The sequence below is a fragment of the Emticicia sp. C21 genome (genome assembly GCF_003418935.1).
GTDB lineage: Bacteria > Bacteroidota > Bacteroidia > Cytophagales > Spirosomataceae > Emticicia.
Genome location: NZ_QVMT01000003.1, coordinates 576,713 through 634,383 on the forward strand (window position 1 = coordinate 576,713; position 57,671 = coordinate 634,383).

The following is a 57,671-nucleotide window of genomic DNA, read 5'->3' on the forward strand; positions in this document are numbered from 1 at the left end:
TGGCGTTTGTCACTCAGATTTACACCAGATAAAAAACGACTGGTTTCCGGGTATTTTTCCGATGGTACCGGGGCACGAGATTGTTGGCCGTGTGATAGCGGTAGGGAATCATGTTAAGAAGTTTAAAGTAGGCGACCTGGCCGGAACCGGCTGTATGGTCGATTCGTGCCGCACCTGTGAGTCGTGCCAGCAGGGTTTAGAACAATACTGCTTAAATGGCAATAGCCAGACTTATAACGGTCGGGAACAGGACAAAAAAACGCCTACCTATGGTGGCTATTCAAACACCATTGTCGTGAACGAAGATTTCGTCTTGCATATTCCGGAGAATCTGGATTTAGCAGGTACTGCTCCGCTGCTTTGTGCGGGCATCACTACTTATTCGCCTTTGCGCCACTGGAAAGTAGGCACAGGCCATAAACTGGCAGTGTTAGGCTTAGGCGGCTTAGGACACATGGGCGTAAAATTCGGCGTAGCTTTAGGGGCAGAAGTAACCGTACTAAGTACCTCACCTGAAAAAGAAGCCGATGCCCGAAAACTGGGCGCACATCATTTCGTGGTCACTAAAGACCGCGAGCAACTCAATAGTGTAAGAGGAAAATTCGACTTTATTCTGGATACCGTATCGGCCGACCATGATTATCAGGTATATCTGTCTTTATTGAAAGTGAGTGGTGTACACATCTGTGTGGGCGCTCCGCCATCACCCGCTCAAATGAGTGCATTCAGCCTGATCATTGGCCGTAAAAGTATTGCCGGGTCAAATATCGGTGGCATTGCCGAAACACAGGAAATGCTCGACTTCTGCGCCGAAAACAACATTGTCTCAGATATCGAGCTCATCAACATCAAAGACATTCACCAGGCTTACGAAAGAATGCTCAAAGGCGATGTCCGCTATCGTTTTGTAATTGATATGGCAACGCTTTAAGAGAATTGAGTGACTGAGCTCAAATGCATTTTATAAGTAAACTCAGCAAAAACGGAATGGTTTTTGTTTAATTTATGATGTTAGAATTTTATTAAAAGTTAAACAAAAATCACGAAAAATTTGTTAGGTTTATGTGTCAGCCTATGGGCATGTAGTCTGGTACGCAAAAGTTATATTAACAGAAAATCGTAGGATACTTTCTTACGATTTTTTTTTATTATTCCTGAATCCGACTTTCGGTTTTTTTCGTAACTATTGGTAATGTATTATCATATTTTTATAACTTTTGCTAAATAATTTTATAAGAAAGCCCGTTTCTGGCGGGCTTTTTGCATAGAAAATAGCAGACAAAAGCTATTTCTTCTCTATTAACAATAGGTTAACAAAGTCGGCAACTAAAATTAATAAACTTTTCAGCTACATCTGCATCTAATTACTGCACGTTGTTTTATTAAACCCATTATTTATGAAACGTAACCCATTAAAAATAAGCCTGATCGAGGATGATGACGACGATATATTTCTGTTTTCAATGGCGTTAGAAAATAGCTCAATTCCTAATCAGCTGACAGTGGTTAAAGACGGAATTGAGATAGAAAAAAATATAAAATTACTGGAAACTACAGCACCCGATATTATTTTTCTTGATTTGCTCTGGAGATATATTGACGGAGTTGAATACCTGAATAAGATAAGAAATAGCCAATTATTGAAAGACACACCTTGCGTTATTTTTTCTGGGGCTAAAGAAGATCTATATATTGAGAAAGCCTTTAGTGCCGGCGCCAATCTATACCTGGTTAAACCCCGTGATTTTGCTGTGTTGACTCAGACCTTAGACAAAGCTTTATCGCTGGACTGGAAAGAATATTTTCCACCAAAATATGAATCATTTATTTTATCAGAAATATAATTCAGACACAATAAATAAAAAAAAAGCTCGTTAAAATACGAGCTTTTTTTGTTTGTAATCAGTCCTGCAATTGCCTGTTTTTCATTGATTGTTCAGCTTTGAAAAAAAAGCTGAAAAAGGATTAATTTAGGTTGACACGTAAGAAAATAGCTTTTAATTTTAGGGTAATAAAGCCATAAACTAATTGATTATTGAATAGATGAACTACACTTTACTTACGAAGGGCGCACCGATAAAATTTTTGCTGGCAGAAGACGACCATGACGATCAGATGATTTTCATGGAATCTATTCATGATATTTTAGTACCGATTGAAGTGAGTATTGTAGCCGATGGAGAAAAAGTACTGGAATTTTTCAAAGTGGCTGATAATCCTACCCCAGACGTCATTTTTCTAGACGTGAATATGCCTTTGATGACAGGCATAGAATGCCTGAAACGTATCAGGAAAAATGAGAAGTTTGCACAGATTCCTTGTGTGATACTAAGTACATCAAACAGTAAAAAAGATATTGAAGAGTGTTATAAACACGGAGCTAATCTGTATTTATTGAAACCCCAGGATTATAAGACACTCACAAAAATGATTAACATGGTTTTGGGCTTAAACTGGAAAGAATATTCCGCGCCCGAACAGAAATCGTTTTTTATTACTGAAAAGGAGATTTAAGTTTCATTGAATATAAACTTGCCTCGCTCGTGCGGCGTACGTTCTGCTTAGATTAGAAAGGTCGGACGTCGCACGGGTGGCATGGCTATGCACTCATAGGGCTAAAAGATTTCAGCCGGTTGAATTCTTCAGTTTATTTCCATTTTTAATCGCTATTCCAATCCCCACCTAAAATTTATCCCGGTTCTGATTAAATTGTATTAATTAAGTTTATTTTTGTACATAAACCCTAATACAATTGAGTTCTATGAAAAAAATGCTCCGTAAAATCTTATTCTTTGTGCTCTTTCTGGTGATTGGTATCGTGGTTATCGGATTGGTGCTGGCGTTTATACCTGTAGAATCAAAAACACATCATGCAGGCATTACGGAAGAGGAGGCCACTAAACTAAGAGAAGATTTCAAAGCCCCGAGTGAAACATTCACCACCTCAGACGGAGAAACGCTCTTCCTGAGAAGATGGAACCCTGATACATTGGTGCCTGCCAAAAAGGATATAGCTGTGTTACTTTTTCATGGCATTACTGCCCACAGTGGTGCTTATGAAATGGCCGGAAAACCTATCTCAGCCGGAGGATACACCGTCTTTGGGCTAGATTACCGCGGACATGGCTTATCGGGTGGCAATCGGGGAGATAATCCGGGCAAAGACCGATGGTATGCCGATCTGGCCGAGTCCGTTAAGTATGTCAGAAGTCTTGGCTTCTCGAAAGTGGTAGTGATGGGGCATAGTCTTGGCGTAGCATCAGCCATTTGTGCAGCCAATGCCGTACCTAATGAAATAGCAGGATTAATATTACTATCAGGTGCCTACGAGGGCCGCAAAGGTGTCGGGCAGCAAGAGCCATCATTTTTTCAGAAAGCCAGAATTTTATCCAGTTCGGTTTTTCGTCCATCCCATCAGGCCATTGAATATTATCGTGAGGGCATGACCGTAACCAAAGACCCTCTGTTCAATTTCAGATATACGCTCCGCTTTGTGTCAATGCTGGATGTAAAGGCACTCAAATTACCCAAAGACCTGAATATTCCGGTACTGGTAGGCATGGGCGACAAAGACGAATTATTCACCCTCGAAAAAGCCCGCGAGCTCTATGACCTTGTGCCGGGCAATAAAAAGGAATTTCTGGTAATGAAAAACACTACTCACGCCAAAATCCCGGTTGAAAGCTGGCAGGAATGTGTTCATTGGCTGAATAGAACTTACATAAAATAACAAAGGCCAACGTACCACAGCCGGGCCGCGTAGGATATACTCGTCCACAAAAGGGCCGGACACCGCTTGGGTAGCACGATCAATGTGGATTAGCAAATATATCTCAATACATAATACTACTGCGACCTATTGCAACAAAGTAGGGGTTCAAAATTTTGAACCCAGGCAGATGTTTCCTACAAAACATCCCCTACAACCAACCCCTAATCAACCCTAACAAATGAAAAAAATCATGTACATACTCCTCTTCCTAATTCTTGCTGTCCTGACCATCGGATTGATACTTGCCTTCCTTCCTGACGAATCAAGAACACATCACATCGGTGTCACCCCCGAAGAAGCCGCTAAATTAAGACAGACCTATACAGAACCACACGAACTCTTAACAACCTTCGATGGCGAAACGCTGTTTATCCGGAGATGGAATCCTGATACTATCCCACCTGCCAAAAAAGACATGGCCGTACTGATTTTTCACGGCATTACAGCTTATAGTGAGGCATACGATATGGCCGGCAAAACCTTAGCCGAGGGTGGCTATACTACTTTTGGACTTGACTACCGCGGGCACGGACTATCCAGCGGCAACCGGGCCGATAGTCCCGGCAAAGATAGATTTACGGCTGATCTGGTAGAGACCATAAAATATATCAAAGGACTTGGTTTCCCAAAAGTGGTGGTGATAGGGCATAGTCTTGGCGTAGTATCATCCATAACCTTAGCCAATGCTGCCCCGAAAGAACTGGCAGGCTTGATACTGCTCTCTGCCGCCTATGAAAGACGCAAAGAGGCCGAAGTAGTACCCCCATCAGCTTTTCAGAAAGCCAAGATTATAGCCAGTTCTTTGCTACGCCCATCGTATCAGGCGGTGGAGTATTACCGCGAGGGTATGGTGGTTGCTAAAGACCCACTGTATAATTATCGATATACGCTTCGGTTCACAACGATGATACCCGTAAAAGACCTCAGAATCAAGCAGGATATGCAAATCCCGATCATGGTAGGTATTGGTGATAAAGACGAATTGTTTACAGTAGAAAAAGCCAGATACCTTTATGATTTGATACCGGGTAATCAGAAAGAGTTTATCATACTGAAAGATATGTATCATGCCAAAATCCCGGTAGAAAGCTGGCAGGAATGCGTAGCATGGTTAAACAAGACATACCTAAAATAAAATATAAAAAGATATATAGGGGTTCAAAATTTTGAGCCCCTTTTTCAGTATCGAGACAATAAGGGCAATCATAAGAACTCACCATAACAATTCCTATCTCTAAATAGTTAATATGCTAAACCCGTACTGGTTTCAGGAATAATACCGTTACCTTTGACCGACAATAAATAGAAATAGATGATAACGAGACCCATTTTGCTGATAGAAGACGATATTGACGATAAAGTTTTTCTTGAAGAAGTATTTGAAGAATTAGAAATTAAAAACCCGCTGGTTTGGTTCGATAACTGCAACGATGCCAAAAACTTTATTTTATCGACCGAACACCAGCTTTTTATTATCCTGTGCGATATTAATCTGCCTCGCCAAAGTGGCATTGAGTTAAAAAGAGAAATAGACGCCAGCGATCGCCTGCGTGAAAAGAGCATCCCTTTTATATTTTATACCACTACTGCCAATATGGATCATGTACGTGAGGCCTATACCAGACTGACAGTACAGGGGTTCTTCCAGAAAAATCATGATTTTGAAGCCACCAAACGAGATATTAAACTCATTATGGATTATTGGTCGGCCTGTGTGCACCCCAATTCAAAGGCTGAGTATGCATAAATAGAAGTATAAAATGCATTAGTAAAAATTGCGAGATTTTGCGAGAATCTCGCAATTTTTATGATTCTACTACCTTTCTTATAATTTTTGTATCTTGCCAGGCATAATTTTGAAAACCTCTATTACAGGACTGACTATGACCAAACTTGTTGTTTTTGCACTTTCAGCAACCCTTTCGGCATTCACATTTTTACATCAGAACAACTCACGTGAAGTAAAGCAAGTAGAAGAAAAACCAAAAATAGCCTTCACCTTTGACGACGGACAAATCAACGACGCCGGAGGGTATAAACTGAGAGTCTGGAATGAAATGTTGCTCGGTCACCTGAAAAAACATCAGTTGAAAGCCATACTGTTTTCGTCGGGGGCTAATAAAATTAACCCGGTAGGCAAGTACGTGTTGTCGTCATGGAATAATGCGGGGCATCTGATTGCCAATCATACCTTTACTCATCCCAACTTTAACAGCAAAAACACAAGTCTGGAAGCGTTTGAAGCCGAGTTGATGAAGAATGATTCTATTATCAGAAACTACTCCAATTATTATAAGTATTTCAGATTTCCTTATCTGAAAGAGGGTAATACGAAAGAGAAAGTAGAAGAATTCAGGGCATTTATGAAGCAAAAAGGCTATAAAAACGGACACGTGACCATTGATGCCTCTGACTGGTACATTGCTGGCCGGTTGATAACCCGATTAAAACAAAACCCCAAAGCCGATATCAGCGGTTTCAGAGAATATTATAAAAATCACTTATTCAACCGGGCTACTTTCTACGACTCTCTGGCTCATCAGCTATCCGGCAGACGAATCAATCATGTGATATTGCTACACCATAATCTGGCAGCCGCTTTATTCCTGGACGACCTCATTCAACATTTCAAAGCCAATGGTTGGGAAGTACTCAACGCCGATAAAGCCTATCAGGATAAGATTTACGAAGAAGTACTCACCAACATTCCGGCAGGTGAGAGCCTGATATGGGCATTAGCTAAACAATCAGGCAAATTTGAAAAGGTACTGCGATACCCGGCCGAAGACGGCGAATATGAGAAGCCCATGATGGATAAGTTGGGGCTTTAACCACCAACCCCGTGCCACGGCTATACTCGTCTGAAAACGGCCGTGACACGGGTAAACTCAGAGCCATTATCTATTGAGAATTTATACCAATTATTCGTCTACCGGCGGTAGTTACTGAACCTTTATTTCTCTTTCTTCAAAGCCTCTTTGGTCTCTTCATATACCTCGTCATATTCTTTCTTCTCATCGCTTTCGATATTTGAGCCTATTGCTCCCCCAATAATAAGTCCTAATGGCCCTGCTACAATTGTACCCACTACAGCCCCGATTACCGCATTTTGTGTGGTATTGGCATCTGGTGGATTAGGTGTACCATTCACGGCATCTTCTACTGCCTTTCTGGTATTCTTCTGCTCAGTCTCATTATGTTTCTCGACTTGTTCTTTGATGAACTTCTCTTTGTCTGTCTTTTTCATAGTTAGAATAGTTTTGTGTGATAGAGATTAAAATTCCGTGCCATGTAAGATGGACGTATCCTATTACACTCTTTGCCTTAAAATCAGTATTTTACCGTAGAATAATATCCCACTGGTTTTTTCTGTTATTTACTTCTACTTTTGATTGCTTCTTCTGTTGGGAGCGAAAAACTAATCCTCATAGAGCTATGACTAGATACATTCTTTTGTTTTGCCTGCTTGGCTATTTTTTTGCAAACGCACAATCTACTACCATTACACCCGGTAGCGCCGGTTCGGTGAGTGTACCGAAACTTTCTTACGACCAGATAATGGCTATCCCCAACCCCCAGGCCGGGATGATGGCCTTCGATAGTACTTTTAAATGTTTAAAGTATTATAATGGCAACAAATGGCTGTGTACTTCGCAGAATGGTAGTGATAATACCGCCGTCGGCTTTGCCTGGAAGAAAGCTGTTTATAATAATGGTTACGAAAGGGCCAATGCCATAGCGGTTGATAAAAACAATAATGTTTATATATCAGGTAGTGCCGGAAATGAGGCTATGTATGGATATATAGCCAAATTCTCACCCAATGGTACTTTAATCTGGGAGTATACCGATTATTATTACCATGCAAATCGGGTAAGTGCCATTGCCGTTGATGATAACTTTCAGGTTTATGTCTTGCTCAATGCAAGTTTCAGATCTAATAATTTAGGTATTTTAAAACTGGATGCCAAAGGGGCTCTGCTCTGGAGAAAAAATGGGTTTGGTGATATAGGCTCCTACCGTTATGCCGAGAATATCTTCTTTGATACTAATCAGCAGATATATGTAACAGGCAGGTTTACCACGAATTTAACGATAGACTCTTTTACAATCAATAGCAATATAGGTTATGAGGGCTTTGTCGTAAAATTATCAAATGATGGGACTGTTCAATGGCTTAAGTCTACTAATAGTGGTCTTGTTTCCAAGGTAGCTTCTAATGGAGAGAGTTATTTTGCCGGACATTTTACCGGCAGTATTACCATTGCAGGCAATACGCTTAATTCAACAGGCAATGAAGATATTGTTATTGGCAAGCTGAATAAAGATGGCTCTTTGGCATGGGTTAAAAGAGCAGGCGGCATAGGAACCGACAAAGCCAATACCATTGCTGTCGACAATGCCGGAGACGTATATATAGCAGGGAGTTTCTCGGGCAATGCCTATTTTGATACCACGCCCGTAAATGCTGTTGATGCAGAAGATTTCTACTTGGTAAAGTATCGCTCTGATGGTCTGTTTCTCTGGCTCAGAAATGGGGGAGGAGCAGGTACGGATAGTGGCATAAAAATAGAACTTTCATCTGCCGGACAACCTATAGTATTGGGTTCTGCCAGTAGCAATAGTCTTACGTTTTATCCAGGTTTTGTGTTGAGTCCTCCGGTGAGTCCGGGTAATTTCCTGATCAGGTATGATGCCTTTAACGGAAACATCACCTGGGCCCGGGTGGTTGAGAACGCTTCAGATTTTAAAGTCAATCCGCAGGACGAAATCTATACCTGGCAGAATATAGCTGTAGGTATGGCAGACCCCGGCAACTCTAAAGGCTATCAGAACATCCTTACCAAATATCTCTACGATGGCACCTTTGCTTATAGACTGATTAACGGCGGAGCTTTGCAAAATATGGCTTTTGGCACAAACAAACACTTTTTCTTTATAGGCAATTACTCAGATACCATTCAGGTTGGTGCAAGTACGCTGACATCAACCGATAATCAGGGAGATATGTATATCAGCCATTGGATGGAATGAGCAGTAATTTGATGATATTTGGATAAACCCGGAAAACCCGTTTATGCCAATAAAATAGGCGATGGAGTAGCTGATTGAAATGTGTGAGGAATTATCCCTCATCCTTCAATAAAATTTTCATCAGATTTCCGCCTCACCCGCTATCCCACTTATTGGACTCTACCGATTTTTCGCGTACTTGACTGCCAGTAAACTTTAAGCTTATGAATATACTTCTGAGATTGAAAACCTGGCACTTATTTGTATTATTGATGAGTCCACGGCTCCTGTCACTTTTCTTCCTCAATAATATCAATTATACTAATTTACTGGCAGGCCTGAATGGGGTTCTCTACTTTGGCTTTTTTATACTCTCGTATGAGTTTCTGCGACAATTCGACAAAGAGCGAAAACCCATTCAGCGCATTTTCTTCTTTCTCATAAATAGCATTTTTGCCTGCATATTTGTAGCTATGGCCTTAAACGGCTATTCCCTCGATTTCCTTGAAACTGTGCTCCTATTACCCATATTTATCACGTTTATGGGGCATGTTTTGTATGTGTTAGCCAAAAAGCAGAATAAGGCTGAGAAGTTATATAACCTCAGTTCTCAGGCAGTATTTCTTTATATGCTATTATACCTTTTACTACCCCTTGGCATCTGGATTATTGTGCCGCAGTTCAAAAAATTAAAGACAACACAGCTGTCAAACTCCTATTTCCCTAAAACATAAACAGGCTTGTAAACTCCATCTGCCAACCCCACCACCTCAGCAAAAAGCGATTGCAGCAAGGCCAGATGATTAGGCAGATTGGCTCTATCTATACACAATACCTGCTCGGTCTTCTCTCTCAGATTGGCCGGGATTTTCGAAGTTTCTTCCAGAATATCAATGACACGTTTATCGCTCATCGGATAAATCTCATTAATAGCAAAGAGTGTCATCGTCAGGTTCTTCATGGCTCTTGCCAGACTTCCTGCCAGATTATACACATCGTTCTTTTCAACATAACCCACTATATGCATAATCGTAAACTCAGTCGACCACAGTGATTGCTGAATGATAGCCTGTTTTAATTTAGGCGGATATACCCGTATATGCTCTTTCAGATGATTGATAATTCCCTCAGGGTCATATAAAGCAATACAAATTTCAGTTTCAGCCAGATAATAAACAGAGGCAAAGCCATAGGGTGGTTGTTGCTCATAGTGATTCTCCCAGATACCCTTCTGTGCCTTTTCGATAGTGCCATGTATCTGGTCGATGTTTTTATAGAGGAAGTCCACCTTGCCACTGGCTGTATTAATCCACGCCCCACCATTCACCCACGGCCCCCACTCATAAAAGCCCGTTACTACCGGACTGCCATCTATTGCATATTTATGCGCTATTTCCTTCACCGAATCAATCGAAAACGGAGTGGCATCGGTATAATAGATGCCTACGTCTAAATCTGATTGTTCGGTGGCTCTGCCTGTGGCATACGAGCCACCCAATACAATGGCTTTTACGTTTGGCAATGCCTGTAAGTCGTTTACGATGGCGTCTAAGGTCAGCTGTTTTTCGTGAGGGAGTGTCATTTCTTTCATGTATGTAAATCCGGGCGCAAAGGTAACGGTTTTGTCAGATTGGTGGTTTTATCACAGGGGCTTTGTTGCTTTAATTCTTTTAAACGGCAAAAGATAGGTGTGTACTAACAAGCTTTGTGTATTAAAGTTTTGAACAGATTACATATATAAAATAAACCTAAACGCAAAGCAACAACCAGATTGCCAAACCTCCCGTTTTCTGCCTATATTGCGCCGTTTTATTACTAACCTATGCACGAGAGGCGTTTTTATCTGATTATTATTCTGGGCTTACTTTCGGCCATCGGGGCTTTTTCTATCGATACCTATATTGCAGGCTTCCCTGCTATTGCCGCCGATTTCCATGTACCCATTGATACCGTTTCTTATTCTATCTCCAGTTTCTTTCTGGGCATTTGTATCGGACAAATGATTTGCGGCCCACTGCTCGACCGCTTCGGCCGACGCATCCCGCTGCTCATAGGCTTGTTTCTTTATACCATTGCCTCGGTAGGCTGCGCTATCTCAAACTCTATCGAAATGCTCATTGTGGTGCGGTTCTTTCAGGCATTGGGTGGATGCGTAGGCATTGTAGCCCCCAGAGCCATTGTGAGGGACATTTTCCCGTTGACCGAAATCGCCAAAATATTCTCTCTGCTGGTACTGGTTTTAGGCGTTTCGCCTATTATTGCGCCCACCATTGGTAGTTATCTCATTATTGCCTTTGGCTGGCATTCAGTGTTCTGGCTACAAGTTATTATCGGACTATCCCTGCTCATTACTGTTTATTTTTTCCTGCCCGAAAGTCGCCCCGGCGATGCTTCTATGTCTTTGCACCCCAAGGTAGTGAGTGCCAATTTTTTCAGAATATTCACCAATGCTCAATTTATTACCTATGCCCTTTGTGGGGCGGTGGTATCATCGGGCGTCTATGCCTATCTGGCAGGTTCGTCGGCTGTTTTCATGAAAATCTACGGTGTAAACGAGCAAGAATATGGCTATATCTTTGGCATGACAGCAGCCGGACTCATCGGAAGCAGTCAGCTGAATACCCTGGCACTCCGCAAACAAAGTAGTATCAGCATCATTCAGCGGGTCTTACCCATTCAGGCCATCTTCGGTATCATTTTAGTCGGCTTGAGCCTGCTCAATTTGCATACATTCTATACTATGCTATCAATCGTATTGGTTTTTGTTAGTTGTCAGGGTTTCATTCATCCCAATACCTCGGCACTCTCATTAACCCCATTCAGCAAAGATGCCGGAAGTGCCTCGGCGCTCATGGGCGCCATCCAGATGAGTTTTGGCGCTTTAGCCACCGCCTTAGTAGGCTGGTTTGGCGATGGTACCACTCTGCCACTAACCACCATCATGGCCTGTTGCCCGTTGGTTGGTTTGCTTATTTTTGGGATGGGGAGGTTGGTTGGGAGGGAAGAGTAAAGGATTATGTATGTCGGGTAATAGGTACTATGGCCAGTGCCGAACATAAGAAAAAGGATAGCTTTACCAGAAAGCTATCCTTTTTCTTATGTTAATAAAAGTTTTTCCGTATGTCTATAGATTATACCAGAAAGACTATCTCTTAAGTCTTGGAATGGGAGTTGGCATTTCTAAAGCCTTTCTTTGAGTATCCAGCTTGTAGGCAGATAATACTTTTATCTTATCTACTGATGCCGTTTTTTTCTGGTTTTTACCCTGTTTATCTTTACTCATGTTCTTATTTGATTAAAAGTTGTTGTTAATACTTATTATATACCGGGAGCACAATCACTTCCTTGATAGGATGGGTGTGTTCAGGCTTTTGCTTGTTTTTGGTTAATCGCATCAAAAACCATGATTAATTCTTCTTTATTTTTTCCAAGAATCAATTGAAGTCTTTCAAGCATTTCATCTTTATGGCCTTCTCTGAAAAATAAATCATCTTCTGTGAGTACCGAAAACTTCTTTAAAAGTTTCGATTTCTGAACCTTCCATTCTTCTTTTAATTGTTCTCTATTCATTTTTTTATGATTATGGCAAATAAATTTTTGCCCCATAAAGTTGACTTGTTTTATATTGGTATATGTTATACAATTGTCTTTAATAATTACATAATTCACACATAAAAAAGACATCGAAACCCGCATTGACTTTATCTACAAAAAAGCCACCTAAAAGTAAGATGGCTTTTGGAATCAACAAATATGGATAACCTATACAATGATAATATTTGCTTGAAAGATATGGACACGGGTACATACAAATAGCATTCTACTTGCTGTATTTAATACTTTTAATTTACTTATTGGGTTACTTTAATCAATTACAAAGTTCCTTTTTTTGAACCCTGTAGTATTATATAATTCTGAACAATAGTTGCATGATTCACACATTGTCTGGTTGTACCTAGTGTATAAAGATGAAGAAACAGATAAAAAAAGTACCATCTAAATTTTAGATGGTATTTGGACAAATTTAACCAACATTCTTGAAAAAAGCACTTCAGACTTTGGCTGAAATAGCTTAATATTTTATCTTTTGTTAAAACAGGTACCTGATTGTCAGGAAAGGTATTTTATACAAAAGGCCGTTAATAAAATAGAACAGGTTTGTTATGCATAGCATCGTTTAATTCAATAAAGCGATACGTAATTTTAACAGAACCTGTCTATTTATCAGGGCAGGTTTGTTTATATCTTCTTTTTGTTTGAGTCATACTTGCTTGCGCCTCCTGCATTTATCTGCATAATAAAGCCGCTTGCTATCTTCCCGACGGCAACCCCTGCTATTATACTTAATATGATTTTTATTGAGTTCATCATTAATTCCATGGTTTTCTATATTTCTGATTTTTAAATAATGCTAAATTCGCTGTGTAGTCAATACAATCTGAGAACTTGGATATTGTACACTGGCGTTGTACTCGGTAGTAATAAATACTTTGATGGGTTTAAATGGCGAGACAGTTTCTAAAGACGGTTTTACTTTTTTTGAAAAAAAGCCAGTTGAACCATTAATCTCCCCTATGTTTTTGATAATGGTTTGTTCGGTAATTATCCACACTACGTAGACTTGCTTGGCAGGTATCAGCTTTTTGGCTTCTGCCAGGTCTGCCACCTTTACCGCTATTATATAATTCTTGTTGTGGTCTGGTTTTATATCTACATAACCTGTTGCCAACGGAACCACCGTTGATAGTAAGAAATCAGCCCTTTGAGCATAAGTAACCGAAGAAAAGACTAAGGCAAGAAAAACAACTAGGGAGATACTCCCGGCTTTGTTTTTTAGTTCTGTAGATCCCATGAAATGTTAGTTCAGTTTATAACTGAATTGATAAGATACAAAGGTGAGGCTCTTTTGGCTGCAAAGTATTACACAACTCTATAAAAGTATTACATAATTCACACATTCTCGAGTGGTGTTCGCTTCTTGTGTTTAAGCGATTTAAAAAAGGAGGGGGTTAGTCCGGTTATCTTCTTAAACTGATTAGAAAGGTGCGCTACACTACTATAATTAAGCTTATATGATATTTCAGTCAGGTTTAATTCGTCATAAATCATGAGCTCTTTTACCCGTTCGATTTTATGAATAATAATAAAATGCTCAATAGTAGTGCCTGTAGTTTCCGAAAACAGATTGGCCAGATAGGTATAATCGTATTGCAGTTTTTCACTGAGATAATCAGAGTTTTTTACTTTCGGTAGTTCATCTTCATAATGAACCATTTCTATAATCACATTCTTTATTCTTTCTATCAATATAGCTTTTTTGTCGTCCATCAGTTCTAGCCCCGATTTTAACAAATTAGCCTTTAATTGTTTAAGCTGAGCCGCTGTAATACTATCTTTTACTTCAACCTCGCCTAACTCTATAACCCCGTAGATGAGCCCAAGTTTTTCGAGTTCAGCCTTTAACAGCATTTTGCACCGGATGCTCACCATGTATTTAATATAGAGTCTCATCTAATGAAGGTACGGAGAATTGGATAAGAAAACTAATATAAATGTAATAGATATTCCAGAGAATGGAAGGTCACACCATAAACTCAATACCCAGAATCAGGCATTAACTTTTATTATACCTATACAATAAATTAAAGAACTAGATTCTTAAAATGCTTCCTTAAGCACCTAACCGTGCCACACGCCAACCGCGAACAGGACGCGGCCGTCGCTACGGTTCGCGCCACAAGTTCAATAAGCCCCCAAATCAAACCTCGGCTTCAGCTCAAACAGCTCCCGCATCATAAACATATCCAGCAGGTCGGGCGATTGGTTGTTGAGCATGATTTTCATCTGCTCTTTCGGAATGATTCGTTTCTTGCCGTCGCTGTCGACTTTGTCTTTTTTAATGGCTTTTCTTTCGTGCAGGAAACGTTGGCGCACCGTCATTTTATCGTCATACATCTGCATCGATACCTGTTCTGAAATCCGGTATTCTCCTTTCGAGACCGCATAGCCGGAGCGATAATAGAGCTGTGTTTTCAGGTTGAAATAATCTTCCTTGATAGTTTTGCCACTAATGGGGTCTTTGATAGGTAGCACCGCTCCGCCGCCATGAAAAGGCACCGCACCGATAATAAACCCATCAATAAAACCACCTACACCGTCGGAGTCGTATACGATGTTTTTGTTGGGTACTTTGTATTGCTGCGCCATCGTGACAATCGTATTAATCACCTCGTTACCCTTAGATTTATCTATGATGTCAATGTCTTCCAGCGATTTGCCCTCCCAATAGCCCACCACAAATTTATTGGAGCCCTCCAGCGCAATGTCAGCCGTGATATATCTGTCAGCCGTTCGGGTCTGATAGACATTGTTGAACACACCCATGAAATCAGGGTATTTGTAAATATCGAGGTCAGACGGCACGAATTTCCAGTTGCCCTTAAAGAGTTGCAATTGCGTTTGTTCATCCTGCGCCAGCAGATTGCCGAGGTAGGAGGGGTCATGTTCTAATAGCCTCTTATTATCATAAATAGACCCCGACACAAAACTAATCGACTTAATAAAATGCTCTTTCTTCAAATCTGATTCCCTGATAATATCAGCTAGAAAGAAAGCCGATTGCTCATAGACCTCATCCACACTATCGCCCCAGATATAATGAGACCCCTTTTTGGTAAAATACCGGACAGCCCCATTGCGCTCAGCAATCGGGAAGCCATCTTCTCCTATCCACCACTCAATCAGCTTATACACCCAACTTTCAGGGTCAGGGTTACAGGTGGCCCGCACATACGGACGCACCCCACAAACCGACCGATTGCGTGACAGCAGGTAGAAAAACATATGCTCGGTAAAGTGTGTCAACTCATCGAAACCGATGAAAGCCATCTGCGAGCCTTGCCAGTCGAGTACATTTTTTTCGTGTTCCAGGTGCGCAAACCTGATTTTATTTACCCGGTTATCCTCCAGTTCAAACAACCATTCCAGGCTCGACTCCCTTGGACGGACATTAGGCAACCCCGAATAAAGAATCATCGATGTATCCCATAAACCACCTTCGTTTTTCACTTGCGTGGTCGTCCGCCGAAACACCACACCCCCAAAGCCCGGCACCTTTGAGATATGTTTCAATGGGTCAAGCAACAGACAATAGGTTTTACCCACACCCGCTGCCGCGCCCCCAATCAGAATATCCGCCTTCGACGCCAGCGCCTTCATCTGATAGCCCTTTTGCGGACGTATACAATTAATCGTTTCGCCCATCATTCGGTAATTCAAATATCTTGACGTACGACATTTTTTTGCCGTCTGTCGTATGGTCAATCTCATGTTTTTCGCGCCACAGTTTCGGCTGACGGTTCTTCAACCAGAATATCTGCGCTTTCACATCTGGTATTACTTCTTTAGTGGTTACCCTGATCTCTTTGAAGTCAATGTTGTCATCTGTAAAAAAGGCGCTGTCCACTTCCGCCGCCTTTTCTAATGGCACCTTGTCGGCTGGTACATTGGCAGCCTCCGAAATCACTTGCAGATAACTATATCCGATAGCTCTTTTATACAGGCTTGTGGCCACGTTCATATCGGCATACAATTTTCCGGCATTGATAGAGTCCCGAAGCCCCGGATACTTCTTTTTCCATTTTCTGAAAGTAGATTGCGCTACCTCAAAAAGTTTAGCCAACTCCTCATCAGTAGCCCCCATCAGGCAGTACTTGTAGGCCACATGATCAAATTCAGGTTTGTAAGGTGTTAAACCTCTACCCCCAATATGCGCCTTTCTTTTCTCTTCTTCCATAGCAGTAAAATTATGTGGATTCTAATCTGGTAAATTTCGGGCTTTGGGTTGGGGTTTCAAAGGGTTGAGGGAGGTTTTGCTGATAATCATACTGTTGGGGGAGAGGATGATTTTTTTCGACAATTCTGGTAGAGAATGGTGATAAACCCACGGATAATCAACCATTGCTCCCGTTCCCCAGTTGTACTCAATCAGAATAAAGTCTTTTTCAGAACCATAGATTTTTACCTTTCTGAACGTAGTAATTTTATTAACTTTTTCCTGATAGGGCATTTGGTAAACTTTAACACCAAAAGTTTGTTTGAGTTCAGCAATAAACTTAGCAGTGTCTTTGATTACCGGAAAATCAGCCACTGGTTTAAATATTCTCCCTGTTTTTTGTTCAGTTTCAGGCACGTTCAATGCTTCTTTGGAAGTCTTTTTATCAGCACAACCTAAAGCCCCCAGAGTCATAATTATCCCTGTAAGTAGTCTCTTCATAAAACGATTGCTAGTTCTTAAATATACACATTATTTCATAAACCTTTGTCTGGTTCTGCAAGAGATTGACGCAAACCTATTGCAGAACCAGACGATATATTTAAGACTATAACAAAACCAGACAGGCTCAATTTTAGTACCTTAATTAGGTGAGATTAACGTTGCTTTTAGTTTGTTAGGAAGAAGAAAATAATCATGCTGAACAAACAGTCCATTAGGAATAACTATTTTCACAGTAAGCGTATTTAATTCATAAGAAAAATAATTCTGAATAGTATAATACGTACCTCCAAAATTTGTCGTCACATTGGCTTCGGGGAATTTTCTATAATGAATTGTATTACTTACCACAGGCACATAAGCTACATCAACCGTTCCACTACTCATTACCTCCTCATTCAATTCAACGAGGGTGAAAATTACGGTGTACACCCGTGAGAAAGAGTCATCAGCTCTGGTCCATGTCACATTATTGAAATGAAAAGTCTGAATCTTTGTTCCATTCATCCCGCCTCCAAGATTCTTCCAGGCATTTCCGGTGTATGTCCAGAGTGTATTGGTTTCGGTATTAAAAATCGTTGCGCCTTTTTCAGGGGAAGCAATCGCCATCATATTCGCCATTGAATACTGAGGAAATTTTACTCCCTGATTAGGTGAAAGTGAAACACTTTGCGCAAGCACAAAATTTGAGATAGTCAGGCAAAAAAATAGTAAAGCTTTCATGTGTAAAAAGAGGTTTTTTTATATGATAAGCTAAAATTAACAGAAAAACCAAAGCGTATTTTTTGAGATATTTATTCGGAGGGTTTGTGTTGAAATGTGGCGAGAATGGATTGAATATTGGTAGTTTAAATGGCGGTATAATAGCTTGAATTAGTAGTTTGGATTTGAACCTATGTAGATATACGTAAAATATAGCATGTCCAGGAGATTCTGACTATATACCCCTTATGCTATCAGAGAATTTCAGAGGTTGATTAGCATTGATAAGGCAGGGCACGTCACAGTCGCCTTTCGTGGCTCTTTTGCTTACGCGCACAGAGAGACTCTGACGGGACAGTAATCACACCCCAACACCTATATTTATTTCCTCAATGCTTCCAGTTTATTTTTTAAATCAGCCGATAATTGGGTTTCATCAGTCAGCACCATCGTTGCTTTTTCACAGAATGAGAGTGCCTGATTTCCCATATACTGTTCGTATCCCGATGTTTTAAGTGTAGCAAATGGTAGCCATTCATCTTTTTTTTCTTTCGAAGCAAATTCCCCACACAGCACAAAAGAATTCACACCGGGTGTTAATTCTACATAGCCCACTTTTACTTTGCGGAAATCAACAGGAGTCACTTGCTTAAAATTCTTGAAATCGCCTGCCGCCGAAGTAATTAAAAACTGCACAGTAGAGTCAGGTATTGATTCGGTAGTTTGAGAAGCAGTAGCAACCACTGTTGAATCAGTTTCGGTTTCTTTTGTATTGCCCGGGTTGGAGCTACAGCTTACCAGCGCCGATAGGAATAAGATACAGGTAAGGGTCTTTAATGCGGTTGATAAATAATCCTTTTTCATAGGGATGATTTTAAGGTATAGATATGTTTTTTAACAGAATTTACGCGAACAGACAATACTCATTTCTCATCGCCAGGATAAAAATTCTTATAGGTTCGGATAATCCCCATAAAGATAGCGAATTGGGCAAAATTATAAACAGTTTTTATCAGTATTGACCCATTGGGAAATCTGATAATAAAAGAAAAATATATTTCACTAATAGTCACAATAGCCAACGACATGGCACCCGCAAGAAACCATTGGTAGCTACTTTTATTGGTTTTTCGCAAAAGAGCCGTGATATATAATAATGCCAGAAATACCATATAAATCATGGAGGCAAAAAAGTAATCAGAAGGGATTTTATAAAAAACGATGAGAACAGGCGAAACAAGTAACAGCATTTGAGCTATTACGCTCAGCAATTCTCTGCCGGATATTCCTAAAACAGCTTCTTTACGAACAGTAGCAATATAAAACGAATAACTAAGCATATATAGCACTATGGCCAATACCTTAACAGTGGTATTTCTGATTTCGAGACATATATCTGCCGCTGCCGCCAGAAAAAGCCCGATGCTATAGGTATAGTCTTTGAGTCTGTATTCACCCCTCCGGCGCAGATAATAAAAAACCAGCAGGCATAATACCGGTAAGGCAGTCAGGAAACTTAGTTTATCTCTGTAAATCCTGTAACCTATAATTTCAATCAAACAACAGAGTATATAAATCAGTACTAATCTAAAGGGCATTACAAAAGTCAGTCAATAAGGTAATTATCAGACAAAAATAGGGCCATTTTGCCAATTGTAAAAATATATTGATGTTTTGGTGGAGGCTTCCGTAAGTGAAGGTATATACGAAACAAGGCCAGAATATCTCAGAATGAGAAGCTTTTTTTAGTCGGATAACAGTATTTTGAAATTTAATGACACCTGCTATATTTGTGGAGAACAATTATTAAAGGATAGGCTCCTGATACTACCGGATTTATGAATAACAGGAATATATCTTAACGGGATGTTTAATAGCAAAATCAGATATGTACGTTCTTTGTGTGAGTAAACGCTCGAAATTGATGAAAGCTAAATGCAGGATTTATGTGCTTATCATTACTTTGATTGGCTGCTTCGGGCTGGCTCATTCGCAACCTGCCGGAAAGATAGCTAAAGCTATTGCTTTTAGGACATTGAAGTTTAAACCTTCTGTTGGAGACAGCATAGATTACGAGTACGGTTTTCTGAAGGTTCCTGAGAACCGGAAGGTCACCGGAACTCATGAAATCGAGCTCGCTGTATTGAGGTTGAAAGCCAAAAAACCAACTACGCGTTCTCCAATCCTGTTTTTGTCAGGCGGACCCGGCCAATCTGGAATCAGTTATATTCAGGAAGAATATTTCCAGACGCTTATTTTTAACCTTCAGGAAGATCATGACATTATTCTGCTGGATCAGCGCGGTTCAGGCAGATCCAAGCCCGGCTTGGAATTTCCGTTACCGGACGCCGATAACAGAAATATTTTTCTGGATGAAAAAAGGGCTATAAAACTTCACAATGAAGCTGCTGCCGTTGGACTCACTGACTTCAAAAAAAGAGGAATCGACATCACGGGTTACAATACCATTCAAAATGCCGAAGACCTGAATGACCTGCGGATTGCACTAAAGGCCGAGAAATTAAACTTACTTGCTTACAGTTACGGCACTCATCTTGCCCTCGCGCTGGCACGGGAACATGCTTCCTCCATCGACCAGATGATTTTTATAGGAACATCAGGACCAAACGACATACACCACCTGCCATTTAATTATGACAAACAGTTAATTCGCATTTCCGCTTTGGCGGCGCAGGATTCTGTAATCAATAGACAGGTACCTGATATGCTGGCACTTTTGAAAAGTCAGCTAAAAAAACTTGCGGCAAAGCCTGTTGTGATAGCTGTAAAAGACCAGAGATTTAAGAAGGTCGTACAGGTGCCTATCAGTAAATTTGGCCTTCAGCTGATTCTGAGGCTAGATGTCGGCGACAGTAATGACTTTATTTACTTTCCGGCCATGTTGTATGGGATGCAGCAGGGCGACTACCGGATACTCCAGCGGTATGTCGAAAGACGTTACAATCAGTTTAACGGGGGGTACGGTTCAGGCATATCTGCTATGCGTCAGGCATCCGGAGCGACACCCGAGAGGTATGCCCAAATCAGGAGTCAGGGAAAAACTGCGATACTGGGAAACAGCATGAACACCCCGGACATTTATGGTGGATGGCAAAACATTGATCTTGGAGAAACGTTCCGTTCAAATTTCAAATGCGACCTACCGACATTATTTGTAAGCGGTACACTTGACAGCAATACGCCGGTTTCCAATGTTGAAGCATTGCTTCCGTGGTTTTCGCAGGCCAGACAACTAAATGTAGAAAATGCAGGCCATGAAGACATGCTACCCAACGCCGAGGTTCAAAAGGAGATTATCCGGTTTTTCAGAAAAACAGAGCCTATCAGAACATCTATCTCCCTTCCCAGACCCCGTTTCGTTTCGTTCTTTTAACGCCAGAAAGTTTCCAGCGCCTGTTTATCTATCTGAATATAGACAGGACTTATAAATACCCTTTGAGATTCATCCAAGCAGCCAGAATTTTACAGATTCAAGGCATAACGAAGCCCCTCTTATTGCCTTATCACAAGAACATTAAAAGCAGTACCAACAATATCTGCAATATCCTCGTTATAGATTGTCCACGCATTACCGACCCAATATATCCCTACCGGATGATTGTTATAAGCGATAGAGCCTCCGCCAGCCGGATTGTAGTTGTGCGTAACCAATACTACGTCCGTTTGCTTGGGATTCGGGTAAGATAGAGTGGTAATATGATTAGTCGTATTAGCGGTAGTAGCCCTATGAACAAAAGCTGTTAAGGTTTGCAAAGTTGGAAACGTCTGCCAGGTACCATTACCATTCGCGTCACTGGTTAGTATTTTTCCGGCTCCTGCATTCGTCGGAATCTGTAAACCTTTTAGCTTGGCAATATCTCCTTTAATGTTTCCTATCACTTCAAATTTTTCAGCAGGCGGGGTTTGTGCGGCGGTTGCAAGAGCAATAATAGACAGTAATTGAAGTAGAAGAACTTTTTTCATAGGATGTGTGTGCATGATATATTGATTTGTTCAGGAATATTCCTTTCATTTAAAATTGTGTTGTTTTTTAATCAACCCCTGAGTAATTTCAACCATCAACGATTGTGTATTGTTTAGCAAATTCCAGAATAATATTTCCAGGAATATTTATCTGGTTAGAATCGAATAATAGTATAGATTATATATTCATTGCCTGTAAAACACTGCCTGATTAATTTAAAATGAAGAACAGATGTTGTTCAATAAGCCGATTCTCTCCCACGCAGCAACAAAATACGCTATTACAAAGCATTTCAAAACCAGATAGGCGGAAAAGGCAAAACAATCCATTAATTTTGCTCTATAATCAACAACTCTGTTTTACCCGATACCCTGATATGAAGAAAATATCCATCTTACTAAGTCTTATTCTGCTTTCTTCTTTATTGGCGATGGCCCATGAATTCTGGCTGGAGCCGCAAAAATTCCTCCTGACAGTAGGCGAGAAGCTGCATCTGAAAATCTTTGTAGGCGAAGGATTTATGGGTGAAGAAATAGACTTTTCCAGGTTTAAAGTCGCTAAATATACCCATTACACCCCCGACGGCGAAAAAAATACCAATGGTAGTTTAAACGAACAGCAATTAAACGATTTTCTGAAATTCGATACCGAAGGAAATCATCTGATAGCCCTGAATAATACAAACAAGCATATAGAACTGGAAGCTGATAAATTTAATGACTACCTGAAAGAAGAAGGGCTGGATAATGTATTGGCCTGGCGAAAAGATCACAACGCCCTGGATAAAAAAGGCAGAGAAATGTATCAGCGTTGTGTGAAAACACTCTTGCAGGTAGGCAACAAACACAACGAAATCTATCGCCGTAATACAGGCATGCGTTTAGAGTTGATTCCTCAACAAAATCCATATACGGCTACCGAATCACTTACATTTCAGGTTTTATTTGATAATAAGCCCGTAGAAAACGCTCTGGTGCTGATCTGGCAAAAAGGTATTGAAAAACCAGGTGTAAGAAAACTAAGAACCGATAAATCGGGCAAAGTTACATTCAGCTTTGAACAGAAAGGCATTTTCATGATCAGCACCGTATACATGATCCCCCACACCAATCCCGAAGAAGCTGACTGGCAAAGCTATTGGGGAAGTTATACCTTTGGTTTTAAGTAAAGTAATTGGAGGCTGATTTGTTTTGTCCTGAAATAGGTTGATGTAAACCTATTTCAGGACAAGATAACGACAGACCGTTTCATTTAGCAGGAGATACTAAACGAACTCAAATTGCGAATTGCTATTCTCTGCCTTATTTCGGCATAAATTTTACAGGGTCATTGGCTTTGGCATCGGCTACAATCTCTACATTTTCGGCGGCTGTGAGTAGCCATTTACCACCTTTTTTCACAAATACGGCCAGCAGCAGATTGTCGGCCTCCGGTTTCAGGTCGCCTGCAGGTGTTTGAAAAGCCCCTACGTGCGTATTTACATGCGCAATCATTACATCAGGCGCAATCTTACGCGTTTCAATCCAGTTTTTGGTCAGCCTCACAGTTTTAAACATTCGCTCATGATACGCCTGATGTGCAAATTTTACCTCTTTCCTGTTCTTCCACCACATACCTACAATATTTACCCAACTGGCATCTTCGGTGGTGTAATTGGCAATATCGCTGTAATCGTGGTTGTTCCAGCTGGCAATCATGGCATCCACCTGCTTTTCAACTGCCATTTCATCAGCCGTTTTACTTTGAGAAAATACATCAAACGAGAGCACCATACCTAAAAAAACGAGCATAATTTTCATGACCTTATTTGTTTGGTTTATGCCACAAAACTAGTTGCGTGGCCTGCAAACAAATAGTACAAACCCGACATCTTTCAATAATGCACCCGATTATGCAGCAAAAAAGGCGTAGACTGAAACTCCTCTTCAATGACCCTGGGTGACACCCCACAGAAAGCCTTAAAATCACGGATGAGATGCATCTGGTCGAAATACCCACAGTCGTGGGCAATGCTCGTCCATTTAATATCGGGTATGTTTTCTTTCATCACCCACGCCTTGGCAAAGCGTGTAATGCGTGCAAAAAACTTGGGCTGAATCCCTACCCGCTGCTGAAACTGCCGCTCAAGCTGGCGGGTACTCACACAGGCCAACGAAGCCACGTCATCTATATTCATGAGTCCGCCTTGCCTGATAAGCATGGGTAATACGCGGTCGATGGGTAGTTGTGTGCGTAATTGACGTACTTTGCCAAGCAGGAAACGCTCTACAATGGCGATAATAGCCTCGGTGCGCTCGGTTTCGGCCAGTTGGTCGGCTATGTTAGTCACTTCTTTGTCTAAGATATAGCTGCTATCGAGCGATTCATTCATCGGAAAATCACTCATCGGAATCCCCAGTAAACGATACAATCCGCCCGGCTGAAAACCTACTTTAACCGTATAATTAGCGTGATTCATGTGTAGCCTGATGCGGCATATCTGCGGGCCTACTACTACGCTCCGTTGCAGGTTTACCCGCTTGTTTTGCGGCAGATACTCAGCCACAGGCGCACCCAGCGGATAAAAATACAGACATTGCTCAGGTAGGGGAGGAAACGACAGCGCAGGTGCCGACTGACTTTTATCAAGCGTCAGCCTGAAAATCATGATATTGTTCACAAAATCACGGAGAGCCGGGTGTGGACGATGAAAAACGTGAATCATAGCTTGTGAGGCTTTTAATACTGAAACACGTAGCCAACAAAAATGTTTCTGACAGGCAAGAGGTAGGACTTATGGCTTTATTATTTTAGCCTCTCCTCTGCCTCTCTGTTCATAGAATCATAATAGGGTTCGCTATCATCTGTCCAGCTTACTTTTACCTTTTTATTGGCAAGGTCATAAAATAACTCATCAAACGTAGTAGGCATCTGGCTATCATAATGTTCCATTTCTAAACCAAAACAATAAAATTTATACTCCCGGTCAGCAATAACCTTAATCCATTTATAATTGTGTGGCAATAAAAATGACAGGATACAATCATATAATAATTTAACAATTACGGCCAGAAATACAGGTTTTATAGGCTGCCAGATAGTTTCTGTCCAGTCATGTCTGAATTGTACAGACTTGATTTCTGCCAGCGGAAAACTCCAGTGTTTTTTAAAGAATGGTATCTTGCTGATAATTTCAAGCCTGTCGTCATACAAAACAATATCATTATTGCTGATGCCTATATAAATATAACAAGCCAAAAAATATAATAGCAGCATAATACGCCAGCTCAGAGGGCTGATTTCTGAAAGTCTGATATCCAGCAAATAGTGTGAAACCAGATAAATGACTACCGAATAGCCTAATGTCAGTAAAATTAACTCTATTATTGAGCCTGCTATATAGCATTTAAAGATTTTCATAAATTTTACCTGATAAAGCTGTAAGAATTTTTTTGGCCGTGCTCGTCCACTAACCCCATCAACTATCTTTCTTAATCAATGCCCTGATTTGGTCAACAACATTTCGCCAATTATAATCCCTTTCCTCTTCTGTAAGCGCTTTTGGTTCTTTTTGGTTAATATAATTTTCATTTAAGCCAATCACATCACCTTTATTATGTGCGTTAAGCTGGCCTAGCCTAACCTGATTACCATCATCATCAAAACAATTATTGATGGGCATATTCATCCAGACACAAGGTTTGATGATGATACTAATAATCTTTTTTCCGGCCTTATACGCTCTTGGAAGTTCTTGCTGATTGATATAGGGAACATTCAGAAAATTTTTGCTTATTAAACAAATGAAATAATCACACTCATCAATTTTTCTTATTAAATCCTTATCCCATTCATCACCTAATTCTAATTGCCTATCGTCAAAAACTTCTATCAATTTTTCTTCTTTAAGCGATATCATGTGTTTTCGTAAGTCAATCTTGTAATCTTCGTCTTGTTGAGAATAAGAGATAAAGATTTTTTTAGGCTTATTTAATGGTTCTTTGTCCTTGATTTTTATTCTATCCTGAATTTCCTTTTTTTTGAGGTCAAATCCTACAGAATACAATAATTGGGAAATAGATAATGGAGTGAGGCTTTCATTGCAAATGGCTTTGTCTCTGCCTTTGCTTAACCATTCTATCAGTTTTTCATACTCAAAAATGTATGGTTTTTCACTAGCTTGGCATTCTTCACAATTACAGGGCACTCTTATTAAGGGCACAACTCCTCTGTACTCATGAATAATATTATCTATTGAATTCATGATTAATAGCATTAATCCCTGGGCACCGTGCCCTTTAGCTTTAATCAGAATTTTTTTCTTGTGGGTTTCTTCAACTATCTGGGCTTCACTATTATAATATTTTAAAATGACTGCATCACTCCATACGCTTTCATCTGAGAGAATCTTATTGCTCAAGTCTGCACTTAATTGGTTGACAATAGCCCTGGGCATAAAATCAAAATGATATTCTAACCTTAAAGCATTTTCATAGGTTGGCCAGTGTTGCGTATCAGGAATCGGATTTAATCGGGCTGGAATAATGTAATCATCTCTTTGTTGCTGTTTCGGAAAAGCTATCTTAAAAACCTGCAACATCAGTTTCAATTCATTGATTTTTGATTGATAAGTTTCTTCTCCCCAGATTCTGGTAAAATCAGCTTCATAGATAATACCATTCTGTTCCTGAATCAGGGTATCATCAATAATTTTATACACCGCATTCATCGCCCATTCAGGCTTTAGCATAACAAAATTCCTCAATAAGCCTTTTTTAGCATACCATAGAATAATACCTAAATCGTGTAGAAATTGGGCTAAATCTTCTATATCTACCGTTTTGCTAAAAGCCTTTTTATCTATTTTTTTACATAATTCTGAAAACTTCTCTAAAGAGATATAATCATCTGTTTTTGCTTTTTCAATTAATTGCTCCCGTACCTTTACCCACGACTTAGGTACGGCTTTCCCGATATGTGGTAATTCTGTTATCTGATGTTGGATAAAACCTTTCAGATTCTTTAATCCCCAATTATCATCCTTGAGATTGATTTTATACATGGGTTTTAAATTATACTCAGGAACTCCATAAAAAGACCTAATATCAGCCCAGTCTTTCTGATTTCCATTATCACAGGTCTGTACCAATACAATAGGACTATTGCCGCCAAACTGATAAATAGTAGGTATCCAATATTCAAAATTATGAACAGAATAACGGGTAGATGCCACTAGAATATAAACAGAATTTTCAGTCAGAAAAAACCGATGAACAGGATAATACACATCCTGCCCGCCAAAATCCCATATATGGGCTGTATAGATTGTCCCATTAGCATCATTAAATTCCCAATCATAGACCTTGATACCTCTTGTTCTATCGTCTCCACCAGGTAGTCCGGAATTTTCATCAATAATTCTTCTCTGCAACGAGGTTTTGCCAGAACCTCCATCACCAACTAAAGTTAATTTAGCTTCAAATATAAAATCATGGCCTCCTTGCTCAATTCTATCAAAATATCTAATAATTGCTTTTGAACCCTGCTTTACTATTTCTATTGGTGGGTTAATAATAGGGTTATCGGCTAATAAAATTCCATTATTCTTAAATCTCGCTGAATACACCTTAAAGCCATTTTTAATCAAAAATAGTAGAGGTTTAATATCCTGAATTTGATTATTACTAAGGCGTAAAGATTGTAATTGGTTGAGTGATTTTGAAAAACGAATACTCTTGATTTGATTATTGCGAAGGTCTAAAGTTCGTAATTGTGTGAGTGATTGTAAAAAAGGAATATCCTGAATTTGATTAGAGTCAAGGTATAAAGAGTGTAATTGCGTGAGTGATTGTAAAAAACTAATATCCTCAATTTGATTAAAGCTAAGGTATAAAGTTTGTAATTGCGTGAGTGATTGTAAAAAGCTAATATCTCGAATTTGATTAGAGTCAAGGTATAAAGAGTGTAATTGCGTGAGTGATTGTAAAAAACTAATATCCTCAATTTGATTATTGAAAAGAAATAAAAGCTCTAATCGTGTCAAGTTTTGTAAAAAGCTAATATCCTGAATCTTATTACTGCCCATACATAAAGACCGTAGTCTGGTAAGGTTTTGTAGAGTTACTAACTCCTGTCCTTTAAATCTATTGGGTGACTGGGTATTTTTTGATTCAAGCCATTGATTTTGCTTTTGTCCAAAATAGCCAAGCCCTAAACTTAGACTTTCTAGCCAAACACATTCTGCCAATTCTTCAGGCAATTCATATTTAAGCCCACAATTTCCCAAATCCAGAAAAGTATCTTTTGTTCTTTTGTTTTCTTTAATCAATCGCAAAGCTAATTCAGACATAGCAAAAAGGTTAAGAGGATATAGGTAAAATCCGGTTCTCAAAAATAGGTATTTAATTGAATATTTCAGGTGCCTTAAAATAAAAAAACAGCCTTTTTTAAGGCTGTTGGAAGGAGATTCTGCCTGGTCAGTAAGCTATAGCATCACTCATACTTATTTTCTGAAATAATAATCAGCAAGGGCATTGGCAATAGCACGCGGATTGGCTTCGTCTGTATTGGTGAGAATGATAATGGATAGCCCGTCATTCACAAAACGTGCATATACAGACCTGAACCCAATATTAGAACCACCGTGTACAATTAATTTATGACCTTTGTATTCATCAATCAGCCATCCGAATCCATAATATTCCTTTAAATCTGCTCTGTTGGAAGTTTTAATAAATGGTTGCCATAGCTTTTCCCAATTTTCTTTTGTTAGAATAATCTTCTCTTCGCTTATTGCTTTCTCCCATTTAATCATATCTGAAGAAGTAGAAAGAAATCCACCGCTGGGGCGTATACCAAGCATGGCTGTGGCATTAATCAGGGTGTCACGGTTATACATATACCCTACGGCCCGGTTAGGAATGATGCGATAAAAATCAGTGAGGTAGCTATGGGTCATGCCTGCCGGTATAAATAATTTATGATGGATATAATCCTGCCAGGGCATGCCGCTTACCTGTTTTATAATTTCTGCCAGCATGAAATAGGCCAGATTGCAATACTGGTATTTTTCTCCGGTTTTAAAAACCAGGGGTAAACTGTAGGCAGCCTTAATAATGTCTATATCGGGTTGGATTTTAAAATTATTATAGGCAGGGCTTTCTCTTTGCAAACCTGACGTGTGAGACATCAGGTTTTTTATGGTAATAGGCCGCCATGTTTCGGGTGCATCCGGAAAAAACTTATGTACCGAATCTTCAATACTTAATTTTCCTTCCTGCATTAAATGCATAATAGCGGTTGTAAAAAACTGCTTACTCACTGAACCAAGCCTGATTACGGTTTCGGACGATACGGGTACGTTTAATTCTACATTGGCTAGTCCATAGCCTTTGTTGGTAACAGGTTGTCCGTTTTTTATGACAGCCAACGAAAGTCCAACAATTTTTTGCTTCTCCATCATCTGTCTGACGATTATATCAGTGCTGTCAATCTGTGCACATGCGAGAGAGGGCAGAAAGAAAAAAAGTAGCCATTTGTTCATTTTGAGACTCATTATTTATTGATATAAGATTAATTTTTTGTCTAGTTCTGAAATAGGTTTGCACAAACCTATTTCAGAAAGAAGCGTTAACTACTCACACCCCTTTATCTCCGCCTTAAACACACTCCCCATCTGGGCATGAAAAGTGCCTTGCAATGAGATACTTTTGCCAGCCTGATAGGTGGTATTTATGCCTGTTGGGATTATTTGGGTAGAGGTGATATGATTGACTGCCTGATTTGTGCCATTGGTGGCGTTGCCGTTTAGATTTACTGTATTTGGCGTAACAACAATGCTATTGCTGACTGAGCTGGTTTCGTTATTGATGGTGCAGGTGGCGGTATAAGTGCCTCCGTTGTTTACCTGAATACTGTTGGTTGTGGCGCCTGTTGACCAGGTAATGGTTCCGGCGCAGTTGGTGGCTGACAGAGTGTAGATTTTCCCTTCACAGAAAGTGTTAGAAGGCTGACAAGTATTTATTTTTACCGCCCAATAATCTTCTACACCACGTGTTGGAACAGTCTTATCGCCTGAATCATCTGAAACTGAAGTACCTGTTAGTAAATAGTTTCCATTTCCAATCTCAAGCATCGATACCAGGGTTTCAATATGATTCCCTCCCAAAGTTTTATCCCAGACTTTATTGCCAACTGCATCTGTTTTTATTAGCCAAAAATCGCAATAGCCACGATTATATTCAGTTTTGTCCCCCGAAATAGAGGTGAAAGACGTACCACCTATCAGATAACCTCCATCATCCATCGGAAGCATACTATTTAACATATCTAAATTATCCCCTCCAAAACTTTTATCCCAGATTTTATTGCCTAAGGCATCTACTTTTATTACCCAGAAATCGTAACTTCCTCTCGCTACTCCGGTTTTATCTCCTGAAATCTCAGATGCAGAATATCCACCTAATAGGTATTTACCATCAGCTGTGCAAATAATAGAATTCAAGCCATCTTCACCACTTCCTCCAAAGGTTTTATCCCAGATTTTATTACCTTCGGCATCTATTTTTACGATCCAGTAATCAGAGTTTCCTCTACAAGCCTCTGACTTTTGTCCGGAACTATCCGAATGAGAATATCCTCCTAACAGGTAGCCTCCATCTGTATCAGCTATAACTGTATTTAACTTTTCACTACCAGTTCCACCCAAGGCTTTATCCCAGATTTTATTGCCATAAGCATCTATTTTTACTACCCAGAAATCATCCTCTCCTGTCCCTATAGCGGTTTTATCTCCTGAAGCAGTATAAAAATTTGTACCAAACAATAAAAAACCTCCATCGTTAGTTGCGGTCATGGTAGAAAAATTATCATTACTATTACTTCCTATAAACTTATCCCATAAATGATTGCCATTGGCATCTATTTTTATTATCCAGAAATCATCTGCCTTTGTCTGGTCTATGAAAGAGAATCCCCCTAATAAAAAGCCCCCGTCATTGGTTTTAATAATTGAGCGGAGAAAATTATCATTTGCAGTACCCAGAGTCTTATCCCAAAGTTTATGGCCATTAGCATCTATTTTTATAATCCAGTAATCGTCGCGGCCAATGCGACCCTCTGATTTTTCCCACGAAGCAAGAGATATGGAAGAACCCCCTAATAAAAAACCTCCGTCGTCGGTAGCAACAGTTGCAAATAACAGGTCATACATATTCCCGCCTAAGTCATTGTCCCATAATTTAGTAAAACCGTTTCCACAAACCGATCCCGAAATAACAGGCGCCTGAATGACTTGTGTTGCTTTGATAGCCGAAACCTGAGCAAATAGGGCAGAGGTGCAACAAGTAAATAAAAACAGTAAAACTTTCTTCACAACAGGGTTTAGTATAAGATTAAAAAAACTTTTTAGTCTGATATAATTCAATAGCAAATATACAAAACAGTCAGATAATAACCTGAAGTACTATCCGACCGTTTGAGAATACGCTACAAAATTCTCCAAGCTCCACCCCCTCTGCCCCATGCTTACTCACACCCCTTTATCTCTGCCTTAAATACACTGCCCGTCTGCGCCTGAAAAGTGCCTTGCAGCGAGATACTTTTACCTGCCTGATAGGTGGTGTTTATGCCTGTTGGGATTATTTGGGTAGAGGTGATATGATTGACTGCCTGATTTGTGCCATTGGTGGCGTTGCCGTTTAGATTTACTGTATTTGGCGTAACAATAATGCTATTGCTGACTGAGCTGGTTTCGTTATTGATGGTGCAGGTGGCGGTATAAGTGCCTCCGTTGTTTACCTGAATACTGTTGGTTGTGGCGCCTGTTGACCAGGTAATGGTTCCGGCGCAGTTGGTGGCTGTGAGGACATACGTTTGCCCTGCACAAAAAATGGTAGTGGGTTGGCAGGTATTCATTTTCATAATCCAGAAATCGTCGTACCCTCTGCTAGGTACAGTTATATCTCCGTTAGTATCCGAGCCGCTTAAACCTCCCAGTAAGTAATCGCCATTTGCCATTGGATTAATTGAAGCGATATAGTCATTATAATTTCCGCCAAAACGTTTATCCCATACTCTTTTACCATTGGCATCTAGTTTTAGCAACCAGGCATCCATATAGCCCATTGAATCCTCTGTTCTATCTCCTGAAATACCGGAAGAAGACCCGCCTGCTATCAGATAACCACCATCTGGTGTGGCAATCAGGGTTTTCAGTATTTCTGGTTTATCACCGCCAAAACGCTTATCCCATACTTTATTACCATTGGCATCGATTTTTACTAACCAATAATCAAAATCTCCTCTGGTGTCTTCAGTCTTATCTCCGCTAATACCAGAATGTGAAACACCTCCCAATAAGTAACCTCCGTCATTGGTTTTGATTACCTTTTTTAATAAATCTAAAATATTTCCTCCAAAAGCTCTATCCCAGATTTTATTGCCATTAGCATCAATTTTCACTGCCCAATAATCATCATAGCCTTGCGAAGGATCTGTTTTGAGACCTCCGGCGGTTCCTGAAGCAGAGGTACCTGCCAGTAAATAGCCTCCATCATCGGTGCTAATAGCCGATTGTATATAATCACCATCCCATCCGCCATACACTTTGTCCCAGATTCTATTACCACTGGCATCAATTTTTATAATCCAGAAGTCGCCATTTACACTACCTCCTATGGGTGATACTGTTTTATCTCCTGAAATTTCTGAATTAGAATAACCTGTTACCAGAAAATTTCCGTTGTCGGCAGGTAAAATATCGGCGGCGTAATTTTGAAGATTTCCGCCAAAGGTCTTATCCCAGAGTTTGTTACCATCGGCATCAATTTTTATAAGCCATATATCATGTGTTCCTTTTTTGGGTGCAGTTTTATCGACCGAAACACCAGAGTAAGTATCTCCCATCACCATATATCCGCCGTCGCTTGTTGCCAGTAAAGAAGTAACTGCGTCGTCGCTGCCGCCGCCAAAACGTTTGTCCCATAATTTATTACCATTGGCATCGATTTTCACTATCCAATAGTCATAGCCTCCTCTTGGCGTTCCGGTCTGCTCACCTGATACTTGTGAACGGGTAGAACCCCCTAATAAATATCCTCCGTCGTTACTTGAAATCATGACATTCATTTCTTCAAGAAAATCTCCGCCAAAACGATTTTCTCCCACTTTGGTATGTCCGTTTCCACAAACGGTTCCTGTAATAACCGGCGCCGCTGCTTTCGCTACCTGAATAGCTTTAGTTTCCTGAATAGCAGCTACCTGAGCAAAAGCCTGAATGACACAAGTAAAACAGCTAATAATCAGTATAATTTTTTTCATGAAGTGGTTTAGTTCTATCGAACTTTAAAAGTCTTTTTTAGTTAGAATAATAAACTATTATCTAGCACTACTATGCTTCTTTTTTACTCCCCTTTAGGGGCTGGGGGCGCTACTCACACCCCTTTATCTCCGCCTTAAACACACTCCCCGTTTGCGCCTGAAAAGTGCCTTGCAGCGAGATACTTTTACCTGCCTGATAGGTGGTATTAATGCCTGTTGGGATGGTTTGGGTAGAAGTAATAGTATTAATTGCCTGATTTGTTCCGGAAGTAGCATTGCCACTCAAAGTAGCCGCAGTGGGAGTAATGATAATACTATTACTGGCTACACTGGTTTCATTATTCACCGTACAGGTAGCAGTGTATGTTCCGGCAGTATTGACCTCAATACTATTGCCCGTTGCCCCATTAGACCAGTTGATGATTCCTGCACAGTTAGTAGCTGTTAGAGTATAGGTTTTTCCTTCACAGAAATTAGTAGCTGGCTGACAGGCAGTCATTTTTACTACCCAGAAGTCTTCCTGCCCCTGCGATGCCTTGGTTTTATCTCCTGAAATACCTGAGCTGGAAAAACCGGCTAATAGATACTCTCCACTCTCTACTGGAATCATTGAAGACAGATAATCATAGCCATCTCCACCAAAACGCTTATCCCAGAGTTTTTCACCGTCTTTGTTGATTTTGACTGTCCAAAAATCATATGTTCCTTCTGAGTTTTCAGTCCTGTCGCCAGTAGCATCTGAGTCAGAATACCCAGATAATAAGTACCCTCCATCAGTGTCCGTCACCATTGCCGTCGGAATATCAAACATATTGCCACCGTAGCGTTTGTCCCAAAGCTTATTGCCATTGGGGTCTACTTTTACAATCCAGAAATCATATCCTCCTTGTGAAGGCTGTGTTCTATCTCCCGAAACGCCTGACATCGACTGTCCCCCTAATAAATAATTGCCATCACTGGTCGGTAAAAGCACGTCCATCCAATCAGTAGCAGAACCACCAAAACGCCTGTCCCATAATTTATTGCCATTACCATCAATTTTTACAAGCCAATAGTCTTGACCACCTCTTGAATCCTCAGTTCTATCTCCGGAAATGCCTGAAGCAGAAACACCACCTAATAGATAAAATCCATCATCAGTTTTAACAATTGAGGTTAAAGCATCATTATTACTTCCGCCAAAACGTTTGTCCCATACTTTATTACCGTTGACGTCAATTTTTACTACCCAGTAGTCACTATCACCTCTTGAGTCTTCTGTTCTATCTCCTGAAATGGCTGAATTGGAACCTCCTCCTAATAAAAAACCTCCATCAGTGGTGGCACACACCCTCCTCAATGCATCCTCACCGCTTCCGCCAAAGCGCTTGTCCCATAATTTATTTCCATTAAAATCGATTTTCACGAGCCAATAGTCAGATTGCCCATGCGAAGCCTCTGTTTTATCGCCTGAAGCACCAGAAAAGGAAAATCCACTTAATAGATAACCGCCATCGGCAGTAGGAAGTATTGAACGTACTTCCTGATAGCTATCTCCACCAAAGCGTTTATCCCAGAGCTTAGTACCATTTGCATCAGTCTTTACTATCCAGAAATCCCATATTCCCTGCGGTGCCTGACTTTTATCTGCCGAAATATCAGAGCCGGAAGTTCCTCCCAGTAAATATCCTCCATCAGCAGTTGTAATCATTGTATTAATAGCATCATAGGCATTTCCGCCAAAGGTTTTATCCCAGACCTTCATTGGAGCACTTCCGCAAATAAGCCCACTGATAACAGGCGCAGCCGGTGGTGTTTGAATGACTTGTGTTTTTTTTATAGTCGAAACTTGAGCAAATAGAATAGAGGTACAACAACTAAATAAAAACAGTAAAATTCTCTTCACAGTAGTGTTTGGTATGAGGTTAAAAACTTTTTAGTCCGGTTAATTCAAAAGCAAATATACAAAAAATAAAAACGCCGGATAACCCCACCATTTATTATCCGACCGCTCAAAGCCATTTATATCTACCTGAACTCCTTTAAGTTAAATTGTAGTACTAAGATATATCAACCAATTGGCTTTAGTCAAAATTTCACCGATAGTGAACTATCTTTTGTCTCGCTTTTTTATCTGTCAAAACAACCACAAGCTAAATGTAAATCAATTTCTTTTTACCCATGTTGGTACATCAGTTATTTTATTCCATTCAAATACTATATCACCCATATTATCAAGTGGAGAAAAGTAGTCTATTTTGCCTAAGAAATTTGTTTGCAAAGTGCTGCTTGTACAATTGCAATTTAGCTGCTGAACACGGGCAGGAAAAAGTTTGTAAAATTTTAGACGCTTCTCTAACAATACCTCATCTTTATTTACACCGTCAGGTGGAGCCTCTACGCCGTTGATGTAAAGTTTTGTAGCTGTTAATTCTACTATCTCATTTTTATTGGTATAGGTAAATTCTACTCTATATTCAGGAAATTGATTTTTTACTACAGGTATATAATAAAACCCGGTACCATCATCTCTGAAAGTGAGCCGTTTCTCTAATTTTGTCACCTCATTGTTTTTTATGTCTTCATCAGAAAAAACTTTTAAAGGACTATTACCACCAAAAGTACCTTTAAGGCATGGAGCCAGACTCTCGGTTTGGCTATCTCCGCAACCAGCTACCACGACACAAATTATACTTAAAGAAAAGAATAAAAGAAGAGATTTTTTCATATAAAAGTAGTTTAGATTTTAGTCACTTTCTGTTTATAATGGGTTACTTTCGTAAAGTCGAAATTAACTATAAACCAGGACAAATATACAAATTTCACCACAACCCAAAAATAAAAAAAACAGCCATAAAGCTGTTTACTGTTTACGTCGATAAGGGAGTTGAGTCCCCCTTTAGGGGCTAAGGGTTGTCCTCTACTCAAACCTCAAATGCTTCACCGATTCGCCAGAATTGGCTAGTTCTTCTAAAGAATCAATACCAATCTGTAAATGGTTTTTTACGAAACTGCCTGTCACTTTTTTGTCGCTTTCTTCGGTTTTTACGCCGTCCGGCGTCATAGGGCTATCAGAAACTAATAGCAATGCGCCATGCGGGATAGAGTTTACAAAACCTACAATAAAGATAGTAGCGGTTTCCATATCAATCGCCATCGCACGTATCTCGCGTAGATAATCCTTAAAAACCGTATCATGCTCCCATACGCGGCGGTTAGTAGTATACACTGTTCCGGTCAGGTAATCTAACTCATGTTTCTTAATCATCGAGCTAACGGCCCTCTGTAAACGAAACGACGGTAAGGCAGGAATCTCTGGACGGGCATAATCGTTGCTGGTTCCTTCTCCGCGAATGGCCGCAATCGGTAGAATCAAATCTCCTACACGGGTTGTTTTCTTTAAGCCACCGCACTTACCTAAGAATAATACTGCTTTTGGGTCAATCGCCGAGAGTAAATCCATTACCGTTGCCGCCATGGCACTACCCATCCCGAAATTGATAATGGTGATGTGCCCCGCCGAGGCAGTCTGCATGGGTTTATCTTTGCCTTTCACTTCTACATCAAACATCTCGGCAAACATATCTACGTAGTTATGAAAATTCGTCAGCAGAATATACGGTTTAAACTCTGATAGGGCAGTGCCTGTGTATCTGGGAAGCCAGTTTGCAACAATCTCTTCTTTTTTCTCCATAATAAATCTATTTTTGTTATAAAATTAGGTTCAATTACGCAAAACCAAATAGAGGCTTTGATAATTTAACGCATTGTTAATAGGAAAGATGATACAGCTAAACCTACCACCTTTCGACCACAAAATTAAGGAAATTAAGGGAAAAATCTGCATTTTTGACGGTATCCGTCGAAAATATCTGGTTCTCACCCCCGAAGAGTGGGTAAGGCAGCACTTTGTGCACCTGCTCATTAACCATTACGAATACTCCAAAAACCTGATTCGTTTAGAGGGCGGACTGAAATATAACCGGTTACAAAAACGCTCCGACATTGTCATATTCGATAATGACGGTCTGCCCTTTCTTCTGATAGAATGCAAAGCCCCCGAAGTACCCATCAATCAGGCGGTGATTGAGCAGGCTTCCCGTTATAATCTTACTTTGAAGTGCCCGCACATTGCTATTACCAATGGTTTGAAGACTTTTTGTTTTGAGATTGATTTTGTGAGCCAGGGCTTTCGGCAGTTGCAGGATATACCTAGAAGAATTTAGTGATTGAGTGAGTTAGTGATTGAGTGATTTAGTGAATGAGTGATTGATTGAATTAGTGATTAGAATGGCGAATTACGAATTAATGAATTAGTGAATAAATCAATAATTGATAATTTGTTATTAGTGAATTCAATATTAAATAATCACTCAATCACTAATTCACTCAATCACTCAATCACACAATAAAAATATCTCCACAATACTTTTCATTCTCCCAAAAAACTCCTACCTTTGCACCCTCATTTTTGAGAACAAATCTTTAATTTTATTTAAACACTGTTTTTAGTATGTTTCAAAACCAGTATGAGACAGTTTTCATTTTAACTCCCGTTTTATCTGATACCCAGATAAAGGAAGCTGTCGAAAAATTCAAAAAAACATTGACTGATAATGGTGCTGAGTTAGTTCACGAAGAGCATTGGGGTCTTCGCAAACTGGCATATACCATTCAGCACAAAAATACGGGTTATTATCAGTTGTTCCAGTACAAAGCTGACGCGAAAATCGTGGCAACGCTGGAAACCGATTTCAAACGTGATGAGCGTGTTATGCGTTATTTGACTACAAAACTAGACAAATATGCTCTTGACTATAGCGACCGCCGTAGCAAAGGCTTAATTGGTAAGAAAAGTTCTGAACCTGCTAAAGCTGACAAAGCAGAAGCAACAACCGAAGAAAACGCATAATGAGAAATAACACAATGTCATTGGTAAACGACCCTGTAGACAGAAAAGATACAGCTCGTAAAAAATATTGCCGCTTCAAAAAAGCAGGTATCAAATTTGTTGATTACAAAGACCCGAATTTCTTATTGAAATTTGTGAATGAGCAAGGTAAAATCCTTCCTCGTCGTCTGACGGGCAATAGCCTTAAATTCCAACGCAAAGTTTCGGTAGCCATCAAACGTGCTCGTCACCTGGCCCTATTACCATTCGTAGCAGACGGACTTAAATAATTTAGTGATTTAGCGATTGAGCGGCCGCCGCGCGGTGAATTAGTGATTAGGAAGCTATCGCTTCAGTGAATAAATGTGATTTAATAATCACTCAATCACACAATCACACAATCACACAATCACTCAATCACTCAATCGCCTAATGAAATATCTCATTCACAAGTATCAAGATGGAAATAATATTAAAAACTGATATAGTAGGGTTAGGCTACAAAAATGATCTGGTTGTTGTAAAGCCAGGTTATGCCCGTAACTACCTTATTCCCCAAGGCTTTGCACAATTAGCCACTGCGTCGAATCGCAAGGTTTTAGCAGAAAACCTTAAACAAGCTGCCCACAAAGCAGAGAAAATCAAAACTGAAGCTTTGGCTACAGCAGAGGCTATCGGCAGTATCGAAATCACTATCCCTATGAAAACAGGTGAGAGTGGTCGTATCTTCGGTCGTGTAACTAACACACAAGTGGCAGATGCCTTGAAAGAAAAAGGCTATGACATCGACCGTAAGAAAATCGTTTTAGAAGATATCAAAAACGTAGGTGACTACGCAGCTACTGTTGACCTTCATAAAGAAGTGAAACAAAAAGTAACTGTAAAAGTAGTTGCTGAAGCGTAATCGTTTTATATACGATATATTTAAAAAAGGTCTTTCTCTTTGGGGAAAGGCCTTTTTTTGTTTGAAAACTCGCCTAATATTTGTCTGTAAATGACAGCGAATGAAACGGTTCGCCTTCGCCGTCTAAGACAACAAAGGTTTATTTTCGTATACATCGCCGGACTTAAGTCCGGCTTACATATAAATTATTCCTTTGTTAATTTAGACGGCGACCGCGACGGCGAACCGTTTCATTCGCTGTCGTCATAGAGCCGAGGCACAATTTCATTCTTCCAAAAAATCTCCCTACCTTTACAAAAAAATTACTCAAACTCCTATAATTCTTGAGAAACCATGTAATGCGTATCCAAACATCATCGACAGTAACTTGCTGATAATCAGCAGGATGCTATGGTATTGTTCAGGATTTAATTAAATTACAAAATGGCAATTTCAAGAAAATATGGAAGAACGTACCATTATCCGTTTTCTCCGGGTACGACTTCCGACGATAGAATCAATGAGACTTATTGGAACGATTTCCAACAGATACCGCGCATTGTCCACACCGAAAAACTCGATGGTGAAAACAATTGCCTGAGCCGCTATGGGGTCTTTGCGCGCTCGCACGCCACTCCAACCACCTCACCGTGGACACAACAGATACGCCAGCATTGGGAGCTATTAAAGAATGACCTGGGCGATTACGAGATTTTCGGCGAAAACCTGTACGCCATCCACTCCATCGAGTACCGGAAACTCCCATCGCATTACTTTGTCTTTGGTATCAGGCAATCAGACCATTGGCTCTCTTGGGAAGAAACTCAGTTTATAGCCCAATTATTCGATTTACCAGTGGTAAATGTCTTGGGCGAAGCAACCATGCCTATGCTTCAGCAAAATTTTGAGGCAGACGTACTGGCAAAGATTTCGCAGCCAAGCGTATTCGATTCTTATGATGTATCAACGCAAAAACCGTGTACTATAGAGGGCATCGTAAGCCGCAATATGGCAGAATATCCGGTAGACGATTTTGCTGCAAATGTTTTAAAATACGTAAGAAAAGGACACGTAAAAACCGACGAGCACTGGACACGCAACTGGAAACGCGCAGCCCTGCTACACGAAAAAGGAGGTGAAAGATGTGGCAATTAAGCAAAAATAAAACATGGGAGCACCTTTACGAAACCTTTGCGTGGGTGCGTGATATGCGAGGAGTGCCGCAGGATGCCCGCCACCACGCCGAGGGCGATGTAGAAGTGCATACCAGAATGGTGGTTGAGGAACTTTGTAATCTACCTGAATTTCAGGCTTTGGATATAGAGGCACAGGAAATTCTGTGGGCTGCTGCTTTGATGCATGATATTGAAAAACGCTCAACGACGGTGTTCGAACAAGATGGTAGCATCACCTCAAAAGGACATGCCAAAAAAGGGGAGAGGACAGTCAGACAAATACTGTATAGGGAAATACCAACCCCTTTTGCCATCCGCGAAGCCGTTGCTAAACTGGTGCGCTATCATGGCCTGCCTCTTTGGATTTTTGAGAAGGAAAACCCAGAAAAAGCACTGTTTGCAGCAAGTCTGGAAGTAAATACCCAATGGCTCATGTTGCTGGCAAAGGCCGATGTATTGGGCAGAATGTGTGCCGATAAAGCAGAGCTATTGTATAAAGTGGAGTTATTCAAAGAGTTTTGCATAGAGAAAGATTGTTGGGGCAAACCCAGAGCTTTCCCCTCTGATTTAGCAAGATTTGAGTATTTCAATAAAGAGGCCCGCAGCGCAGATTACGAGCCTTATCAGGATAAAGACAGCTTTTTTGAGGTGATTATCTTATCGGCTTTGCCGGGTACCGGAAAGGATACCTATATTCAGAAGAATTTGCCTAATATACCTGTAATTAGCCTGGATGATATCCGAAGAGAACTGAAAATCAGTCCGACAGATAAGGAAAACAATGGCAAGGTGATACAATTGGCAAAAGAGCAGGCGCGTATCTATTTGCGTAAGAAGCAGTCTTTTGTCTGGAATGCCACCAACATCACCCGTCAGATGCGACAACAACTGATAGATTTAATGGTCACGTATGGGGCAACTGTGAAATTGGTTTATCTCGAAGTACCCTATCAGCAATTAGCAAATCAGAACAGAAACCGTGAGCACGTAGTACCTGCGAATATATTAGAGCGAATGATAGAAAAACTGGAAGTCCCCCAACTGGATGAGGCGCATGCGGTGGTTTATGTAGTTTAAAAATCACCTCACTCAATATCCATCCAAAGAGTGTCTGCTCTTTTTAAAGAGCAGACACCATAAAAAATTAAATATAACAACTAAAAATGGTAACCATAAAACATCATTTCCTGTCTGAGTACGATTAAAAAATGTGAAGAGTACTATTTTTTAGCAAAGGCTTTTCAGTTTTTTAATTGTACGAGTTTAAATGATGGCTGCTTTTTGGTTACTTTTTGCAGCAACAAAAAGTAACAACCCGGGACTATGAAAAACAAGATAATTTAAAGCGAGCACTGAATAATACATTTTACAAAAAATTATATCCTATCCTTATAAGTCCTATACCCAAACGACTTCAACAACTGAAATTCGTCATTCTCTTTCCATATACCAATCGATGGAAGTCCCACGCCATTGAAAGTCGTGGTTTTTACCATCGTGTAGTGGATCATATCATCAAAAACAACCGTATCACCGATTTTTAAAGGCTGGTCAAAAGAGTAATCCCCCATAAAATCACCTGCCAGACAGGTCATACCTCCCATGCGGTAAGTCGGTTTGCCTTCCACAGCATCAGTAGCACCCCAGATACGCGGTTTATAGGGCATTTCAAGGGTATCAGGCATGTGCGCCGCAAACGATACGTCTAAGATGGCTACATCAATGCCTTGTGCATCTACAATGTCCAGAACCGTAGATACCAGATAACCTGTCTGCCAGCCGATAGCCGAGCCGGGTTCCAGAATCACCTCAATATTATAGGTTTCTTTCAGGCGTTTAATCTGTTTAATCAGGTGCGCATGGTCGTAACCCTCACGTGTCATCAAATGTCCACCACCCAGATTCAACCATTTTATCTGATGCAATAAATCGCCGAATTTCTCTTCGATATGTACCAATGTGCGCTCCAGCGTATAAGAATCATTCTCACAAAGCGTATGTGAATGCAAGCCTTCAATGCCTTCCGGTAATTTTTCACCCAATAAATCACGCGTAATACCCAAACGTGAACCCGGAATACAAGGATTATACATATCCGTAGAAACCTCAGCATACTGCGGATTAATTCTCAGTCCACAAGAGATTTTTCTACGATATTTATCTATTTGTGGTTTAAACTGATTCCATTGATTCAACGAATTGAACGTAATATGGCTGCTATAACGCATCATGTCTGCAAACTCAGCAGGCTTATAGGCAGGACAATACGTATGTGCCAGACAACCCATTTCTTCTACAATCAATCGGGCTTCGTTCAATGAACTGGCTGTAGCACCCGATAGGTATCTGGCTACGGTAGGAAAAGTAGCATACATCGAAAAGCCTTTCAGGGCAAGTATAATCTGTGCGCCTGACTCGGTCTGTACACGGTTTAATAATTCAAGATTTCGACGTAATAGTTTTTCTTCTAAAACATAAGACGGCGACGGGATTTTAGCTATATCAATGGGCATTTTCTGAAATTAATCTATTGGAGGGCAAAATTACTCATTTTCTGGCAGATTAAAGGGATTTGATTGGATTCGCAGAAATATAATATGGGTTTATGTTATGAGATTTTGCCACAATGTACACAAAGGTAACACGATGTTACACTATTAAAAATTGTGAAACATTGTGTCCCATAGTGTACATTGTGGCAAAAAAACAGTTCAGGCGAAAATCATTCAGATTATCAATACTACCTCAAATAATATAAAGTCATTGAGCAACATACAAAAGAAACACGGGCTGCTTCTACTATTCATCGACTCGTCCTAAAAAATTTATAGTTTATCGCACAGGAAATCGTTAATTCTGAAATAGATTTACACAAACCTGTTTAAGGACTAGACAGAATACAAGAGATGAAATATTTTGATTTAATTTTTGATGAATGTAAAAGGTTAAATGATGCCTTAGAAAATACTTTTCCTTCAAACTTGAAATTTTTTATGGGAGCTAATCTTCACGAAATAGTTTATGGGTTAAATAATGATTATATAGTGTTTTGTTATTACCCAGAACGGTATGATTATGGTCGAATGATGTTACTTAAAGACGTAATTATAAGGTTGAATTATAGTGGCGAAAGAAGATACTCAATTCTTGAAATTACCTCTTTTCTGCAAAATGACTGTAAACGATATGTAGCAGCAGAAAGAATTCCTTCGCTTGAAGATTTTTTAAATTTAGTTAAGTCATTTTTATTGTTTGAATTTGATAGTACCAATAGGGATTGGGAGGAAAAGTTTATCGCATACCAAAAAAGCATCACTGATAGATATAGATAACATATTTCAGGATGAGATAAATAAAAATAATAACAAAAAAACAGTCCGGACGAAAATCATCCGGACTGTCGGTATTACCTCAAATAAAAAAATTTTGACGAAATCGAAATGAATCATTTCGGGGGGCTTCGGGGCATTAATTGTGTGCTCATAATGTTATTCTAATTTAAATGTTACTGGTAATGTAAATCTTACTCTCACGTTTCTGCCGTTTTGTTTGCCCGGATTCCAGTTTGGCATCAGTTTCACGGCCCTTGTAGCCTCTTCATCTAAGCCAAATCCTACACCTTTAGCAACTTGTATATCTGTAATGCTGCCATCTTTTTCCACAATAAAGCTCATAAATACTTTTCCTCCTACATTGTTTCTTTGAGCCGCCGACGGATATTTCAATGTCTTGTTTAAGAATTTGTACAGCTCACTCACACCACCGGCAAAAGTTGGTTGTACTTCTACATGTATGAATGCTTCATTGCTTTCTTCTACCTCGGCTACTTTTACTTCGGCAGGAGGAGCAACTGTTGGAGGAACTTCGGTAATAATATCGCTGGTTTCTGGTCCTTCTTTGTCCACATTGCTTATGGCGGCTACTTCGAGTTCAGCCTGTGTCGGAGGAACTTCTTCCATTTCAGTTGTCTCTACTACTTTGGGTTCCATAAACTTTTCTGTCTTTACCTCTACAATCTCTTTTGGAGGCTCCGGCTCTGGAAGCGGTTCAACTGGCGGTAGCTCATCCGGTTTGATAAGCCCTGGATTTAACTCAAAGATTGTTACTTTTTCCACTTTCTCCTTCTGATGCGCAAAAATGTAAGAAGTAATAAAGAGTGCTGAAAAAGCCGTAATGCCAATCCACATGGCACGATTCACGGTTGACTTATAAGTCGTACGAAGCTCATAGGCGCCGTAGTCTTTGTTTCGGTGCTCGAATAGAATTTCGTCGAGCGTCACAGGCGTTGTTGCCGTCACAGGAGTTTCCATTTTGTATGTAAAGTTTAAGTTGAACATTGGTAGTTTTGGTTAAACTACGATACAACGTTAAGAAACAAAATTGATACCTGCAAGGAAAATCTATAAATATTTAGATAATTATCTAAATATTTATTTTATAAAGATTTGAAGATGCATCTTTTAAGATTTAATTATAGTAATTTTTAGAATAAAAACGTGATTAATAGGAGAGGAGACTATATGAAAAAATCAGGTTGTTAGATGATTGTCTAAATTTAGATAATAAAGAAGGTAAAATCATATAGTCTCGCAACGTCTTGTGTCAGCGACTAAAGTCGCCGGCTAAGAAAACAACGGATTTATTTTCATTGCAAGCCGGACTTAAGTCCGGCTTAACATAAAAAATACCTTTGTTAATTTAGCCGGCGACTTTAGTCGCTGACACAAGACGTTGCGAATTCCCAATTAAATAATTTTCATTAACTTACACCTGATTAGCCGACATTCTAATTATGACCATAATTAACCAAATAACCCAATGGTACACACGCGCCAAACAAAACAAATGGTATCGCTGGTTTGCTGTTTTTTGCCGGATTACTTTAGCATTGGGCTTCATTCCATCAGATGGGGTGAAATTGATGGGGGAGCGGTTTACAGCCTTACCAGGCAATCATCCGTTAGGCCATTATTTTGATGCCTTGCACCAGACAGGCTTTTATTATACTTCTATTGGCATTGGGCAATTACTGGCTGCATTGTTATTATTGATTCCGAGAACAGCCCTATTGGGGGCATTGCTTTATTTCCCGATTATTCTCAATATTTGTATACTCACCTACGCCACCCGCTTTGAGGGCACACGTATCACTACTTTCATGGTGTTGGCTAATCTATTCCTGCTGGTCTGGCACTCCGACCGATTGAAATATCTCTTTCAATCCAGCGCACTTACTCCTGCCACAGAAAAGAAGCCATCTGACAACAAATTCCCGTTTGTATTCTTTGGAAGTGTTTTTGTAACACTGGCTTTAGTAGTAGTAATCAACCAGCATATATATAATATCCGGCCGGGTAATTCTTTGGAAGAATGCACTAATGGCTGTGCAGGCAACCCCGGCGCCTGTGAATTTTGTGATTGTATTTATAATCAGGGCAAAGGCCTTGATTCGTGTTTGAAGGTGTATGAGGTGGCTAAAAAGGCAAAGTAGATAGTTATTTGATTTACGGAAAATATTGATAATCATATACCCGTTTGAGCGACCGCCACGGCGGACCGTTTCAGTCGCTGATACGCAGTCGAAATGTACGATCACAACCCATTATAATAATCCACCACCCGTGCTAAATCGTATTCATTCTTAAACGAAATATTCTCTTTCTTGATAAACGCCTCAATCTGTTCCTCCTTATCCTCCAAAGCCTTTACAACAGAGCTTTTCTTTAATTTGGCTCTGCTTAATGAGCCATCCGGTTTCTGAATAAAATACTCCGAATTGTCACGGTATTCATCATACCGACGGTCGACATTCGAAACGGCCGAATAATTGGCTTTATTCATCATTTTGCTTACATATTTCAGCAAGGAGGTTTTATTTTTATACAGCACCATCAGGTAAGCTACAGGCACAGTACCGCCCTCAGTTTTCAAATTCTCAAACTTGGCAAAAGGATAACTCACGTTATGTTTTGCATCATTAATGATAAAGCCCGAAATCTGCGCAGGATTAACCACAATTGAGTCTCCCACCGAGCGTTTAAATAACAACTCCTTATTCTGCGAATCATATTTCAGCGGAACACTCTTGGGTGCTTTAGTATTTTCTTTCACAAAAATCAATTCACCTGTCAGCCATTCGTCTATAAAATATTTCGAACCCTTAGTGCCTTCATAACGCAAATCGTAGGCGGCCATGGTAGTCATAGTTCCGGCGGGAGTGCCATTTACACGGGCCATATTATTGGTTGCCACAGCCGTAAGCACTTGAGAATCCTGTGCCAATACTGCGGTAAGGCTAAAGAAGAGAGCGACTGCAAAAGAGATAGCTTTCATTAGATTGTCTGGTTTATATATTGCAATATAACCCTAAAACGAAAAAAAACCGCTAAGTGCTTAGCGGATTCTCTATATTTTTTATTGGACTCCGTGCCACGCGTATACTCGTCAGTAAAAGCGCGTGGCACGGTTAAACTCAGTAGTCTAAAAGTCAACTTTCAGGCGCGGAATTATCTCAATACTCATGAGGTAAAGGGATATTCACCCGCTCATGCCACGGCAACCCTTGCGTATTCAGCAAAGCCATAAATGGGTCAGGATTCAGTTCTTCGCAATTCCATACACCCGGTTTCAGCCATTCTTCGTTGGTCAGCATCAGCATCGCACCAATCATAGCTGGTACACCCGTAGTATACGAAACCGCCTGCGCTCTTACCTCACGGTAACACTCGGCGTGGTCGCAGTTATTCCATACATAATAAGTTTTATCTTTACCGTCTTCGTCAATTCCTTTAATCTGACAACCGATTGAGGTCTGGCCTGTATAGTTTTCACCCAAGGTATCAGGCGCAGGTAATACCGCTTTCAGGAATTCTAAAGGCACAATGTCCATCCCGTTGAATTTCACAGGGTCAATACGGGTCATACCCACATTTTGCAGCACCTCTAAGTGCGTCAGATAAGCCTGTCCGAAAGTCATCCAGAATCTGGCACGTTTTAGCGTCGGGAAGTTCTTCACCAGCGACTCCAGTTCTTCATGATACAATACATAAGATTCTTTCGGCCCAATGCCCGGATAATCAATTGGTTTATGAATCGACATCGGCGGAATTTCTACCCACTCGCCATTTTCCCAGTAACGGCCATTCTGTGTAATCTCACGAATGTTGATTTCAGGGTTAAAGTTGGTAGCAAAGGCTTTTCCGTGATTACCGGCATTACAGTCGATAATATCGAGGTAATGCATTTCGTCAAAATGATGTTTGTTGGCATAGGCACAGTAAACCTGTGTCACGCCTGGGTCGAAACCGCAACCCAATAGCGCCATCAAACCCGCTTCTTTGAAGCGATCCTGATACGCCCATTGCCAGCTATATTCAAATTTGGCTACATCTTTTGGTTCATAATTGGCCGTATCAAGATAATGCACCTTTGTTTCAAGGCAGGCATCCATAATGGTTAAATCCTGATAAGGGAGTGCTACGTTGATGACCATCTTAGGCTGAAAGCTGTTAATCAGCGCTACCAGTTCAGGCACATTATCGGCATCAACCTGAGCAGTTTGTATTTTTACACCGTGCATTTCCTGAATATCGGCGGCAATTTTATCGCATTTCGATTTGGTTCGGCTTGCTAATAGAATTTCCGTAAAAACGTGGGAGTTCATGGCACATTTATGAGCCACTACACTGCCGACTCCACCGGCACCAATGATAATTACTTTTGACATTTTTATGTATTGGAGGATGAATGAATATTAGCTAATCAACTAACTAAATCCCTTAAAGTTTAAAACAAGGCGCAAAGATAGTATTTTCAGAAAAAATAATGGCTGATTGTATATTGTTTTTCGGTGAAGAGTTTGGGTGATGATGAGACTATCGTCCTCATTTTATTAAGATTTAAGAAATAAGCCTTCATAGATTCTTGCTCAATCGGCCCTTCGGCTCCGCTCAGGTACCGATTCGAGAGACTAATATTTTTTTAATAGAACTTAAATAGTGATTCGAGTTTTACAGCGTCTAGCCCGGTCCCTGAGCGGAGCGGCCGCCGCTGCGGTCGAAGGGCGCGGCGTTAGCCATTTTTACGTTGATACAATCCTCATCCAGCAAATCAAAATTCACCGTTAGATAAAAAAACAAAGACATTATTCAGAAACCATGCATCCTTTTCGCTCCGAAATGCGTTATATCAATAATTAAATCCCAGAAACCTTTTATCAGAGATTATGCAAAAGACTACAAAAACTGAATCACCCATGAAGTATGGAGAGCTAGTAATAGTAGCCATACTGACGCTTGTTGTTGCTGTTGGACTCTATTTTACGAATGTGAAATTATGGTAAGATAAGTTCGCTGTTGAGCAAAGATATTGAATAAGAATTACCCCCAAAAGGCAGTCACTTTTTGGGGGTATATTATTTTTTCCTCTATTGTTTAAACACTTTAAGCTTTACCTTAATTTATAACCAAGTGTTAAGTTACAGCTGTAAGTATTATTGGTTAATTTAATATCTCCTCTGCTTTCAATAGAGGGTGTCAGATTAAACATATACTGACCAGTCAGGTCAATTCTGAATCTATTGATTTCCTTAGAAATACCAATTTCAGGTCTACCTCCAAAATAGAAATTGCTATACTGAAGAAATCCATTATAGATAGATGATTTTAATATTTTATCTCCTAATGCCAAATTAACAAAAGGACCCGCCCCTATAAAAACATTCAGGACTTTATCTTTAATAAATATATACCTGAATGTAGTATTCAGATGTAAATAATCTGCTTTCTCCAGAACATCTATTTTTTCTGTCCCCATTTCAAACGAATCTTTACCTTTTAGTTGTAAATATCCTATTTGTGACGATAAATAGATTCTCTTTTTTTGTAGGTAATCTATCCCTATGGTTGCAGAATAAGATGTGGTAGTTGGTTTTTAAATATATAATCCAGGTTTATAATGATAAGAGTTAAAAAGTATACCATTATCTATTTTAATGGTTTGTCCATAAGAAATGGTTACAGACATTAAAAAAAATGCAAAGAAGTATTTTAGATTCATAGAACATAGATGTTTTAGTTGTCACAATAAAAAAGTTGTTTATTATATATAATTTACTGAGTTGCTCTTTTGATGAAATGACTTTTATGAATAATAAAAATCAGAAGGTTTTTTAGTCTTTTGCATCCACTACCAATTCTGTCTGTAGTATATTATTCCTAACGTTGTAATTACCTTGTATATGTTTTACTATACGTAAAAAAATTAAACCTGATATAAAAACAATGAGCCCGATACAATACCGGGCTCATTCCTAAAAAACATAATACAAATTTTGTCTAAAATCTGAAAGGCATTCCTCAAATAGAACTACTCCAAAGCCGCAACACCCGGCAAAGTTTTGCCCTCCATATATTCTAATAAGGCACCACCACCTGTCGATACATACGAAACGCGGTCGCCATAGCCGGCGTTATTGATAGCTGAGGCCGAATCGCCGCCACCAATCAACGAGAATGCGCCATTTTCTTCGGTAGCTTTTACTACGGCTTCTGCCACAGCATTGGTACCGGTGGCAAAATTCGGGAACTCAAAAACACCCATCGGGCCATTCCAGAGAATAGTTTTTGATTTTTCAAGAATCCCGGTAAATGTTTTGATCGTTTCAGGGCCAATGTCAAGACCTTCCCAATCAGCAGGAATTTCTCCGGTTTTTACTACTTGTTTGTTGGCATCGTTCGAGAATTTATCCGCACAAACGTTGTCAGATGGTAACACAATCTTCACACCTTTTTCTTTGGCTTTGGCCAGTATTTCTAAAGCAAGCGGTTGTTTATCAGCTTCCAGCAGAGACTTTCCGATTTCGCCACCTTGTGCTTTCGTAAAGGTATAAGTCATACCACCGCCGATAATCAAGGTATCAACTTTATCCAATAAACGCTCGATGATTAATATTTTATCTGAAATCTTAGCACCACCCATTATCGCTGTAAACGGACGCTCAGCGTGTTCCAGAATCTTTTGTGCATTGTCAATTTCAGCCTGCATTACGTATCCGCAAACGCGGTCTTCAAAAAACTGACCGATAACTGCCGTAGAAGCATGTGCGCGGTGAGCAGTTCCGAAAGCGTCATTTACCCATACATCACCCAGTTTCGATAGTTTTTCTGCAAAAACTACATCACCTTTTTCTTCTTCTTTATAAAAACGCAGGTTTTCAAGCAATAATACCTCGCCTGGTTTCAGGCTGGCTGCCTGTTCAGCAGCTGACTCTCCGATACAATCGTCAGCAAATTTTACTGATACGCCTAATATCAATGAAAGCGGATTTACCAGGTGTTTCAATGAGTATTTTTCGGTTGGGCCATCTTTCGGACGTCCTAAGTGAGACATCAGAATACAAGAGCCACCATCTTTTAAAATCTTCTTGATTGTAGGTATAGTTGCAGTAATCCGAGTGTCATCAGTGATTTCGTATTTGTCGTTCAGAGGGACATTGAAGTCAACTCTAATAAGGGCTTTTTTGCCCGAGAAATCATAAGTATCTAATGTTTTCATCATTGTTAGATAGAGAGTGAGTAATAAGCCTGAGCAAATGAGTAAATTTACTCATTCTCTTTGTGCTCAATCTTTTTTGGGGCCAGACGTTTTTCTTACGACAAATATAAATTTTCTTTTCGCTAACATCACGAAATTTTACTACGATTCTTTTACTAAATACCAAAAAATCTTTTAATAATTATATTTTTTCTTCGCTTATGAAAAATATTGTTTAGCCTAACAACTATTTTAAACTTTTCGGCGTCTTTCAGTTTGAAATATAATCGGGTAAGCCTTGATATGTATCTGAAATTAAGAACGCTGGTTTCAGTTTTTTCGTAAATTTGAACTCATTTCCACTATTATGAAGTCAGTTATACTTTTATTAAGTTTTGTGTGTTGTTCGTTCCTGGCTTTCGGGCAGGAAGATGATGAGTATTATCAAAAGCCAAGTCAGCGGGTTGATGTAAAAAACAGTGCGTATCCGAACCTTGACCGTAAGTCGGTAAATATGTATATTGGGGTAGAGGGAGGCATGGAGGCTAACCAGTCTACGCTCATAAACAACCTTGACGGGCTGATTGGCAAGCAAAAAAGCAAAGATTTGTATTGGGGCATTGTGTTGGGCTATAATATGAATGATGTATGGTCTATCGAAACAGGCTATTATAAAAACCCAAGCTATGTGATACAGTCGTTAAGTTCGGGCAGGTCATTTCCGTATATTTATCGTTTAGGAACATCGCTGCAAACCATTCCGATACGCTACAAACGTAAGATATTAACGATAGACCCTATCACTAAAAATGCCACGCTTCATGTGGGAGTAGGGGTATTACTTTCGCCCGATGCCGGAAATAAAAAAGTAGGTCAGCGCATTTTTAACGGAATTTCTTTTGATCCACAGAATCCGAAAGACACGATGAAACTCCAGATAACGAGCGAAGCTTTTTTAAATAAAAGTGCCGTAGCTCAGGCCGAATTTCAGGTTGAATTGCACGGGAGAGTATCCAATAGCTTATCAATTGTGGTTTTTGCCAGAGGCAACGTAGCCCCAAAGGGCCTTGTACGCTCTGATATTAAATATACCGTCAATCAGGCCTTAATAGATAAAGCCCAGCAACTGACCAATGGCATCAGCTTTAATTTTGGCCTGGTATTCAGATACAACATCATGCGCAGCTATAAGTACAGGGATAAGGAGAACGAGGAGTAGGGGGATATTTGATTAGTATTCAAGAAATAAACGTTTGCGGAATTGCCAGACGTGGTAGAGACAGGGCATTGCCCTGTCTCTACGTTTGTACATATTTGGTAGTAGTTTATAAATACCTTTATAATTTAAAGAACGATTAGTTCTATAAGTTTAATTAAAGAATTGTGCAACATTGTGCCTCATAGAATACATAGTGGCAAAACTGTTTAGAGAATCGTCATTTCCATTTCTCCCATTATTGCTCTACCTTTGTGCAGCTTTCAACGAAGCCTTTATCCCATGTCTGATACAGCTCCTGTTATTACAATTATTAACCGCCATTATCCACCGAATCCTGGTATTACCGGAGAATCTGCCTGGGATATGGCTAAGTATCTGATAGAAAAATACAAGGCCGAAGTACATATTGTGCATATTGACCGCACTTATGACGGAGGCGGACAAATCCGTCAACCCATTGGTATACTCCACCCGGTTAATACCATTTATGAGGGTAAAAACGGCTTGCTGAAACTCATTTCTGGTACGCTGGACGGGCTTTTCCTGATTCTGAAAGCCAGAAAACTGAATAAAGGCAAAGTGATAGTAATGACAAGCCCACCGCTATTACCTTTCTGGGCCACATGGTTTCTGAAAGATTGGGTACTATGGTCAATGGATTTATTCCCCGAAGGATTTGCTGCCGCCGGTACTATCAAACCCACTAATTTTATTTATCGTTGGGTGTTGAAAAAAACGTATCAGAAACCACCTCAACATCTCATTGCTCTGGGGCCTAATCAGGCGACGTTCGTTAAGCAAAGCTATCAAAAGCAAATACCAACTACCATTCTGCCATGCGGCGTATTGTTCCATCAGGAAAATGACCCTAATGTGCCCGAATGGAAAAAGGACGACGGCAAAATCTACTTCGGCTATTGCGGCAATTTAGCCAAACCTCATTCAGACGAATTTCTATTGAGATTCATCGATAATCTGGATACACAAAAGCACCATTTAATACTAGCCATTTATGGCGAAAAGGCAGATGCTGTATTAGCTTATGCCCAGGGTAAAGAGGGCATCACGATTCTGAAAAGTGTCCCACGCAGCCAGTTACATTTCATAGATGTACATCTGGTAAGCTTGCTACAGGAGTGGACACATATAGCAGTTCCCTCAAAAGCCGTAAGCTCTATCTGTGCCGGAGCCAGTATGCTATTTTGCGGCAATAAAGAAGCCGATACATGGGCATTGCTCCATAAGGCATCGTGGTTGATAGAAGAAAACAAACCATTAGATGCGCAGATAAAAACCTTCCTCGCAAACCTCACCCCAGCAGAAGTGCAACAAAAAAGAGCCAATGCGCAGCATTTGATAGAAGACTTGCAGATGATGGTAGTCAATGCCTACGAAGACGTAAGAGGGCTGGAGTTCCCTTCCCCATTGTTGGGGAAGGGTTAGGGATGGGGTCTTTTCTACTCCCTTCACCACCTCCTTAAACTACTTTTCAAGCACTTCTGCCTATACTCAGCCCCATTTACCATTTAATAAATTTTAGGTGTTTAGCCGGAATAAATCAGCATGTTTTTCTAGAATTGTGTATCGAATCCTTATAAATTCTATTCGCAATCTATATGAAAATCTCTACTTTATGCATTTGGGTGGTCATACTTTTATGTTTTAAAGGTTTGCCTACGCTGGGTCAAAGTGTTACAATAAACCCGAGCGGTATCAGTCCGCTTACTCCTCGCCTGAGCAATGAGGCTATTCTGGCTCTTCCGAACCCACAAACAGGAGATTTGGCTTATGACCTTACCTTTCTGTGCCTGAGAGTGTATAACGGAAGCGAGTGGCTTTGCAGTTATCAGGACCCTGATAATATTGTACCGGATATGGCACTTTTGGCTACAACGGGAGGTACAGGTGGTTCTTCTCCTAATGGAATGGCTACCGATGCCGTTGGCAATATTTATATAACAGGTTATTTTTCAGGAAATGCCACTTTTGACAATATCAGTAAAACAGCGCTCGGATATGATGATATTTTTATTGCTAAATATAACAAAAATGGTAAAGTTTTGTGGGTGCAGACAGCAGGTGGAACCAGTGAAGAACATGGTAGAGATATAGCACTGGATGAAAACGGAAATTTGTATATCACCGGATCTTTTAATGGTACAACTACTTTTGGAAGTACTAACAAGACATCAGCCGGTGGGACGGATATTTTTATAGCCAAATATGATACAAGCGGGGCTTTTAAATGGGTAAGAACCTTTGGATCTACCGGCAATGATGTGGGCAATAGTATAACAGTTTATAATAATACCAATATCTATACTGCGGGGTATTTTAATGGAGAAGTAAATTTTGAAGAAAGCCCCAGTACTTCCAACGGTGGTTCGGATATTTTTTTATTGAAATGTACTCCTGCAGGTAATTCCGTATGGGTACAAACAGCCGGTGGTTCAGGTAACGACCAGGCATTAGATGTTTATGCAGAAAGCAGCGGTGCAGGCATAACGGGGTATTTTTACGGTACAGCTTCTTTTGGTACAGAAGCCAGAATTTCGGCAGGTGGTACAGATATGTTTTTTGCCATATATAATCATGAGGGTGATATGAACATTTTGCAGACAGCAGGTGGCCCTGGTGCGGATGCCGGGCAAAGTTTAGCAATATTGAGTTTTTTTGGGTCTAATTATTATGTAACAGGGTATTTCTCAGGCACCGCCACTTTTGCTGATAAGACCGCAACCTCATCGGGCGGTAGAGACATTTTTATGGCTATCTATACCAGTTCTTTTTCAGACCCGCTTCAGTTATTAAAAACGGCAGGAGGTTCATCTGACGACCAGGGTGAGAAAATAATAATGAATGAAATTGGCAATAATTTTTATGTGGCAGGTAAATTCTCAAGAGCCTTTTCAATTGATAATTTAAATAAGTCTTCGAATTATGACTCTAATATTTTTATAGCACAATTTTATATGAATGGTCATATTAATTGGCTGAAAACAGCTAGCTCCAGCAATGTAATAGAAGTACAGGATGTAGCCATAGATGCTGCCGATAATCTGTTAGTTACGGGGTATTTTTTCAATTCTGCCAGATTTGGCAATTTCAGGAAAACCTCAGCAGGAAATTCTGATACTTTTCTGTTAAAATTAAAATAGGGGTTATGTTGTTTTGTGGCAACAAAGAATTAGACAGTCCAATGAAGCGGACACAATGCATCGCTCGGCGAACCGTGCATCTCTGCAGAAAAAGAGCTATTGATTGCTTTCAGTTTTCCTCCCAATATTCAAAACCCGTTATATCTACATAACCCAATGTATAGTCTACAAAAAGACCATCTTTCTTTATATGCAGGTATTTTGGGTACTTGAAAGGTATTATTGTATTCCCGTTTTTATCAATTATTCCATAATATTCGTCTTTTTTTGCCGGAATTAAATCATATACCATACCTGAGGTCTCTGCATAAATGAGAGGAATTATTTCTTTGCCCTCTTCATTTATAAATCCATACAAACCATCCTTGCTGACTCTTGCTAATTCTGGTGAGTAGCCGCTATGATTATGAGGGACGAATGGAGCAATGCTGTCGTAGGTATCATCAGGAATAACTACTTGTGCTGCTTCATTCAGAACCGAGTATTTGCTATTTTCATGGATGATCCATCTCTTTTTAGTCCATTGACAAATACCACCATACTCATAAACAAATGGAATAATCACTTTCCCTTCTGTGTCAATTACCCCAAACTTATTATCTTTTGCAATAACACAAAAACCATTCTTAAAGTCGTATCCCCACTCATTATCGTCATATAAGTAAGGAATAACAAGCTCATTCTGCTTATTAATGAAACCAATCTTCCCGGCTTTTCTAGCCATCACAAGCCCATCATGAAAACCCTCATCCCAGCCCCAGTAAAATTGTCCGGAATCAGTAAATTCCAGCTCTAATGGTATTACTAACTCTTTTGAAAGATTCATAAATCCATATCTCAAATTTCGAATGTCTATCACACTTATTAGCCCTTCCTGAAATGTCTCTCCAAAAGACCACCCATGGGGTAATGTAAAAACTTCACCCTTTTCTGTTATCCATTTCGCGCCATGTGTATAAATACCATTGTCATCCATTCCCAGATAATTTCGGGGTACCATCATTTTTCCATTATTATCAAAAAAAAGCTGTCTTTTTTCCTGGTCTGAAATATGTTTAAGAAAGAAGTGTCTAAGATTTTGATTAGGGTAGGCAAACGGGATAAGAATTTTCCCGTTTAAATCAAATAGGGTATTATCGATAAATTGATTATTCTCTATTTCATCCAGAATAATTCCCTCTTCATATATTTTTGGAGGATTACCATAGATAATCGGTAGTATCTCTTGTCCGCTCATATCAATCACTCCAAATTTATTCTGAAGCATAACTACGGCCCTTCCATACTGAAACAGTGAGGCAGAGTCATATATACAAGGAATAATTATCTCTTTGGTATCATAATCTGCATAGCCCCATTTATCTTTTTTTCTGTAGGGGATTAGTCTCTTCTTTTGTGTATCTGCAGGTGTATTTTCTGAAATATTCATTGATGGGTTTTGATGGAAAGTATTTTATTAGTGATTTTGGTTGAAGCTAAACATTTGTGAGAGGGGTAGGTTTTTGTGTATAACGATTTCCGTAACGATGGACCGTTAAATAGTCATACACTAAAACTCCTATAAACCCCCAGATACCGCTCCTTCACCACGGCCTGCGAATAATTCTCCAATACCTTCTTCCTGGCATTGTTGGCTAAGGCCTTGGCATCTGCCTCAAATAATATCCATTTAATTCCCTCTGCAAAATTTTCGGCTGATTTATAGGTTGCTAAATACCCCGTTTGCTGATGTTCAATCATCTCTGGAATACCACCCACTTCAAAACCCACTGCCGGAGTGCCGCAGGCCATCGCCTCCATAATGGTATTTGGCAGATTTTCCTGAATAGACGGAATCGTAAACACATCAGCCGCCGAGTAGATTAAGGCAATTTTTTCAACATCAGAGATTCGTCCTAAAGCATGTGTTTTAAAGGGCAGCATTTGATTCAATTCCGCATCGCTTTCTCCCAGAATCACTAGTTCAATCTCATCAGGATTAGAAACCTGCTCTTTTAAAATCCGCAAAGATTCCTGAAAATAACTGAAACCTTTCCAGATAACCGTCACCTTTGCGGCTGCGAATAAAATGAGTTTTTTATCGATGGGCAGGTTTAATTTTGCTCTTGCCTCTGCTTTTGTAGTAGGCTTAAAAACGTTTATATCTAAAGGATTCGGAATAGCACTAATAGACAGGTTTTTAAACAGATTACTTTTGCGGGCTCTGTTAGCTAACCATTCGCTACAACCAACAATCTGAATTGGAGGGAGTTGAGTCATATCACCAAAAATTTCATGCTTACGTTGCCAGACCTTAGCCGATAAATCATCAGGCGAGGGATTCCGCAGATAAGGCAGGCAATTCCCACAATGCCCCTGATAATTCTCACAGTCGCCACTATGGTGGCAACCACCCGTAAATGCCCACATATCATGCAGCGTCCAGACAATAGGCTTGCCTAAACTGAATAGCTTTTTAAGAGAGTTGATGGAAAGAAACCCGAAGTTGACCCAATGTAAATGCAGAATATCGGCTTCCTGTACTAAAGGGTGCTGCGAAATATCAATGCCTGTATTGGCAGGAGAAAACGCAAAGCGCACTTCTTTGTTTTTCTCATACTGACGGAAATACAGACGCTCAGTCACAAACCGGATGAAAGCCCTTTTCTTATCAAGCCAGCTTTGGGCTACAGGTATTACATCAGCCCGGTTACGTTTTTTTTCCTGCACCAGTAGTTTGGCTTCAATGTCATGTTCTTCTTCCAATACCGACAATAATCGTAAAGAGGCAATAGCTGCACCACCCATG

55 protein-coding genes (2 of these 55 running past the window's edge) are annotated in these 57,671 nt (G+C 40.0%); 23 read left to right on the forward strand and 32 right to left on the reverse strand.

Annotated features, from left to right (window positions below):
* The 7 genes from D0T08_RS10150 to D0T08_RS10180 form a co-directional block, all read left to right on the forward strand.
* Positions 1–931 carry the 3' portion of an NAD(P)-dependent alcohol dehydrogenase gene (locus D0T08_RS10150; protein ID WP_116982507.1) on the forward strand. 113 nt of this gene lie to the left of the window's left edge, so 931 of the gene's 1,044 nt are visible here — the last part of the coding sequence; its start codon lies off the left edge, out of view; it ends in the stop codon at positions 929–931.
* A 466-nt stretch (positions 932–1,397) separates the two neighbouring features.
* Entirely contained in the window at positions 1,398–1,844 is a 447-nt protein-coding gene (locus D0T08_RS10155; protein WP_116982508.1) for a response regulator, read from the forward strand.
* Between the two features lie 199 nt (positions 1,845–2,043).
* Positions 2,044–2,514, forward strand: coding sequence for a response regulator (locus D0T08_RS10160; protein WP_116982509.1), 471 nt, complete (start codon positions 2,044–2,046; stop codon positions 2,512–2,514).
* Between the two features lie 247 nt (positions 2,515–2,761).
* A complete protein-coding gene (locus D0T08_RS10165; protein ID WP_116982510.1) occupies positions 2,762–3,730 on the forward strand; it encodes an alpha/beta hydrolase in 969 nt (322 codons plus the stop codon).
* 220 nt (positions 3,731–3,950) lie between these two features.
* Positions 3,951–4,907 carry an alpha/beta hydrolase gene (locus D0T08_RS10170; RefSeq protein WP_116982511.1) on the forward strand — a complete coding sequence of 319 codons (957 nt, stop codon included), beginning with the start codon at positions 3,951–3,953 and terminating at the stop codon, positions 4,905–4,907.
* Between the two features lie 177 nt (positions 4,908–5,084).
* Positions 5,085–5,519 (forward strand): response regulator, encoded by a 435-nt coding sequence (locus D0T08_RS10175; RefSeq protein ID WP_116982512.1) that lies wholly within the window; start codon positions 5,085–5,087, stop codon positions 5,517–5,519.
* A gap of 136 nt (positions 5,520–5,655) precedes the next feature.
* A complete protein-coding gene (locus D0T08_RS10180) occupies positions 5,656–6,603 on the forward strand; it encodes a polysaccharide deacetylase family protein (RefSeq protein WP_116982513.1) in 948 nt (315 codons plus the stop codon).
* Between the two features lie 122 nt (positions 6,604–6,725).
* Here D0T08_RS10180 and D0T08_RS10185 read toward each other — a convergent pair whose 3' ends face one another.
* Positions 6,726–7,019 carry a DUF456 domain-containing protein gene (locus D0T08_RS10185; protein WP_116982514.1) on the reverse strand — a complete coding sequence of 98 codons (294 nt, stop codon included), beginning with the start codon at positions 7,017–7,019 and terminating at the stop codon, positions 6,726–6,728.
* A gap of 188 nt (positions 7,020–7,207) precedes the next feature.
* Between D0T08_RS10185 and D0T08_RS10190 the strand changes: the two genes are divergently transcribed.
* Together D0T08_RS10190 and D0T08_RS10195 are read left to right on the forward strand one after the other, a co-directional pair.
* The gene (locus D0T08_RS10190) at positions 7,208–8,806 is read left to right on the forward strand and encodes an SBBP repeat-containing protein (RefSeq protein ID WP_116982515.1); all 1,599 of its coding nucleotides are present in this window, start codon (positions 7,208–7,210) and stop codon (positions 8,804–8,806) included.
* Between the two features lie 203 nt (positions 8,807–9,009).
* Positions 9,010–9,519 (forward strand): hypothetical protein, encoded by a 510-nt coding sequence (locus tag D0T08_RS10195; RefSeq protein ID WP_116982516.1) that lies wholly within the window; start codon positions 9,010–9,012, stop codon positions 9,517–9,519.
* Here the strand turns inward: D0T08_RS10195 and D0T08_RS10200 are convergent.
* Positions 9,501–10,376, reverse strand: coding sequence for a nucleotidyltransferase domain-containing protein (locus D0T08_RS10200; protein ID WP_116982517.1), 876 nt, complete (start codon positions 10,374–10,376; stop codon positions 9,501–9,503). The two genes, D0T08_RS10195 and D0T08_RS10200, sit on opposite strands and share 19 nt — an antisense overlap.
* Positions 10,377–10,607: 231 nt before the next feature.
* Between D0T08_RS10200 and D0T08_RS10205 the strand changes: the two genes are divergently transcribed.
* On the forward strand, positions 10,608–11,795 hold the full coding sequence (locus D0T08_RS10205; RefSeq protein ID WP_116982518.1) for a multidrug effflux MFS transporter: 1,188 nt from the start codon (positions 10,608–10,610) through the stop codon (positions 11,793–11,795).
* Positions 11,796–11,930: 135 nt separating this feature from the next.
* Here the strand turns inward: D0T08_RS10205 and D0T08_RS27585 are convergent, their stop codons facing one another.
* The 11 genes from D0T08_RS27585 to D0T08_RS10250 form a co-directional block, all read right to left on the reverse strand.
* Positions 11,931–12,068 (reverse strand): hypothetical protein, encoded by a 138-nt coding sequence (locus tag D0T08_RS27585; RefSeq protein WP_158561238.1) that lies wholly within the window; start codon positions 12,066–12,068, stop codon positions 11,931–11,933.
* Between the two features lie 80 nt (positions 12,069–12,148).
* Positions 12,149–12,391, reverse strand: a complete 243-nt coding sequence (locus D0T08_RS10210; protein WP_229238933.1) for a hypothetical protein — start codon at positions 12,389–12,391, stop codon at positions 12,149–12,151.
* Between the two features lie 633 nt (positions 12,392–13,024).
* Positions 13,025–13,156: a hypothetical protein gene (locus tag D0T08_RS28060; protein WP_255413514.1), complete on the reverse strand. Its 132-nt coding sequence runs from the start codon at positions 13,154–13,156 to the stop codon at positions 13,025–13,027.
* A 40-nt stretch (positions 13,157–13,196) separates the two neighbouring features.
* A complete protein-coding gene (locus tag D0T08_RS10215) occupies positions 13,197–13,637 on the reverse strand; it encodes a hypothetical protein (RefSeq protein ID WP_116982519.1) in 441 nt (146 codons plus the stop codon).
* 98 nt (positions 13,638–13,735) lie between these two features.
* A complete protein-coding gene (locus D0T08_RS10220) occupies positions 13,736–14,296 on the reverse strand; it encodes an AraC family transcriptional regulator (RefSeq protein ID WP_116982520.1) in 561 nt (186 codons plus the stop codon).
* 231 nt (positions 14,297–14,527) lie between these two features.
* On the reverse strand, positions 14,528–16,114 hold the full coding sequence (locus tag D0T08_RS10225) for a terminase large subunit domain-containing protein (protein ID WP_116982521.1): 1,587 nt from the start codon (positions 16,112–16,114) through the stop codon (positions 14,528–14,530).
* Positions 16,032–16,580 carry a hypothetical protein gene (locus D0T08_RS10230; protein ID WP_116982522.1) on the reverse strand — a complete coding sequence of 183 codons (549 nt, stop codon included), beginning with the start codon at positions 16,578–16,580 and terminating at the stop codon, positions 16,032–16,034. Before D0T08_RS10230 ends, D0T08_RS10225 begins: the two co-directional genes overlap by 83 nt.
* 21 nt (positions 16,581–16,601) lie before the next feature.
* A complete protein-coding gene (locus D0T08_RS10235; RefSeq protein ID WP_147322749.1) occupies positions 16,602–17,060 on the reverse strand; it encodes a hypothetical protein in 459 nt (152 codons plus the stop codon).
* Between the two features lie 141 nt (positions 17,061–17,201).
* Positions 17,202–17,783, reverse strand: coding sequence for a hypothetical protein (locus tag D0T08_RS10240; protein ID WP_116982524.1), 582 nt, complete (start codon positions 17,781–17,783; stop codon positions 17,202–17,204).
* A 360-nt stretch (positions 17,784–18,143) separates the two neighbouring features.
* Entirely contained in the window at positions 18,144–18,626 is a 483-nt protein-coding gene (locus tag D0T08_RS10245; RefSeq protein ID WP_116982525.1) for a hypothetical protein, read from the reverse strand.
* A gap of 59 nt (positions 18,627–18,685) precedes the next feature.
* Positions 18,686–19,321 (reverse strand): lysoplasmalogenase family protein, encoded by a 636-nt coding sequence (locus D0T08_RS10250; RefSeq protein ID WP_158561239.1) that lies wholly within the window; start codon positions 19,319–19,321, stop codon positions 18,686–18,688.
* Between the two features lie 365 nt (positions 19,322–19,686).
* Between D0T08_RS10250 and D0T08_RS10255 the strand changes: the two genes are divergently transcribed.
* Positions 19,687–21,156 carry an alpha/beta fold hydrolase gene (locus tag D0T08_RS10255; RefSeq protein ID WP_158561240.1) on the forward strand — a complete coding sequence of 490 codons (1,470 nt, stop codon included), beginning with the start codon at positions 19,687–19,689 and terminating at the stop codon, positions 21,154–21,156.
* A 119-nt stretch (positions 21,157–21,275) separates the two neighbouring features.
* Here the strand turns inward: D0T08_RS10255 and D0T08_RS10260 are convergent, their stop codons facing one another.
* Positions 21,276–21,746, reverse strand: a complete 471-nt coding sequence (locus D0T08_RS10260) for a hypothetical protein (RefSeq protein ID WP_147322750.1) — start codon at positions 21,744–21,746, stop codon at positions 21,276–21,278.
* A gap of 377 nt (positions 21,747–22,123) precedes the next feature.
* Here D0T08_RS10260 and D0T08_RS10265 point away from each other — a divergent pair, with 377 nt between their 5' ends.
* Complete coding sequence (locus D0T08_RS10265; RefSeq protein WP_158561241.1) at positions 22,124–22,915, forward strand: DUF4198 domain-containing protein; 792 nt, start codon at positions 22,124–22,126, stop codon at positions 22,913–22,915.
* A gap of 133 nt (positions 22,916–23,048) precedes the next feature.
* Here D0T08_RS10265 and D0T08_RS10270 read toward each other — a convergent pair whose 3' ends face one another.
* From D0T08_RS10270 to D0T08_RS10315, 10 genes are all read right to left on the reverse strand, one after another.
* A complete protein-coding gene (locus D0T08_RS10270) occupies positions 23,049–23,546 on the reverse strand; it encodes an SgcJ/EcaC family oxidoreductase (protein WP_116982530.1) in 498 nt (165 codons plus the stop codon).
* A gap of 74 nt (positions 23,547–23,620) precedes the next feature.
* Positions 23,621–24,451, reverse strand: a complete 831-nt coding sequence (locus D0T08_RS10275; protein WP_116982531.1) for an AraC family transcriptional regulator — start codon at positions 24,449–24,451, stop codon at positions 23,621–23,623.
* An 80-nt stretch (positions 24,452–24,531) separates the two neighbouring features.
* The gene (locus D0T08_RS10280; protein ID WP_116982532.1) at positions 24,532–25,146 is read right to left on the reverse strand and encodes a hypothetical protein; all 615 of its coding nucleotides are present in this window, start codon (positions 25,144–25,146) and stop codon (positions 24,532–24,534) included.
* Positions 25,147–25,204: 58 nt separating this feature from the next.
* Entirely contained in the window at positions 25,205–28,075 is a 2,871-nt protein-coding gene (locus D0T08_RS10285; RefSeq protein WP_116982533.1) for a COR domain-containing protein, read from the reverse strand.
* 153 nt (positions 28,076–28,228) lie between these two features.
* Positions 28,229–29,269, reverse strand: coding sequence for a serine hydrolase (locus tag D0T08_RS10290; protein WP_158561242.1), 1,041 nt, complete (start codon positions 29,267–29,269; stop codon positions 28,229–28,231).
* Positions 29,270–29,359: 90 nt separating this feature from the next.
* Positions 29,360–31,099 carry a 3-coathanger stack domain-containing protein gene (locus D0T08_RS10295; RefSeq protein ID WP_147322751.1) on the reverse strand — a complete coding sequence of 580 codons (1,740 nt, stop codon included), beginning with the start codon at positions 31,097–31,099 and terminating at the stop codon, positions 29,360–29,362.
* Between the two features lie 152 nt (positions 31,100–31,251).
* On the reverse strand, positions 31,252–33,045 hold the full coding sequence (locus D0T08_RS10300; protein WP_116982536.1) for a 3-coathanger stack domain-containing protein: 1,794 nt from the start codon (positions 33,043–33,045) through the stop codon (positions 31,252–31,254).
* 109 nt (positions 33,046–33,154) lie between these two features.
* A complete protein-coding gene (locus tag D0T08_RS10305; RefSeq protein WP_147322752.1) occupies positions 33,155–34,930 on the reverse strand; it encodes a 3-coathanger stack domain-containing protein in 1,776 nt (591 codons plus the stop codon).
* A gap of 258 nt (positions 34,931–35,188) precedes the next feature.
* The gene (locus tag D0T08_RS10310; protein WP_147322753.1) at positions 35,189–35,752 is read right to left on the reverse strand and encodes a hypothetical protein; all 564 of its coding nucleotides are present in this window, start codon (positions 35,750–35,752) and stop codon (positions 35,189–35,191) included.
* A gap of 192 nt (positions 35,753–35,944) precedes the next feature.
* On the reverse strand, positions 35,945–36,718 hold the full coding sequence (locus tag D0T08_RS10315; RefSeq protein WP_116982539.1) for an AMP nucleosidase: 774 nt from the start codon (positions 36,716–36,718) through the stop codon (positions 35,945–35,947).
* 88 nt (positions 36,719–36,806) lie between these two features.
* Between D0T08_RS10315 and D0T08_RS10320 the strand changes: the two genes are divergently transcribed.
* The 6 genes from D0T08_RS10320 (at position 36,807) to D0T08_RS10345 (ending at position 41,050) form a co-directional block, all read left to right on the forward strand.
* Positions 36,807–37,250, forward strand: a complete 444-nt coding sequence (locus D0T08_RS10320) for a type I restriction enzyme HsdR N-terminal domain-containing protein (protein WP_116982540.1) — start codon at positions 36,807–36,809, stop codon at positions 37,248–37,250.
* 287 nt (positions 37,251–37,537) lie between these two features.
* Complete coding sequence (rpsF, locus tag D0T08_RS10325; RefSeq protein ID WP_116982541.1) at positions 37,538–37,936, forward strand: 30S ribosomal protein S6; 399 nt, start codon at positions 37,538–37,540, stop codon at positions 37,934–37,936.
* Positions 37,937–37,950: 14 nt separating this feature from the next.
* Complete coding sequence (gene rpsR, locus D0T08_RS10330; RefSeq protein WP_116982542.1) at positions 37,951–38,205, forward strand: 30S ribosomal protein S18; 255 nt, start codon at positions 37,951–37,953, stop codon at positions 38,203–38,205.
* Between the two features lie 170 nt (positions 38,206–38,375).
* On the forward strand, positions 38,376–38,819 hold the full coding sequence (gene rplI / locus D0T08_RS10335; protein ID WP_116982543.1) for a 50S ribosomal protein L9: 444 nt from the start codon (positions 38,376–38,378) through the stop codon (positions 38,817–38,819).
* Between the two features lie 423 nt (positions 38,820–39,242).
* Positions 39,243–39,953, forward strand: a complete 711-nt coding sequence (locus D0T08_RS10340) for an RNA ligase family protein (protein ID WP_116982544.1) — start codon at positions 39,243–39,245, stop codon at positions 39,951–39,953.
* Positions 39,941–41,050, forward strand: a complete 1,110-nt coding sequence (locus D0T08_RS10345; protein WP_116982545.1) for an AAA family ATPase — start codon at positions 39,941–39,943, stop codon at positions 41,048–41,050. Before D0T08_RS10340 ends, D0T08_RS10345 begins: the two co-directional genes overlap by 13 nt.
* A gap of 299 nt (positions 41,051–41,349) precedes the next feature.
* On the opposite strand, the gene nspC is transcribed toward D0T08_RS10345, so the two are convergent.
* Positions 41,350–42,486, reverse strand: a complete 1,137-nt coding sequence (nspC, locus tag D0T08_RS10350; RefSeq protein WP_116982546.1) for a carboxynorspermidine decarboxylase — start codon at positions 42,484–42,486, stop codon at positions 41,350–41,352.
* Between the two features lie 393 nt (positions 42,487–42,879).
* Between nspC and D0T08_RS10355 the strand changes: the two genes are divergently transcribed.
* Positions 42,880–43,305: a hypothetical protein gene (locus D0T08_RS10355; protein ID WP_116982547.1), complete on the forward strand. Its 426-nt coding sequence runs from the start codon at positions 42,880–42,882 to the stop codon at positions 43,303–43,305.
* Positions 43,306–43,461: 156 nt separating this feature from the next.
* Here the strand turns inward: D0T08_RS10355 and D0T08_RS10360 are convergent, their stop codons facing one another.
* Positions 43,462–44,283, reverse strand: a complete 822-nt coding sequence (locus D0T08_RS10360) for an energy transducer TonB (RefSeq protein ID WP_116982548.1) — start codon at positions 44,281–44,283, stop codon at positions 43,462–43,464.
* Positions 44,284–44,765: 482 nt separating this feature from the next.
* Between D0T08_RS10360 and D0T08_RS10365 the strand changes: the two genes are divergently transcribed.
* Positions 44,766–45,464 (forward strand): DoxX family protein, encoded by a 699-nt coding sequence (locus D0T08_RS10365; RefSeq protein WP_116982549.1) that lies wholly within the window; start codon positions 44,766–44,768, stop codon positions 45,462–45,464.
* Positions 45,465–45,565: 101 nt separating this feature from the next.
* On the opposite strand, the gene D0T08_RS10370 is transcribed toward D0T08_RS10365, so the two are convergent.
* From D0T08_RS10370 to D0T08_RS10385, 4 genes are all read right to left on the reverse strand, one after another.
* A complete protein-coding gene (locus D0T08_RS10370) occupies positions 45,566–46,306 on the reverse strand; it encodes a hypothetical protein (RefSeq protein ID WP_116982550.1) in 741 nt (246 codons plus the stop codon).
* A gap of 178 nt (positions 46,307–46,484) precedes the next feature.
* Positions 46,485–47,699 (reverse strand): saccharopine dehydrogenase family protein, encoded by a 1,215-nt coding sequence (locus tag D0T08_RS10375; RefSeq protein WP_116982551.1) that lies wholly within the window; start codon positions 47,697–47,699, stop codon positions 46,485–46,487.
* Between the two features lie 722 nt (positions 47,700–48,421).
* On the reverse strand, positions 48,422–48,787 hold the full coding sequence (locus D0T08_RS10380) for a hypothetical protein (RefSeq protein ID WP_116982552.1): 366 nt from the start codon (positions 48,785–48,787) through the stop codon (positions 48,422–48,424).
* A 552-nt stretch (positions 48,788–49,339) separates the two neighbouring features.
* Positions 49,340–50,527, reverse strand: a complete 1,188-nt coding sequence (locus D0T08_RS10385) for a phosphoglycerate kinase (RefSeq protein WP_116982610.1) — start codon at positions 50,525–50,527, stop codon at positions 49,340–49,342.
* A 346-nt stretch (positions 50,528–50,873) separates the two neighbouring features.
* Between D0T08_RS10385 and D0T08_RS10390 the strand changes: the two genes are divergently transcribed.
* The 3 genes from D0T08_RS10390 to D0T08_RS10400 all read left to right on the forward strand — a co-directional run bounded on the left by D0T08_RS10390 (position 50,874) and on the right by D0T08_RS10400 (position 54,883).
* Positions 50,874–51,725 (forward strand): hypothetical protein, encoded by an 852-nt coding sequence (locus D0T08_RS10390; RefSeq protein ID WP_116982553.1) that lies wholly within the window; start codon positions 50,874–50,876, stop codon positions 51,723–51,725.
* Between the two features lie 279 nt (positions 51,726–52,004).
* The gene (locus D0T08_RS10395) at positions 52,005–53,168 is read left to right on the forward strand and encodes a hypothetical protein (RefSeq protein ID WP_116982554.1); all 1,164 of its coding nucleotides are present in this window, start codon (positions 52,005–52,007) and stop codon (positions 53,166–53,168) included.
* Positions 53,169–53,341: 173 nt separating this feature from the next.
* Positions 53,342–54,883, forward strand: coding sequence for a hypothetical protein (locus D0T08_RS10400; RefSeq protein WP_116982555.1), 1,542 nt, complete (start codon positions 53,342–53,344; stop codon positions 54,881–54,883).
* 109 nt (positions 54,884–54,992) lie between these two features.
* Here D0T08_RS10400 and D0T08_RS10405 read toward each other — a convergent pair whose 3' ends face one another.
* Complete coding sequence (locus tag D0T08_RS10405) at positions 54,993–56,312, reverse strand: WG repeat-containing protein (protein WP_116982556.1); 1,320 nt, start codon at positions 56,310–56,312, stop codon at positions 54,993–54,995.
* Between the two features lie 113 nt (positions 56,313–56,425).
* On the reverse strand, positions 56,426–57,671 hold the 3' portion of the coding sequence (locus D0T08_RS10410; protein ID WP_116982557.1) for a glycosyltransferase family 4 protein. The gene runs 32 nt beyond the window's last position; only the last 1,246 of its 1,278 coding nucleotides appear in the window; the start codon falls outside the window, past its right edge — the gene reads right to left on this strand; it ends in the stop codon at positions 56,426–56,428.

Excerpts from the sequence above, each read along its gene's own strand:
- D0T08_RS10245 (WP_116982525.1), bottom strand. The coding sequence starts at position 18,626 with ATGAAAAAGGATTATTTATCAACCGCATTAAAGACCCTTACCTGTATC.
- D0T08_RS10215 (WP_116982519.1), bottom strand. The coding sequence starts at position 13,637 with ATGGGATCTACAGAACTAAAAAACAAAGCCGGGAGTATCTCCCTAGTT.
- rpsR (WP_116982542.1), top strand. The coding sequence starts at position 37,951 with ATGTCATTGGTAAACGACCCTGTAGACAGAAAAGATACAGCTCGTAAA.
- D0T08_RS10275 (WP_116982531.1), bottom strand. The coding sequence starts at position 24,451 with ATGATTCACGTTTTTCATCGTCCACACCCGGCTCTCCGTGATTTTGTG.
- D0T08_RS10385 (WP_116982610.1), bottom strand. The coding sequence starts at position 50,527 with ATGAAAACATTAGATACTTATGATTTCTCGGGCAAAAAAGCCCTTATT.
- D0T08_RS10260 (WP_147322750.1), bottom strand. The coding sequence starts at position 21,746 with ATGAAAAAAGTTCTTCTACTTCAATTACTGTCTATTATTGCTCTTGCA.
- D0T08_RS10230 (WP_116982522.1), bottom strand. The coding sequence starts at position 16,580 with ATGGAAGAAGAGAAAAGAAAGGCGCATATTGGGGGTAGAGGTTTAACA.
- D0T08_RS10360 (WP_116982548.1), bottom strand. The coding sequence starts at position 44,283 with ATGGAAACTCCTGTGACGGCAACAACGCCTGTGACGCTCGACGAAATT.
- D0T08_RS10390 (WP_116982553.1), top strand. The coding sequence starts at position 50,874 with ATGAAGTCAGTTATACTTTTATTAAGTTTTGTGTGTTGTTCGTTCCTG.
- D0T08_RS10340 (WP_116982544.1), top strand. The coding sequence starts at position 39,243 with ATGGCAATTTCAAGAAAATATGGAAGAACGTACCATTATCCGTTTTCT.
- D0T08_RS10195 (WP_116982516.1), top strand. The coding sequence starts at position 9,010 with ATGAATATACTTCTGAGATTGAAAACCTGGCACTTATTTGTATTATTG.
- D0T08_RS10220 (WP_116982520.1), bottom strand. The coding sequence starts at position 14,296 with ATGAGACTCTATATTAAATACATGGTGAGCATCCGGTGCAAAATGCTG.
- D0T08_RS10155 (WP_116982508.1), top strand. The coding sequence starts at position 1,398 with ATGAAACGTAACCCATTAAAAATAAGCCTGATCGAGGATGATGACGAC.
- D0T08_RS10365 (WP_116982549.1), top strand. The coding sequence starts at position 44,766 with ATGACCATAATTAACCAAATAACCCAATGGTACACACGCGCCAAACAA.
- D0T08_RS10315 (WP_116982539.1), bottom strand. The coding sequence starts at position 36,718 with ATGGAGAAAAAAGAAGAGATTGTTGCAAACTGGCTTCCCAGATACACA.
- D0T08_RS10200 (WP_116982517.1), bottom strand. The coding sequence starts at position 10,376 with ATGAAAGAAATGACACTCCCTCACGAAAAACAGCTGACCTTAGACGCC.
- D0T08_RS10270 (WP_116982530.1), bottom strand. The coding sequence starts at position 23,546 with ATGAAAATTATGCTCGTTTTTTTAGGTATGGTGCTCTCGTTTGATGTA.
- D0T08_RS10255 (WP_158561240.1), top strand. The coding sequence starts at position 19,687 with ATGAAAGCTAAATGCAGGATTTATGTGCTTATCATTACTTTGATTGGC.
- D0T08_RS10375 (WP_116982551.1), bottom strand. The coding sequence starts at position 47,699 with ATGTCAAAAGTAATTATCATTGGTGCCGGTGGAGTCGGCAGTGTAGTG.
- D0T08_RS10310 (WP_147322753.1), bottom strand. The coding sequence starts at position 35,752 with ATGAAAAAATCTCTTCTTTTATTCTTTTCTTTAAGTATAATTTGTGTC.
- D0T08_RS10225 (WP_116982521.1), bottom strand. The coding sequence starts at position 16,114 with ATGAGATTGACCATACGACAGACGGCAAAAAAATGTCGTACGTCAAGA.
- D0T08_RS10165 (WP_116982510.1), top strand. The coding sequence starts at position 2,762 with ATGAAAAAAATGCTCCGTAAAATCTTATTCTTTGTGCTCTTTCTGGTG.
- D0T08_RS10170 (WP_116982511.1), top strand. The coding sequence starts at position 3,951 with ATGAAAAAAATCATGTACATACTCCTCTTCCTAATTCTTGCTGTCCTG.
- rpsF (WP_116982541.1), top strand. The coding sequence starts at position 37,538 with ATGTTTCAAAACCAGTATGAGACAGTTTTCATTTTAACTCCCGTTTTA.
- D0T08_RS10265 (WP_158561241.1), top strand. The coding sequence starts at position 22,124 with ATGAAGAAAATATCCATCTTACTAAGTCTTATTCTGCTTTCTTCTTTA.
- D0T08_RS10205 (WP_116982518.1), top strand. The coding sequence starts at position 10,608 with ATGCACGAGAGGCGTTTTTATCTGATTATTATTCTGGGCTTACTTTCG.
- D0T08_RS10370 (WP_116982550.1), bottom strand. The coding sequence starts at position 46,306 with ATGAAAGCTATCTCTTTTGCAGTCGCTCTCTTCTTTAGCCTTACCGCA.
- D0T08_RS10300 (WP_116982536.1), bottom strand. The coding sequence starts at position 33,045 with ATGAAAAAAATTATACTGATTATTAGCTGTTTTACTTGTGTCATTCAG.
- D0T08_RS10175 (WP_116982512.1), top strand. The coding sequence starts at position 5,085 with ATGATAACGAGACCCATTTTGCTGATAGAAGACGATATTGACGATAAA.
- nspC (WP_116982546.1), bottom strand. The coding sequence starts at position 42,486 with ATGCCCATTGATATAGCTAAAATCCCGTCGCCGTCTTATGTTTTAGAA.
- D0T08_RS10190 (WP_116982515.1), top strand. The coding sequence starts at position 7,208 with ATGACTAGATACATTCTTTTGTTTTGCCTGCTTGGCTATTTTTTTGCA.
- D0T08_RS10380 (WP_116982552.1), bottom strand. The coding sequence starts at position 48,787 with ATGGGGACAGAAAAAATAGATGTTCTGGAGAAAGCAGATTATTTACAT.
- rplI (WP_116982543.1), top strand. The coding sequence starts at position 38,376 with ATGGAAATAATATTAAAAACTGATATAGTAGGGTTAGGCTACAAAAAT.
- D0T08_RS10405 (WP_116982556.1), bottom strand. The coding sequence starts at position 56,312 with ATGAATATTTCAGAAAATACACCTGCAGATACACAAAAGAAGAGACTA.
- D0T08_RS10290 (WP_158561242.1), bottom strand. The coding sequence starts at position 29,269 with ATGAACAAATGGCTACTTTTTTTCTTTCTGCCCTCTCTCGCATGTGCA.
- D0T08_RS10235 (WP_147322749.1), bottom strand. The coding sequence starts at position 17,060 with ATGAAGAGACTACTTACAGGGATAATTATGACTCTGGGGGCTTTAGGT.
- D0T08_RS10395 (WP_116982554.1), top strand. The coding sequence starts at position 52,005 with ATGTCTGATACAGCTCCTGTTATTACAATTATTAACCGCCATTATCCA.
- D0T08_RS10400 (WP_116982555.1), top strand. The coding sequence starts at position 53,342 with ATGAAAATCTCTACTTTATGCATTTGGGTGGTCATACTTTTATGTTTT.
- D0T08_RS10240 (WP_116982524.1), bottom strand. The coding sequence starts at position 17,783 with ATGAAAGCTTTACTATTTTTTTGCCTGACTATCTCAAATTTTGTGCTT.
- D0T08_RS10210 (WP_229238933.1), bottom strand. The coding sequence starts at position 12,391 with ATGGGGCAAAAATTTATTTGCCATAATCATAAAAAAATGAATAGAGAA.
- D0T08_RS10185 (WP_116982514.1), bottom strand. The coding sequence starts at position 7,019 with ATGAAAAAGACAGACAAAGAGAAGTTCATCAAAGAACAAGTCGAGAAA.
- D0T08_RS10345 (WP_116982545.1), top strand. The coding sequence starts at position 39,941 with ATGTGGCAATTAAGCAAAAATAAAACATGGGAGCACCTTTACGAAACC.
- D0T08_RS10285 (WP_116982533.1), bottom strand. The coding sequence starts at position 28,075 with ATGTCTGAATTAGCTTTGCGATTGATTAAAGAAAACAAAAGAACAAAA.
- D0T08_RS10355 (WP_116982547.1), top strand. The coding sequence starts at position 42,880 with ATGAAATATTTTGATTTAATTTTTGATGAATGTAAAAGGTTAAATGAT.
- D0T08_RS28060 (WP_255413514.1), bottom strand. The coding sequence starts at position 13,156 with ATGATGAACTCAATAAAAATCATATTAAGTATAATAGCAGGGGTTGCC.
- D0T08_RS10320 (WP_116982540.1), top strand. The coding sequence starts at position 36,807 with ATGATACAGCTAAACCTACCACCTTTCGACCACAAAATTAAGGAAATT.
- D0T08_RS10280 (WP_116982532.1), bottom strand. The coding sequence starts at position 25,146 with ATGAAAATCTTTAAATGCTATATAGCAGGCTCAATAATAGAGTTAATT.
- D0T08_RS10160 (WP_116982509.1), top strand. The coding sequence starts at position 2,044 with ATGAACTACACTTTACTTACGAAGGGCGCACCGATAAAATTTTTGCTG.
- D0T08_RS27585 (WP_158561238.1), bottom strand. The coding sequence starts at position 12,068 with ATGAGTAAAGATAAACAGGGTAAAAACCAGAAAAAAACGGCATCAGTA.
- D0T08_RS10180 (WP_116982513.1), top strand. The coding sequence starts at position 5,656 with ATGACCAAACTTGTTGTTTTTGCACTTTCAGCAACCCTTTCGGCATTC.